General features: G+C 66.7%; 55 protein-coding genes and 2 tRNA genes (1 of these 57 running past the window's edge). 14 read left to right on the plus strand and 43 right to left on the minus strand.

The features are described 5' to 3' along the window. Positions 1-2 precede the first annotated feature (2 nt). The 3 genes from AC1Q6V_RS30660 to uvrC all read right to left on the minus strand — a co-directional run bounded on the left by AC1Q6V_RS30660 (position 3) and on the right by uvrC (position 2,995). Positions 3-78, minus strand: a tRNA-Gly gene (locus AC1Q6V_RS30660). A gap of 171 nt (positions 79-249) precedes the next feature. Then, a complete protein-coding gene (gene pgsA, locus AC1Q6V_RS30665; RefSeq protein WP_013957352.1) occupies positions 250-849 on the minus strand; it encodes a CDP-diacylglycerol--glycerol-3-phosphate 3-phosphatidyltransferase in 600 nt (199 codons plus the stop codon). Positions 850-952: 103 nt separating this feature from the next. Then, a complete protein-coding gene (gene uvrC, locus AC1Q6V_RS30670) occupies positions 953-2,995 on the minus strand; it encodes an excinuclease ABC subunit UvrC (RefSeq protein ID WP_010814698.1) in 2,043 nt (680 codons plus the stop codon). Between the two features lie 106 nt (positions 2,996-3,101). Here uvrC and earP point away from each other — a divergent pair, with 106 nt between their 5' ends. Both earP and efp read left to right on the plus strand, forming a co-directional pair. Continuing rightward, complete coding sequence (gene earP / locus AC1Q6V_RS30675) at positions 3,102-4,259, plus strand: elongation factor P maturation arginine rhamnosyltransferase EarP (RefSeq protein WP_454750347.1); 1,158 nt, start codon at positions 3,102-3,104, stop codon at positions 4,257-4,259. Positions 4,260-4,471: 212 nt separating this feature from the next. Continuing rightward, positions 4,472-5,032, plus strand: a complete 561-nt coding sequence (gene efp, locus AC1Q6V_RS30680; RefSeq protein ID WP_010814696.1) for an elongation factor P — start codon at positions 4,472-4,474, stop codon at positions 5,030-5,032. Positions 5,033-5,120: 88 nt separating this feature from the next. Here the strand turns inward: efp and nagZ are convergent, their stop codons facing one another. The 23 genes from nagZ to AC1Q6V_RS30795 all read right to left on the minus strand — a co-directional run bounded on the left by nagZ (position 5,121) and on the right by AC1Q6V_RS30795 (position 25,252). After that, positions 5,121-6,170: a beta-N-acetylhexosaminidase gene (gene nagZ, locus AC1Q6V_RS30685; RefSeq protein ID WP_011615718.1), complete on the minus strand. Its 1,050-nt coding sequence runs from the start codon at positions 6,168-6,170 to the stop codon at positions 5,121-5,123. 14 nt (positions 6,171-6,184) lie between these two features. Further along, positions 6,185-6,607 carry a holo-ACP synthase gene (gene acpS / locus AC1Q6V_RS30690; protein WP_010814694.1) on the minus strand — a complete coding sequence of 141 codons (423 nt, stop codon included), beginning with the start codon at positions 6,605-6,607 and terminating at the stop codon, positions 6,185-6,187. Beyond that, positions 6,604-7,386: a pyridoxine 5'-phosphate synthase gene (pdxJ, locus tag AC1Q6V_RS30695; protein WP_439670797.1), complete on the minus strand. Its 783-nt coding sequence runs from the start codon at positions 7,384-7,386 to the stop codon at positions 6,604-6,606. Before pdxJ ends, acpS begins: the two co-directional genes overlap by 4 nt. 41 nt (positions 7,387-7,427) lie before the next feature. Next, positions 7,428-8,321, minus strand: coding sequence for a DNA repair protein RecO (gene recO, locus AC1Q6V_RS30700; RefSeq protein WP_010814692.1), 894 nt, complete (start codon positions 8,319-8,321; stop codon positions 7,428-7,430). Positions 8,322-8,340: 19 nt separating this feature from the next. Next, on the minus strand, positions 8,341-9,279 hold the full coding sequence (era, locus tag AC1Q6V_RS30705; protein WP_010814691.1) for a GTPase Era: 939 nt from the start codon (positions 9,277-9,279) through the stop codon (positions 8,341-8,343). After that, positions 9,276-10,046 (minus strand): ribonuclease III, encoded by a 771-nt coding sequence (gene rnc / locus AC1Q6V_RS30710; protein WP_010814690.1) that lies wholly within the window; start codon positions 10,044-10,046, stop codon positions 9,276-9,278. Before rnc ends, era begins: the two co-directional genes overlap by 4 nt. Position 10,047: 1 nt before the next feature. Continuing rightward, complete coding sequence (locus AC1Q6V_RS30715) at positions 10,048-10,440, minus strand: DUF4845 domain-containing protein (RefSeq protein WP_037024639.1); 393 nt, start codon at positions 10,438-10,440, stop codon at positions 10,048-10,050. Positions 10,441-10,490: 50 nt separating this feature from the next. Further along, positions 10,491-11,390, minus strand: coding sequence for a signal peptidase I (gene lepB, locus AC1Q6V_RS30720; RefSeq protein ID WP_011615721.1), 900 nt, complete (start codon positions 11,388-11,390; stop codon positions 10,491-10,493). 95 nt (positions 11,391-11,485) lie between these two features. Continuing rightward, on the minus strand, positions 11,486-13,279 hold the full coding sequence (gene lepA / locus AC1Q6V_RS30725; protein WP_010814687.1) for a translation elongation factor 4: 1,794 nt from the start codon (positions 13,277-13,279) through the stop codon (positions 11,486-11,488). Positions 13,280-13,487: 208 nt separating this feature from the next. Then, entirely contained in the window at positions 13,488-13,772 is a 285-nt protein-coding gene (locus tag AC1Q6V_RS30730) for a glutaredoxin family protein (protein ID WP_010814686.1), read from the minus strand. A gap of 15 nt (positions 13,773-13,787) precedes the next feature. Continuing rightward, a complete protein-coding gene (locus AC1Q6V_RS30735; RefSeq protein ID WP_010814685.1) occupies positions 13,788-15,272 on the minus strand; it encodes a DegQ family serine endoprotease in 1,485 nt (494 codons plus the stop codon). A gap of 133 nt (positions 15,273-15,405) precedes the next feature. Beyond that, positions 15,406-16,485, minus strand: a complete 1,080-nt coding sequence (locus AC1Q6V_RS30740) for a MucB/RseB C-terminal domain-containing protein (protein ID WP_011615723.1) — start codon at positions 16,483-16,485, stop codon at positions 15,406-15,408. An 8-nt stretch (positions 16,486-16,493) separates the two neighbouring features. Further along, positions 16,494-17,120: a sigma-E factor negative regulatory protein gene (locus tag AC1Q6V_RS30745; protein ID WP_010814683.1), complete on the minus strand. Its 627-nt coding sequence runs from the start codon at positions 17,118-17,120 to the stop codon at positions 16,494-16,496. Positions 17,121-17,235: 115 nt separating this feature from the next. Next, the gene (gene rpoE / locus AC1Q6V_RS30750; protein ID WP_010814682.1) at positions 17,236-17,835 is read right to left on the minus strand and encodes an RNA polymerase sigma factor RpoE; all 600 of its coding nucleotides are present in this window, start codon (positions 17,833-17,835) and stop codon (positions 17,236-17,238) included. A gap of 111 nt (positions 17,836-17,946) precedes the next feature. After that, entirely contained in the window at positions 17,947-18,420 is a 474-nt protein-coding gene (locus AC1Q6V_RS30755; RefSeq protein ID WP_231881359.1) for a hypothetical protein, read from the minus strand. A gap of 52 nt (positions 18,421-18,472) precedes the next feature. Further along, positions 18,473-19,705, minus strand: coding sequence for a beta-ketoacyl-ACP synthase II (gene fabF / locus AC1Q6V_RS30760; RefSeq protein ID WP_454750348.1), 1,233 nt, complete (start codon positions 19,703-19,705; stop codon positions 18,473-18,475). A 190-nt stretch (positions 19,706-19,895) separates the two neighbouring features. After that, a complete protein-coding gene (gene acpP, locus AC1Q6V_RS30765; RefSeq protein ID WP_008644813.1) occupies positions 19,896-20,135 on the minus strand; it encodes an acyl carrier protein in 240 nt (79 codons plus the stop codon). Positions 20,136-20,305: 170 nt separating this feature from the next. Continuing rightward, a complete protein-coding gene (gene fabG / locus AC1Q6V_RS30770; RefSeq protein ID WP_010814679.1) occupies positions 20,306-21,055 on the minus strand; it encodes a 3-oxoacyl-ACP reductase FabG in 750 nt (249 codons plus the stop codon). Between the two features lie 16 nt (positions 21,056-21,071). Next, positions 21,072-22,001 (minus strand): ACP S-malonyltransferase, encoded by a 930-nt coding sequence (gene fabD / locus AC1Q6V_RS30775; protein WP_011615725.1) that lies wholly within the window; start codon positions 21,999-22,001, stop codon positions 21,072-21,074. An 83-nt stretch (positions 22,002-22,084) separates the two neighbouring features. Further along, positions 22,085-23,065, minus strand: coding sequence for a beta-ketoacyl-ACP synthase III (locus tag AC1Q6V_RS30780; protein ID WP_010814677.1), 981 nt, complete (start codon positions 23,063-23,065; stop codon positions 22,085-22,087). A 52-nt stretch (positions 23,066-23,117) separates the two neighbouring features. After that, the gene (plsX, locus tag AC1Q6V_RS30785) at positions 23,118-24,197 is read right to left on the minus strand and encodes a phosphate acyltransferase PlsX (RefSeq protein WP_010814676.1); all 1,080 of its coding nucleotides are present in this window, start codon (positions 24,195-24,197) and stop codon (positions 23,118-23,120) included. A gap of 165 nt (positions 24,198-24,362) precedes the next feature. Further along, entirely contained in the window at positions 24,363-24,542 is a 180-nt protein-coding gene (gene rpmF / locus AC1Q6V_RS30790) for a 50S ribosomal protein L32 (RefSeq protein WP_010814675.1), read from the minus strand. A gap of 119 nt (positions 24,543-24,661) precedes the next feature. Then, the gene (locus AC1Q6V_RS30795) at positions 24,662-25,252 is read right to left on the minus strand and encodes a DUF177 domain-containing protein (protein ID WP_010814674.1); all 591 of its coding nucleotides are present in this window, start codon (positions 25,250-25,252) and stop codon (positions 24,662-24,664) included. A 205-nt stretch (positions 25,253-25,457) separates the two neighbouring features. On the opposite strand from AC1Q6V_RS30795, the gene AC1Q6V_RS30800 reads away from it, so the two are divergent. Together AC1Q6V_RS30800 and AC1Q6V_RS30805 are read left to right on the plus strand one after the other, a co-directional pair. Continuing rightward, positions 25,458-26,057 (plus strand): Maf-like protein, encoded by a 600-nt coding sequence (locus AC1Q6V_RS30800; protein ID WP_010814673.1) that lies wholly within the window; start codon positions 25,458-25,460, stop codon positions 26,055-26,057. A 16-nt stretch (positions 26,058-26,073) separates the two neighbouring features. Further along, positions 26,074-26,805, plus strand: coding sequence for an SAM-dependent methyltransferase (locus tag AC1Q6V_RS30805; RefSeq protein WP_010814672.1), 732 nt, complete (start codon positions 26,074-26,076; stop codon positions 26,803-26,805). Between the two features lie 57 nt (positions 26,806-26,862). Here AC1Q6V_RS30805 and AC1Q6V_RS30810 read toward each other — a convergent pair whose 3' ends face one another. The 4 genes from AC1Q6V_RS30810 to AC1Q6V_RS30825 all read right to left on the minus strand — a co-directional run bounded on the left by AC1Q6V_RS30810 (position 26,863) and on the right by AC1Q6V_RS30825 (position 30,212). After that, entirely contained in the window at positions 26,863-28,047 is a 1,185-nt protein-coding gene (locus AC1Q6V_RS30810; RefSeq protein ID WP_010814671.1) for a S49 family peptidase, read from the minus strand. A 79-nt stretch (positions 28,048-28,126) separates the two neighbouring features. Continuing rightward, positions 28,127-28,525 (minus strand): Rieske (2Fe-2S) protein, encoded by a 399-nt coding sequence (locus AC1Q6V_RS30815; protein WP_011615727.1) that lies wholly within the window; start codon positions 28,523-28,525, stop codon positions 28,127-28,129. After that, positions 28,518-29,177 (minus strand): HAD-IA family hydrolase, encoded by a 660-nt coding sequence (locus tag AC1Q6V_RS30820; protein WP_058698464.1) that lies wholly within the window; start codon positions 29,175-29,177, stop codon positions 28,518-28,520. The genes AC1Q6V_RS30815 and AC1Q6V_RS30820 overlap by 8 nt, the downstream gene beginning before the upstream one ends. Positions 29,178-29,207: 30 nt before the next feature. Beyond that, the gene (locus tag AC1Q6V_RS30825) at positions 29,208-30,212 is read right to left on the minus strand and encodes an RluA family pseudouridine synthase (RefSeq protein WP_454750349.1); all 1,005 of its coding nucleotides are present in this window, start codon (positions 30,210-30,212) and stop codon (positions 29,208-29,210) included. A 793-nt stretch (positions 30,213-31,005) separates the two neighbouring features. On the opposite strand from AC1Q6V_RS30825, the gene AC1Q6V_RS30830 reads away from it, so the two are divergent. The 5 genes from AC1Q6V_RS30830 to AC1Q6V_RS30850 all read left to right on the plus strand — a co-directional run bounded on the left by AC1Q6V_RS30830 (position 31,006) and on the right by AC1Q6V_RS30850 (position 37,810). Next, on the plus strand, positions 31,006-34,074 hold the full coding sequence (locus AC1Q6V_RS30830) for an Rne/Rng family ribonuclease (RefSeq protein ID WP_058698466.1): 3,069 nt from the start codon (positions 31,006-31,008) through the stop codon (positions 34,072-34,074). 220 nt (positions 34,075-34,294) lie between these two features. Next, positions 34,295-35,419 carry a GTP 3',8-cyclase MoaA gene (gene moaA / locus AC1Q6V_RS30835; protein WP_454750350.1) on the plus strand — a complete coding sequence of 375 codons (1,125 nt, stop codon included), beginning with the start codon at positions 34,295-34,297 and terminating at the stop codon, positions 35,417-35,419. Positions 35,420-35,439: 20 nt separating this feature from the next. Beyond that, positions 35,440-36,039, plus strand: a complete 600-nt coding sequence (mobA, locus tag AC1Q6V_RS30840) for a molybdenum cofactor guanylyltransferase MobA (RefSeq protein WP_010814665.1) — start codon at positions 35,440-35,442, stop codon at positions 36,037-36,039. 6 nt (positions 36,040-36,045) lie between these two features. Further along, complete coding sequence (moeA, locus tag AC1Q6V_RS30845; protein ID WP_011615731.1) at positions 36,046-37,335, plus strand: molybdopterin molybdotransferase MoeA; 1,290 nt, start codon at positions 36,046-36,048, stop codon at positions 37,333-37,335. A gap of 193 nt (positions 37,336-37,528) precedes the next feature. After that, the gene (locus AC1Q6V_RS30850; protein WP_010814663.1) at positions 37,529-37,810 is read left to right on the plus strand and encodes a hypothetical protein; all 282 of its coding nucleotides are present in this window, start codon (positions 37,529-37,531) and stop codon (positions 37,808-37,810) included. Between the two features lie 78 nt (positions 37,811-37,888). On the opposite strand, the gene AC1Q6V_RS30855 is transcribed toward AC1Q6V_RS30850, so the two are convergent. From AC1Q6V_RS30855 to AC1Q6V_RS30880, 6 genes are all read right to left on the minus strand, one after another. Continuing rightward, positions 37,889-39,376: a DNA recombination protein RmuC gene (locus tag AC1Q6V_RS30855; protein ID WP_454750351.1), complete on the minus strand. Its 1,488-nt coding sequence runs from the start codon at positions 39,374-39,376 to the stop codon at positions 37,889-37,891. A gap of 27 nt (positions 39,377-39,403) precedes the next feature. Then, positions 39,404-40,399 (minus strand): 2-hydroxyacid dehydrogenase, encoded by a 996-nt coding sequence (locus AC1Q6V_RS30860; RefSeq protein WP_010814661.1) that lies wholly within the window; start codon positions 40,397-40,399, stop codon positions 39,404-39,406. Between the two features lie 4 nt (positions 40,400-40,403). Further along, positions 40,404-41,828, minus strand: coding sequence for a sodium:proton antiporter (locus AC1Q6V_RS30865; RefSeq protein WP_454750352.1), 1,425 nt, complete (start codon positions 41,826-41,828; stop codon positions 40,404-40,406). Between the two features lie 157 nt (positions 41,829-41,985). Beyond that, complete coding sequence (locus AC1Q6V_RS30870) at positions 41,986-42,672, minus strand: LutC/YkgG family protein (RefSeq protein WP_010814659.1); 687 nt, start codon at positions 42,670-42,672, stop codon at positions 41,986-41,988. 109 nt (positions 42,673-42,781) lie between these two features. Continuing rightward, the gene (gene pncB, locus AC1Q6V_RS30875) at positions 42,782-43,960 is read right to left on the minus strand and encodes a nicotinate phosphoribosyltransferase (protein WP_010814658.1); all 1,179 of its coding nucleotides are present in this window, start codon (positions 43,958-43,960) and stop codon (positions 42,782-42,784) included. Between the two features lie 75 nt (positions 43,961-44,035). Continuing rightward, on the minus strand, positions 44,036-44,599 hold the full coding sequence (locus tag AC1Q6V_RS30880; RefSeq protein ID WP_011615733.1) for a hypothetical protein: 564 nt from the start codon (positions 44,597-44,599) through the stop codon (positions 44,036-44,038). A 312-nt stretch (positions 44,600-44,911) separates the two neighbouring features. Here AC1Q6V_RS30880 and fdxA point away from each other — a divergent pair, with 312 nt between their 5' ends. From fdxA to AC1Q6V_RS30895, 3 genes are all read left to right on the plus strand, one after another. Beyond that, positions 44,912-45,235 carry a ferredoxin FdxA gene (gene fdxA, locus AC1Q6V_RS30885; protein ID WP_010814656.1) on the plus strand — a complete coding sequence of 108 codons (324 nt, stop codon included), beginning with the start codon at positions 44,912-44,914 and terminating at the stop codon, positions 45,233-45,235. Positions 45,236-45,312: 77 nt separating this feature from the next. Further along, entirely contained in the window at positions 45,313-46,422 is a 1,110-nt protein-coding gene (locus AC1Q6V_RS30890; protein ID WP_010814655.1) for an NAD(P)/FAD-dependent oxidoreductase, read from the plus strand. Between the two features lie 241 nt (positions 46,423-46,663). Then, a tRNA-Asn gene (locus AC1Q6V_RS30895) sits at positions 46,664-46,739 on the plus strand. 138 nt (positions 46,740-46,877) lie between these two features. On the opposite strand, the gene AC1Q6V_RS30900 is transcribed toward AC1Q6V_RS30895, so the two are convergent. From AC1Q6V_RS30900 to AC1Q6V_RS30930, 7 genes are all read right to left on the minus strand, one after another. Continuing rightward, on the minus strand, positions 46,878-47,645 hold the full coding sequence (locus tag AC1Q6V_RS30900; RefSeq protein WP_010814654.1) for an IclR family transcriptional regulator: 768 nt from the start codon (positions 47,643-47,645) through the stop codon (positions 46,878-46,880). Between the two features lie 68 nt (positions 47,646-47,713). Beyond that, on the minus strand, positions 47,714-48,877 hold the full coding sequence (locus AC1Q6V_RS30905) for a CaiB/BaiF CoA transferase family protein (protein ID WP_454750353.1): 1,164 nt from the start codon (positions 48,875-48,877) through the stop codon (positions 47,714-47,716). Between the two features lie 12 nt (positions 48,878-48,889). Next, positions 48,890-50,056 carry an acyl-CoA dehydrogenase family protein gene (locus AC1Q6V_RS30910; RefSeq protein ID WP_010814652.1) on the minus strand — a complete coding sequence of 389 codons (1,167 nt, stop codon included), beginning with the start codon at positions 50,054-50,056 and terminating at the stop codon, positions 48,890-48,892. 59 nt (positions 50,057-50,115) lie between these two features. Continuing rightward, positions 50,116-51,093 carry a Bug family tripartite tricarboxylate transporter substrate binding protein gene (locus tag AC1Q6V_RS30915; RefSeq protein ID WP_010814651.1) on the minus strand — a complete coding sequence of 326 codons (978 nt, stop codon included), beginning with the start codon at positions 51,091-51,093 and terminating at the stop codon, positions 50,116-50,118. 50 nt (positions 51,094-51,143) lie between these two features. After that, positions 51,144-51,533 carry a cupin domain-containing protein gene (locus tag AC1Q6V_RS30920; protein WP_454750354.1) on the minus strand — a complete coding sequence of 130 codons (390 nt, stop codon included), beginning with the start codon at positions 51,531-51,533 and terminating at the stop codon, positions 51,144-51,146. A gap of 167 nt (positions 51,534-51,700) precedes the next feature. Beyond that, complete coding sequence (gene kdpE / locus AC1Q6V_RS30925; RefSeq protein WP_454750355.1) at positions 51,701-52,396, minus strand: two-component system response regulator KdpE; 696 nt, start codon at positions 52,394-52,396, stop codon at positions 51,701-51,703. Between the two features lie 31 nt (positions 52,397-52,427). Next, positions 52,428-55,265 (minus strand): DUF4118 domain-containing protein, encoded by a 2,838-nt coding sequence (locus AC1Q6V_RS30930; RefSeq protein WP_454750356.1) that lies wholly within the window; start codon positions 55,263-55,265, stop codon positions 52,428-52,430. Between the two features lie 390 nt (positions 55,266-55,655). On the opposite strand from AC1Q6V_RS30930, the gene rpsU reads away from it, so the two are divergent. Both rpsU and nodI read left to right on the plus strand, forming a co-directional pair. Beyond that, positions 55,656-55,868, plus strand: a complete 213-nt coding sequence (gene rpsU / locus AC1Q6V_RS30935) for a 30S ribosomal protein S21 (RefSeq protein WP_010814647.1) — start codon at positions 55,656-55,658, stop codon at positions 55,866-55,868. 202 nt (positions 55,869-56,070) lie between these two features. After that, positions 56,071-56,319 carry the 5' end (the start) of a nodulation factor ABC transporter ATP-binding protein NodI gene (nodI, locus tag AC1Q6V_RS30940; RefSeq protein WP_026200447.1) on the plus strand. It continues 663 nt past the right edge of the window, so only the first 249 of its 912 coding nucleotides appear in the window; the start codon lies at positions 56,071-56,073; the stop codon falls past the right edge of the window.

A 56,319-nucleotide genomic window follows, 5' to 3' on the forward strand; every position in this document is an offset into this window, starting at 1 on the left:
CTTGGAGCGGGAGACGAGTCTCGAACTCGCGACCTCAACCTTGGCAAGGTTGCGCTCTACCAACTGAGCTACTCCCGCAGGGGCACTACCGAATTCCAATAAGGTGTTTTATGCCGCAACACGCTGCTATCTCACAACATCTTGCGCTAAACCCACCTTATCTCGCTGCTTTCGTTTGTGTCGTCAGCAACGAGAATGAGATTATGCAAAGAACTGCTCTCGCCGTCAACACCTTTTCAAATATTCTTTTCATTTCTGCGCGCCGGCGCGCGCCACCATCCCGCTGCGCTCGCGGATTTGCGGCCAGGCCAGCTTCATGTAATAGAACATCGACCACAGCGTCAGCACCGCCGCCACGTAGATCATCCACGTGCCGAGCAGGTGGGCATCGAAGCCGAGCAGGCGGTCGCTGTACAGCAGCAGCGGGATCGCCACCATCTGCACCGTGGTCTTGAGCTTGCCGAGGAAGTTCACCGCGACGCTCTTGGAGGCGCCGATCTGCGCCATCCATTCACGCAGAGCCGAAATGGTGATCTCGCGCCCGATGATCACCAGCGCGATCAGGTCCGTGACCCGGCCCAGTGCCAGCAGCGAAAGCAGCGCCGCGGTCACCATCAGCTTGTCGGCGACCGGATCCAGGAAGGCCCCGAACGACGAGGTCTGGTTCCAGCGCCGCGCAAGGAACCCGTCCAGCCAGTCCGTGACCGCGGCAATGATGAAGAACGACGCCGCCGTCAGGTTCTTGGCGTGCATCGGCAGCCACGCGTCGGGCAGGTAGAACACGCCAACCACCAGGGGAATCATGGCGACGCGAAGCCAAGTCAGCAGGATCGGGAAATTGAAGGGCATGGAACTCGGGCGGCGGGGGACGGTAACCAATCTTGCGATTGTCGCCGATTTCCGGACCAATCGACCATCACTGGTCAATTTCCCACCGCGCGGCCCCGCGCGCTCAGTGCAACTGCCGGTAGATCTCTTCGGCCAGGCCGCGTGAAATGCCCTCGACGCTGGCCAGTTCGTCGATGCTGGCGGCCATCACGCCGCGCAGCCCACCGAAGCGGGTCAGCAGCTTCTGGCGCCGGCGCGCGCCGATGCCCTCGATCTCTTCCAGCCTCGAGGTGGTGCGCGTCTTGGCGCGGCGCGCGCGCATGCCGGTGATGGCAAAGCGGTGCGCCTCGTCGCGGATCTGCGCCACCAGCATCAGCGCGGCGCTGCCCTGCCCCAGTTCCAGCGACGGACGGCCATCGGCGAACACCAGCGTCTCCAGGCCGACCTTGCGGCCCTCGCCCTTGGCCACGCCGACCAGCAGGCCGATATCCAGCCCGAGTTCTTCGAACACCTGCCGTGCCACCTCGACCTGTCCCTTGCCGCCGTCGATCAGCACGATCTGCGGCACCTGCGCCGCGGCTTCGCTGCCGGCCTCCATGCCGCCGTCTTCCTGGATCTGCTCGACCAGCTTCTGGTAGCGCCGCGTCAGCACCTGGCGCATGGCCGCGTAGTCATCGCCGGGAATGATGTCCTGGATGTTGTAGCGGCGGTATTCGCTGTTCTGCATGTCGTGGTGGTGGTACACCACGCACGATGCCTGGGTGGCCTCGCCGGCGGTATGGCTGATGTCAAAGCATTCCACGCGCAGCAGCGCCAGGTCTTCCAGGTCCAGCCCGATGGTTTCGGCCAGCGCGCGCGTACGCGCCTCCTGGCTGCCCTGCTCGGCCAGCCGGCGCGACAGCGCCAGCGCGGCGCCCTGCTGCGCCATCTCCAGCCAGACCTTGCGCTGGCCCTGCGGCTGGCGCACCAGCGTGACCTTGCGCCCGGCGTGCAGCGTCAGCGCCTCGAGCACCGTGGCATCGTCCGGCGCATGGCTGACGACGATGATGGGCGGCGCCGGCTGCTCCAGGTAGTGCTGCACCATGAAGGCCGACAGCACCCGGGTGGCGATGCGGTCGACGGTCAGCGGCGGCGCGGCGGCGGCGCTGTCATCCTCGCGCTCATCGGCATCCTCGACGATCATCGCCGCTTCGTCGGCATGGGCCGGGAAGTAGGCCTTGTCGCCCAGATGGCGGCTGCCGCGCACCATGGCCAGGTTGACGCAGGCACGCCCGCCCTCCACGGCGACGGCCAGCACGTCGATGTCGCGCGCCTGCCCGCCTACCTCTTCCACCGCCTGGCGCTTGAGCACGGTCGACAGCGCCGCGATCTGGTCGCGCACGGCCGCGGCCTGCTCGAACTCCAGCCGCTCGGCGTGCTGTTCCATCTTGCCCTGCAGGCCTTCCAGCACCTCGGTCTGGCGGCCTTGCAGGAAGCGCGCCGCATTGGCGACGTCGCGCGCGTAGTCCTCTTCGCTGATGGCGTTGACGCACGGACCGGTGCAGCGATGGATCTGGTGCAGTAAGCACGGCCGCGTGCGGTTGTTGAAGACGGTGTCCTCGCAGGTGCGCAGCTGGAACACCTTCTGCAGGATCTGCATGCTCTCGCGCACCGCATAGGCGCTCGGGAACGGCCCGAAGTACTGATGCTTGCGGTCGGTGGCGCCGCGGTAGTACGCCATGCGCGGGAAGCGGTGCCCGGTCAGCTTCAGGAACGGGTACGATTTGTCGTCGCGGAACAGGATGTTATAGCGCGGCGCCAGCGCCTTGATCAGGTTGTTCTCGAGCAGCAGCGCCTCGGCCTCGGTGCGCACCACCGTGGTATCGATGCGGGCAATGCGCGCCACCATCATCGCAATACGCGGCGACAACTGGGTCTTGTTGAAGTAGCTCGACACCCGCTTCTTCAGGTCGCGCGCCTTGCCCACGTACAGCACATTGCCTGCCGCGTCGAAATAGCGGTACACGCCCGGCAGGCCGGGCAGGCGGGAAATGACCGGGCGCGGGTCGAACGGCTCCGGCGGCGCTTCAGCAGCCGCCTCGGCAGTCACCTCGGCTGGCCGGGCGGCCGCCGCTTCGGCCGGAACTTCGTCGGCGGGATTTGGGGAATCGGGTTGCTGGTCGGACATTGGGGACGGTGACCGCTACACGGCCTGCGCGCATCAAAACGGCATGGCCTCTAAAATCGCAAGTTTAGAGCAATTCAGCGCGCGCCCCGCCCGCCCCTCACCCGCCATGCCTATCCGCTCCTGGGACATCTTCTGCACCGTGATCGACAATTTCGGCGACATCGGCGTCTGCTGGCGGCTGGCACGCCAGCTCGCACAGGAACACGGGCACGCGGTGCGGCTGTGGGTCGATGACCTGGCCAGCTTCGCGCGGCTGGCGCCGGAACTCGATACCGGCGCCACGGTGCAGCGCCTGGCGGGCGTGGAGATCCGTCCGTGGCGGCCGGGTGGCGACAGCGTGGATGACACCGCCGGGGTCGAGCCACACGATGCCGTCATCGAAGCCTTCGCCTGTGATGTGCCGCAAGCCTTCCTGGCCCGCATGGCCGCGCGTGACCCCAAACCCGCCTGGATCAACCTGGAATACCTGAGCGCCGAGCCCTGGGTACGGGAGCACCATGCGATGCCCTCGCCCCATCCCCGGCTGCCGCTGGTGAAGCATTTCTTCTTCCCCGGCTTCGAGCCCGGCACCGGCGGCCTGCTGCGGGAATCGATGCTGGGCGCGCAGCGCGCCGCCTTCCTCGGCGGCACGGCTGCCCAGGCGGCCTTGTGGCACCGGCTGAGCGTGACGCCCCGGCCCGATGCGCTGCGCGTGAGCCTGTTTGCCTACCGCAACCCGGCCCTGCCCGCGCTGCTGGAGCAGTGGCGCGATGCCGCCGAGGCGGTCCATTGCCTGGTGCCCGCAGGCCTGGCCGCGGACCAGGTCGCCGAATGGCTGGCTGCCCCGCTGCGGATTGGCGACCCGGTGGAACGCGGCAGCCTGTGCCTGCAGCTGATCCCTTTCGTACGCCAGGAGCACTTTGACGAACTGCTGTGGGCCTGCGACCTGAACTTCGTGCGCGGCGAGGATTCCTTCGTGCGCGCGCAATGGGCGGCGCGGCCGCTGGTGTGGCATATCTACCCGCAGGACGATGCCGCGCACCGGGTCAAGCTGGACGCCTGGCTCGACCTGTTCGGCCAGGGCGGCGTGGCGCCGGAAGCAGCGGCCGCGCTGACGGACTTCTGGCACGCCTGGAACGGCTACGGCAATGCCGTGGACTGGCCGCGTCTGCGTGCGCACCTGCCGGCACTTGCCGCGATCGCAGCGCGCTGGGAGCGGCGTTTGCAGCATCCTGGCGATCTTGCCGCCAACCTGGTGGCGTTTTGCGAAAATCGGGTAAAATGATCGGTTGATTCAAATGGCGACCTGGGCCGGAGAACCAGGGCCTTTCCCAGGCGTCAGACCGACACTGGGCGAAGACCTGAATGCAAGCTGAGCACGGGGTCGCGAGCGCGTGAACGCCTCTCGTTGGGGCTCACAGGCTCACCGCAGGTGATGCCGGCAGCGCGCCTTCGCCATTCCAAATTCCTACTTTCTATTTCAGGAAAACAGTTCAGATGAAAATCGCACAGGAACTCCGCGTCGGTAACGTGTTCATGATCGGCGGCGATCCGATGGTCGTGCAGAAGGCCGAATACAACAAGTCGGGCCGCAACGCCGCTGTGGTCAAGATGAAGTACAAGAACCTGCTGACGGACGCACCGGGCGAGTCGGTGTTCAAGGCCGACGACAAGTTCGAAGTCGTGGTGCTGGAGCGCCGCGAATGCACCTACTCGTACTTCGCTGACCCGATGTACGTGTTCATGGACGCCGACTACAACCAGTATGAAGTCGAGAAGGACAGCATGGGCGACTCGCTGAACTACCTCGAAGACGGCATGAACGTTGAAGTGGTGTTCTACAACGACAAGGCCATCTCGGTTGAAATGCCGACCACGCTGGTCCGTGAGATCGTCTACACCGAGCCGGCAGTCAAGGGCGACACCTCGTCGGGCAAGGTGCTCAAGGGCGCCAAGATCAACACCGGCTTCGAGTTGCAAGTGCCGCTGTTCTGCAACATCGGCGACAAGATCGAAATCGACACCCGCACCGGCGAATACCGCAGCCGCGCCAACTAAGGCGCTTGCCTCACCCCGCCTCAGCGCGGGGCCGGTCAACAAAAATGGCAGCCTCGGCTGCCATTTTTGTTTGTGCACGCGGCCCCGTTCAGGCGATCAGGTCGTGCTCTTTCAGCGTGCGCAGCGCGGCGCGGTACTCGCCCTCCTGGTGCAGCTTGTTCCAGTCCAGCGGCTTCCTGCGCGCGAACAGCTTGCGGATGCGGCGCTGCGAGGTCTTGTCGATGCCCACGTCCAGCTCGGTCAGCAACTGGTCGGCGCGCTCCGGGTGGTTGCAGATCAGCACCATGTCACAGCCCGCGGTCAGCGCGGCGCGCGCGGCCTCGGTGACATTGCCGACGACGCTGGCGCCTTCCATGCTGAGGTCGTCGCTGAAGATCACGCCCTCGAAGCCCAACTGGGCGCGCAGCACGTCCTGCAGCCAGTAGCGCGAGAAGCCGGCCGGGTTCGGGTCGACCTTGGGGTAGATCACGTGCGCCGGCATCACCGACGACAGCGACAGGCCCAGCCACTCGTACGGGCGCGCATCCTGCTCCAGGATCTCGTCCAGCGAGCGCTCGTCGACCGGGATCGCCACGTGCGAATCGGCCTCGACATAGCCGTGGCCAGGGAAGTGCTTGCCGCAGTTGCTCATGCCGGCCAGCAGCAGGCCATGGTTCAGGTGGCCGGCCAGCATCGACACCACGCGCGGATCGGCGTGGAAAGCGCGGTCGCCGATCACGGCGCTGCGGCCGTAGTCCAGGTCCAGCACCGGGGTGAAGCTCAGGTCGATGTCGCAGGCGCGCAGTTCGGCGGCCAACACATAGCCGCAGGCCACGGCGGCCTTGGTCGCGGCCAGCACGTCGCGCTCCCACAGCTCGCCCAGGCAGTGCATCGCCGGCAGGTGGGTGAAGCCGTCGGTCTTGCAGCGCTGCACGCGCCCGCCCTCATGGTCGATGCAGATCAGCACGTCGTCTCGCACCGCGCGGATGGCGCGCGTCAGCGCCTGCAGTTGCGCGCGCGACTCGAAATTGCGCGCGAACAGGATCACGCCGCCGGTCAGCGGATGCGCGATGCGGCGCAAGTCCTCCGCGTCGAGCTGCTTGCCGACGACGTCGAGGACCACCGGGCCCGGCCGCTTGCCAGAGTTCTTCTTGGACATGGAAGTTGTTGGATTCACAAGGCTGTAGGTTGGGAAGCCGCCCCGCCCGCACGCTCGGCAATGGCGAAGGCGACGGCAAAGTCGTGCTCGTCACTGACACTGACCCGCACGGATAGCCCGCGTTCCGCCAGCCATGCGGCCAGCTCGCCATGGCATATCGGCGTGGGCTCGCCGGACGGCAGGTTCATCAGCTCCATGGCGCGCCACGTCATCGGCCAGCGCATGCCCAGGCCAATGGCCTTGGAGAACGCCTCCTTGGCAGCGAAGCGCGTGGACAAGAAGGCCAGCCCGCGCTTCTCGGAGCGCGCCTTGCGCGCGTGGTACTTGGCCAGCTCATCGGGGCCCAGCACCTTCTCGGCGAAACGGCCGTTGGTGCGTTCCATCACGCCCTGCACGCGGGCGATCTGGATGATGTCGGTGCCGACGCCGTAGATCACGCCGGCGCGCCCGCGGCAGGACAGCGCGTGCCCAGGCGCGCGGCGACCATGATGGCCTTCATCTCGCGCACCGCGTTCTCCCAGCCCGCGAACACCGCATGCGCCACGATCGCGTGGCCGATGTTCAGCTCCTTGATGCCGGGCAGCGCGGCGATCGGCTGCACATTGGTGTAGTGCAGGCCATGGCCGGCGTTGACCACCAGGCCGTGCTTCTGGCCCGCATCGACGCCATCGGCGATGCGGCGGAACTCGAGCGCCTGCTCATCGGGCGTATGCGCATCGGCATAGCGGCCGGTATGCAGCTCGATCACCGGCGCGCCGCACGCGGCCGCCGCGGCGATCTGGTCGGCATCGGCATCAATGAACAGCGACACGCGGATGCCGGCACCGGCCAGCTGCGCGCACGCCGCCTTGACCTGCTCGAAACGCCCGGCCACATCGAGCCCGCCCTCGGTGGTCACTTCCTCGCGGCGCTCCGGCACCAGGCATACGTCCTGCGGACGGATCTCGCAGGCGATGTCGAGCATCTCCTGCGTGAGCGCGCATTCCAGGTTCATGCGCGTGGCCAGTTGCGGGCGCAGCGCGCGCACGTCGGCATCGCGGATATGGCGGCGGTCTTCGCGCAGGTGCAGCGTGATCAGGTCGGCGCCGGCCTGTTCCGCCAGCAGCGCGGCACGGATGGGATCGGGGTACACGGTGCCGCGCGCGTTGCGCAGCGTGGCGACGTGGTCGATATTGACGCCAAGGTCGATGACGCCCGGATTTGCGTGGAAGATCATGCGAGCAGGTGCAGGAGTAAGTCGGATGGTTCTTGAGTCGGTCAGAGATACTGCAGGTCGATCAGAATCTGGCGCGTCTTCAGCGGCGCGCCTTGCAGATAATAATGCAGCAGGAACCGCATCAGCGCGCGGCTTTGCGCGGCGGTCTGCGCGCGGCTGTAATCGTCCTGCGCCATGTCCAGCAGGGTCTGGCCGGTCACCACCGGCCACGACGACGGGTCGCTCGGCTGCGCGCGGCGCACGCCGCGCTCTGGCTGGTAGACATAGTCCAGGCCCGGCTGGACCCGCTCGCCGGTGCTCAGGCACTGGTCAAAGGCAACCGCGAAGCCAGTTTCCTGCAGCAGCACGCGTTCAAAGCTGCGCAGCACCAGCCCGGCTTGCTCGCCGTGCGCCAGCCGCGTCAGCGTCGTCAGGTAATGGCGGAACAAGGCCGGATGCGCATCCTCGCGCGGGCAGAAGCGCATCAGCAGCTCGTTCAGGTAGAACGCCGACAGCAACGCATCGCCGGCCAGCGGCGGCATGCCGCCGACCCACTCGGCCTTGGTCAGTGTCTTGACCTCGCCGCGGCCGCTCCATGACACCGAGACCGGGTGGAAATGCTGCAACACCGCACGCAGCGCGGAGTGCGGGCGCTTGGCGCCCTTGGCCACCATCGAGATGCGGCCGTAGTCGCGCGTGAACAGGTCCAGGATCAGGCTGGTCTCGCGATACGGCCAGGCGTGCAGCACAAAGCCGGGCTGCTCGGCCACGCGCGACTCGGGCCGGGCCGGCACGATGCGCATGGCACGATCCATCATCGCGCGCGCGGCAGCGTCGGCCATGCCGGGCAGCGCCCTGCTGTCGAGCAGTTCGGCGGCCTCGTCGACCACGGGGTCGGCGCGGCGGGACCGTGGCGCCGGCGCCGGCGCGCGCGCGATGTCAGCCGTCTTGCTCACTGGTCGCTCGCTGTTGTGCTCACTCGTAGCCGTACGCGCGCAGCCCTGCTTCGTTGTCGGCCCAACCGCTCTTCACCTTGATCCACATTTCCAGGTAGACCTTGCCGTCGAACAGCTTTTCCATGTCCAGGCGCGCCTCGGTGGAGATCTGCTTGAGCTTGGCGCCCTTGTTGCCGATGATCATGGCCTTGTGCGCGTCTCGCTCGACCAGGATGGTGGCAAAGACGCGGCGCAGGCGGCCTTCGGTCTCGAACTTGTCGATGATCACGGTGCTGGTGTACGGGAGCTCGTCGCCGGTCCAGCGGAACACCTTCTCGCGGATGATCTCCGAGGCCAGGAAGCGCTCGCTGCGGTCGGTCATGGCGTCGGCGTCGTACATCGGCTCGCCTTCCGGCAGGTAGGGCCGGATGATCTCGAACAGGCGCGCGATATGGTCGTGGGTCTTGGCCGTCATCGGCACCACTTCGCGGAACGGGAACTGCTGCCCCATCTTTTCCAGGAAGGGCATCATCACTTCCAGGCGGTTCTCGCCGTTGACGCGGTCCAGCTTGTTGGCGACCAGCAGCACCGGCGTGTTCTTCGGCAGCAGCGACAGCACCTTCTCGTCGTCGGCGCCGTAGTAGCCGGCCTCGACCACGAACAGGACCAGGTCCACCGACGACAGCGTGGACGTGACCGCGCGGTTCAGCGAACGGTTCAGCGCGCTGGCGTGGCGGGTCTGGAAGCCCGGCGTGTCGACGAACACATACTGCGCGTCATCCGTGGTCTGGATGCCGACGATGCGGTGACGCGTGGTCTGCGCCTTGCGCGAGGTGATGCTGATCTTCTGGCCGACCAGCGCGTTCATCAGCGTGGACTTGCCCACGTTGGGGCGGCCGACGATGGCCACGGTGCCGCAGCGGAACGCCGCGGCCGGGGTATCCGCCGCGTCTTGCTGCGGATGGGTAGATTCGGTCATTCCTTCAACCTGAGAGACAGCTGTGGGTCCTGCGGCACGGGTTGCTTGCGGGTCTTGCCGGTGCGCTCGGCGCGGCTGCGCTTGAGCAGCTGCGGCACCAGCTTCTGGACTTCGTCCAGCGCCAGCTTGGCGGCGGCCTGCTCGGCAGCGCGCCGCGAGGCGCCGGTGCCAAACACCCGGACTTCCAGTTTAGGCACCGTGCACTCGACTTCAAACTGCTGGCTGTGCGCGGCCCCGTGTGTGGCGATTACGTTATATTGCGGCAGGGCGATCTTGTGGCCCTGCAGGTATTCCTGCAGCAGGGTCTTGGCGTCCTTGCCCAGCGTGCGCGGGTCGACCTGCTCCAGGATCGGGATATAGAGCTTGCGGATCAGCGCGCGCGCGGCGTCGAAGCCGGCGTCGAGGAAGACCGCGCCGACGATCGCTTCGAGCGCATCGGCGAGGATGGACGGACGGCGGAAGCCTCCGCTCTTGAGTTCGCCCTCGCCCAGGCGCAGCGTGTCGGACAGCTGCAACATCTGGGCGATCTCGTACAGGGCCTGCTGCTTGACCAGGTTGGCCCGCACGCGCGACAGGTCGCCCTCGTCGAGCTTGCCGAACATGCCATAGAGCATGTCGGCCACGGCGCAGTTGAGCACCGAATCGCCCAGGAATTCAAGGCGTTCGTTGTGCTGGGCGCTGTGGCTGCGGTGCGTCAGCGCCTGTTGCAGCAATTCGGGCTTGCTGAATCGGTAGCCGAGTCGTTGCTGCAAGGCGTCAAGGTTCATATCAGTGCTGCGTTCCTGAATAGGTAATCAGTAGGCTCAGGGGTCCGTAGACGGGCACCTCGGTCCGGTACGAGAAATCGACCGACTGGATGGTGCCGTTCTCGTCTTCCCGGATCAGGAGGTCCTCGGCCTTGACTGCGGTAATCCGGTCGATGGCTGCCTGCTTTTCAAAAAAATCGGCCACTTCGCGCTTGTTGGCGGCGCGCTGCTTGGCATAGCTGGCGGCGCGCTTGACCGAAAAATACTCCACCAGGCTCGGGATCGCGCGCAGGGCCGGCAAGGCCACCCCGATCACGAACACCACGATCACCAGCAGCGTCCAGACGGAAAACCCGCCCATGCCTGCCCGGCGTCGTACCGGATTCCTGCCCACCACCTTCCCAAGTTGACCCATGATGCGCTCGTCCTCGTTTTGCGTTGAGTGTTCTTGCGCCGCGGGGATTCTTATTTGAACGTTCCCACGCGTCCGAAATTGCCCAGGTTCATCCAGATCACAAAGGCCTTGCCGACGATATTCTCATCCGGCACGAACCCCCAGAAACGGGAATCCAGGCTGTTGTCCCGGTTGTCACCCATGACGAAATAGTGACCTGCAGGTACCTTGCAGGTCACGCCCTGCTGATTGTAAGTGCAGTTTTCCCGGTACGGGAAATCCGGGTCCGCCCCCGCGATAAACGCCGGGCGGTCGGCGTCGTTCAGGATGCCATGATCGACGCTGCCTGGCAGCTTTTCGCGGAAATGCCTGGAATATGCCAGGCGCTCCTCGTCCAGGAAATCCGGCAGCGCGGCGTACTCGGCCGGCTTGCCGTTGATGGTCAGGCGCTTGTTGGCATACTGCACCACGTCGCCTGGCACGCCGATCACGCGCTTGATGTAGTCGAGCGACGGGTCTTTCGGGTAGCGGAACACCATGACGTCGCCGCGCTGCGGCTCGCCCATGTCCATGACCTTCTTGTTCACCACCGGCAGGCGGATGCCGTACTCGTACTTGTTGACCAGGATGAAGTCGCCGATCAGCAGCGTCGGGATCATCGAGCCGGACGGGATCTTGAACGGCTCGACCACGAACGAGCGCAGCACGAACACCGCCAGGATCACCGGAAAGAAACTGGCCGAATATTCCAGCCACCACGGCTGGCGCAGCTTTTCCTCGGCCAGGCGCTTGCGCGTGGCGTCAGCTTCCGCCGCGCCGAAGCGGCCCTGCAGGTCGGCCTGGCGCGAATCGAATTCGGCCAGCGCCAGCCGCGCCGAAGAGCGGCGCTGTCGCTCGAACACGAGCTTGTCCGCAACCCACGCGACGCCCGTAATCACCACCAGCACAAAAAGGATCAGTGCAAAATTCATGACGGCTTCTGGTTTTTTGAAATCCTGGTACAGCCTGTTCTTTCACCACGGCGGCAAGCCGCCGCGCGTGGCACTGCCCTGCTCGCGGCGCCTTCTTACTTGTCATCCACCTGCAGGATGGCCAGGAAAGCCTCCTGCGGGATCTCGACCGTACCGACCTGCTTCATCCGCTTCTTGCCCGCCTTCTGCTTCTCCAGCAGCTTCTTCTTGCGCGTGATGTCGCCGCCGTAGCACTTGGCCAGCACGTTCTTGCGCAGCGCCTTGACGTTTTCGCGCGCAATGATATTCGCGCCGATGGCGGCCTGGATCGCCACGTCGTACATCTGGCGCGGAATGATCTCGCGCATCTTGGCTGCGACCTCGCGGCCGCGGTATTGCGAGTTCGAACGGTGCACGATCACCGACAGCGCATCGACCTTGTCGCTGTTGATCAGGATGTCGACCTTGACCACGTCCGACGGGCGATATTCCTTGAACTCGTAGTCCATCGACGCATAGCCGCGCGACACCGACTTCAGGCGGTCGAAGAAGTCCATCACGATTTCCGCCATCGGGATCTCGTAGGTCAGCTGCACCTGCTTGCCGTGGTAGCTCATGTTGATTTGCGAGCCACGCTTCTGCGTGCACAGCGTAATCACCGAGCCGACATATTCCTGCGGCATATACAGGTTGACGGTGACGATCGGTTCCAGGATCGCCTCGATCTTGCTCGGGTCCGGCATCTTCGCCGGATTTTCCACGGTGATCACGGTGCCGTCGCGCATCTCGACCTGGTACACCACCGTCGGCGCGGTGGTGATCAGGTCCATGTCGAACTCGCGCTCCAGGCGCTCCTGCACGATCTCCATGTGCAGCAGGCCGAGGAAGCCGCAGCGGAAGCCGAAGCCCAGCGCCTGCGACACTTCCGGCTCGAACATCAGCGAGGCATCGTTGAGCCGCAGCTTTTCCAATGACTCGCGCAGCGCCTCGTACTGGTTGGCCTCAACCGGGTACAGGCCGGCGAACACCTGCGGCTTGACTTCCTTGAAGCCCGGCAGCGGCGCTTCGGCCTTGCGCTGCATGGTGGTGATGGTATCGCCCACCTTGGCCGCCTTCAGTTCCTTGATGCCGGCGATGACAAAGCCCACCTGGCCCGCCGTCAGCGCATCGCGGGGGATCGACTTCGGCGTAAACACGCCCACCTGCTCGACCAGGTGCTGTGAGCCGTTGGCCATCAGCAGTACCTTGTCCTTGGGACGCAGGGTGCCGTTGACCACGCGCACCAGCATCACCACGCCGACGTAGTTGTCGAACCACGAGTCGATGATCAGCGCCTGCAGCGGCGCGTCGGCGTCGCCCTCGGGCGGCGGCACCTTGGCGATCAGCGCCTCGATCACGTCCTGCACGCCCTGCCCGGTCTTGGCCGAGCACGGCGTGGCGTCCTGCGCGTCGATGCCGATCACGTCCTCGATCTCCTGGATCGCGTTATCGGGGTCGGCCTGCGGCAGGTCGATCTTGTTCAGCACCGGCACCACTTCCACGCCCAGCTCGATCGCGGTGTAGCAGTTGGCCACGGTCTGCGCCTCAACGCCCTGTGAGGCGTCGACCACCAGCAGCGCGCCTTCGCAGGCGGACAGCGAGCGGCTCACTTCATAGCTGAAGTCGACGTGTCCCGGGGTGTCGATCAGGTTCAGGTTGTAGACCTTGCCGTCGCGCGCCTTGTAGCTGAGCGCAGCGGTCTGCGCCTTGATGGTGATGCCGCGCTCCTTTTCGATATCCATCGAATCGAGGACCTGCGCTTCCATCTCCCGATCCGACAGCCCTCCACAAAGCTGAATGATCCGGTCGGCCAGGGTGGACTTCCCATGGTCGATATGGGCAATGATCGAGAAATTACGGATATGGTCCATCTAGTGTTCAGGGGGGCGCCGGCGTGAGAGCCCGCGCGGCAACAAGCGGTTGAGCGGCCCGGCGCCGCGCACCGCAAGGCGGGCGCGGGCGTACCGCAGGTTCGGGGGGTGCAATTTTTGCGCCAATCCGCAATTTTACCGGATTTTCAATGACTTCCGGGTCGTCAAATGGCGGCGTGGCGCGGTTGGCGGCGGTTACCGACGGGGATCAGCGGGTTGTGCGCGCGCTGCCATGTGCGGCAAGCCACACCCTTACGGCAGCTTCGTCGAGGAAATAGTGGCAAAGCTCCACGGCGCCGCCCTGCAAGTCTGCTGGGGTGCCCGGCATCAGCACCGGCACCAGTTCGCCAAAGCGGTCTTCCAGCCCCGCATCGGCATCGACATCCACCTCGTGCAGGGCGAAAGAAAAATCGCGCCGGAGCGGCTCCAGCGCGACCTTCATGTCTTCGCAAAGGTGGCAGTATGCCCGGCCGTACAGTGTCAGCGCAGGCATACCGGCCATTGCGGATCAGCGGCTGGACGTGGCGCCCGGACGCAGCGTCAGCACCTGGGTGGCATCGCCGCGCCGCACGAACACCGCGGCAATCCGGTTCTTGTCCAGGCTGCGCACCAGCTCGTTGAACTGGCGGGCGTTGGTCACATCCGTATCGCCCAGGCGCAGGATGATGTCGCCCGGACGGATGCCGGCACGCAGCGCCGGGCCGTCGGCCACTTCCACCTCGACGCCCGACTTGAGCTTGAGCTCCTTCAGGCGTGCCTCGGGCAGGTCGTTGACCACCAGGCCAAGCGCATTGGGCTTGCCGGCCTGTGCCGCGCTGTCGTCCTTGGGCGTTGCGCCGCTGCGAGCCTTGGCCTTGCCGTCCGGCTCCAGCTCGGTGACGGTGATGGTGACCTCGCGGACCGCGCCCTTGCGCCACAGCTGCAGCGGCACGCGCGTGCCCGGCTTGGTCTCGCCCACCATGCGCGGCAGGTCCGAGGCCCGCTCGATATCGCGGCCGTTGAACTTGAGGATGATGTCGCCGGCTTCGATGCCCGCCTTCTCGGCAGGACCGCCCGGCTCGACGCTGCCGACCAGCGCGCCGCGCGCACGGCCCAGGCCCAGCGAATCGGCCACCTCCTTGGTGACGTCACCGATCGCCACGGCGATGCGCCCGCGCGTCACGCGCCCGGAGCTCTTGAGCTGCTCGGACACGCGCATCGCCTCGTCGATCGGGATTGCGAACGAGATACCCATGTAGCCGCCGCTGCGGCTGTAGATCTGCGAGTTGATGCCGATCACCTCGCCGCGCAGGTTGATCAGCGGGCCGCCGGAATTGCCGGGGTTGACCGCCACGTCGGTCTGGATGAACGGCAGGTAGTCGCCCGTGTCGCGGCCCTTGGCCGAGACAATGCCGGCGGTCACGCTGTTGTCCAGCCCGAACGGCGAGCCGATCGCCAGCACCCATTCGCCGGCGCGGACCTTGTTGGAATCGCCCAGCGGCAGGCGCGGCAGGCCGCTGGCCTCGACCTTGAGCAGCGCCACGTCGGTGCGCTTGTCCGAGCCGATCAGCTTGGCCTTGAATTCGCGCTTGTCGGGCAGCGTCACATAAATGGTTTCGGCGTCGGCCACCACGTGCGCGTTGGTCATCACGTAGCCGTCCTGGCTGATGATGAAGCCCGAACCCACGCCGCGGCTCTGCTCTTCCTGCTGCGGCGGCTGGCCGCGGCGGGGGGCGCCGGGCGCCGGGGCACCGGGCATCGGCACGCCGAAGAAGCGCCGGAAGAATTCCGCCATCTCGTCATCGCCGCCGGGTGCACCGCGCTGGCGCACGAGTTCCGTGGTGCGGATATTGACCACGGCCGGGCTGGCCTTTTCCACCAGGTCGGTGAAATCGGGCAGGTTGTAGTTGGAGGCGGCAGCCTGGGCATGGCTGACTTCGGCAACAGTCGGGCCGAGCAGCATCATGGCAGCCATGACCACGGCCCGCGCCAGGGCTGGAGATCTGAACATCATCGACAACTCCCGGGATTCAGCGAATAGAAGAAAAACCGTCTGGATGTGATCCCGTGGCGGGGACCCCTGCGCAGGTTTCATGAAGCCGGCGCCGGGACAGAGTCCGGCGGCGTCGGCTGCACCTGCGTCAAGCTCAGTGTACCGCCTTGGGCGGGCGGTACTCCACGGCCGTCGCAAACTGCCGCACGGTGCTCGCCGGCACCTCGCCCACCACGGTAATCCAGAAATCGGCAATCCGGCGCACCACGACCTGGGTCGCGCCGAGCGCTGCCACGCCCTCGCGGCGCACGCGTTGCTCGGAAACCGGTTCAATGAAGACCGACAGGCCGGTCAGCCCGTCGCTGTAAACGACCTGCAGCACTTCGAAGACCTGGCCGCGCGCGTTGCCCGGCGCGGGTGCGCGCAGCTCGCCGAGCGGACGGCGCACTTCGCGGATCTTCTGGAAGCCCTTGAGCGGCACCGCAATCGACCAGCCCTCGTCGGCGATATTGGTCGGCTGGTAGGTCACCTCATAGCGATTCCAGCTGCTGGAATTCTTGATCGCACCGAGGATATGCTGCTTTTCGGACGGCACCCCGATCTGCACCTGCGAGAACGCGACCTGCTCCAGCACCTTGCCACCATCGCCGATGGTCTGCGCGCGCATCAGCAGGCCGGAGTTTTTCTCCGCCCACAGGCGCACCGCATAGCGCGCGGCATCGTGCGGCTCCAGCGCGAAGACCTCGCACTCCATGCCTGCCACCCGCTCGGCGGGCATCTTGCGCATGTCGTACAGGTCCAGCACGTCGTTCTTGTTGGTGGCGAGCAGCGCCGGGAAGCGATCCTTGGCTTCCTGCTTCTCCACCACCACCAGCTTGGCTTCGGGGATCAGGCTGTGCACCACGTCATTCTGACGCAGCACCTCGCGCGGCTTGCCGTCGAGCGTTTCCAGGCGTTCGTACTCGTTGTGGACGAGATCGCTGTAATGCTGGATACGCGAGGCGTGCATGACGCTGCCGCGCTGGTAGATCAGCGTGCCGACATAGTTCTCGCGCTGTGCGGCTTTGTGGATCTTGTTGAGCCAGGCGGTGGCGTCGCGTCGGTTCAGCGTACTGTCTGAAGGCTGTGCGGTGGCCGCGGCAGCGCTCAGACACAAGGCCAGAAAAAAGGACCTACGCAGGGCCCTGATTTTCTGCGCGCCCGCTACATAGGCGGGCGACCCTCCTTTATGCATGTCCGGCATTATTCCTGCGTATTTTCCTGAGTGAAGTTTGCACCGTTGGCAACCGTGCGCATGGTGGGCACGAACGCATCCGTTGCCACCGACGTGCGATGGGCACGCAGGTATTCGTCCAGGCGCGGGTCGCGGATCATCTGGGGAGTTTCCGCCGCCACGGTGACGATGCCAGAGGCCGGGCTGGCCGGCTGGTCGGCGCGTGCCACCACGGCATCGGGCGTGGCCAGCGTGGCGGGGCCGCGCATCTGCGGCACGACCACCCAGCTGACCGCTGCCACGGCGGCGGCGATCGCGGTGCCCGGCATCACGCGGCGCACCCACGACGGCCTGACCAGCAGGCGGTGGCGGGCGCTGGCCTGCGCCACTGCCGGCACCAGTACATGCGGCTCGGCTTCCAGGCGCGCGGAGAAACGAGAGAGGAAAGCAGAGGTGGAACCCGCGTGCGTCAGGTCTTCCGAACGCAGCGTGTCGCCGATCAACTGGTAAGTGGCCCAGTCGGACATGCCGGCATCGCTTTTCGCGAGGCCCAGCACGGCATCGACTTCGTGCGGCGCCAGTTCGCCATCCATCAATACGGAGATCTGCTCCGCTGCTTCCACTACATGAACCGACTGCTTATGAGCCTGACCCATTTCCCACCCCAAGACATTCCATTGAACACCGATAATCCCGTCACTTCTGTCGCTTATCGATGCAGGAATACGCTGCAACGCTGGCCGCACGACATTCTTCTTGACTACCCGACTACTACCACCGTTTGCCCTCTGCCGTTCCCAGCAGCGGACGCAATTTCTCGGCAATCGCCTCGCGCGCCCGGAAGATCCGCGAACGCACCGTGCCGATCGGACATCCCATCGCTTCGGCGATCTCCTCATAGCTGAGGCCCTCGATCTCGCGCAGCGTGATGGCGGTCCGCAATTCTTCCGGAAGCGCCTCCATTGCGCGGTTCACCGTCTCGGCGACCTGGCGTGTGTGGAGCATCGATTCCGGCGTATTGATATCCCTTAGTTGCTCACCGTCCGCAAAAGTTTCAGCCTCCTCTGCATCGATATCGCTGGACGCTTCCGGGCGGCGGCCCTGGGTGGCAAGGTAGTTCTTGGCCGTGTTGACGGCGATCCGGTACAGCCACGTATAAAAGGCCGACTCCCCGCGGAACTGGGGCAATGCGCGGTATGCCTTGATAAAGGCATCCTGCGCCACATCCTCCACCTCAGCGGGGTCCCTGACCAGGCGCGAAATCAGGCGAATGATCTTCCGATGGTATTTGGTCACCAGAAGTTCAAAGGCCCGCTTGTCGCCCTGCTGGACGCGTTCAACTAGGAGCTGATCGGCTTCGCGTTCGCTCACGTATGGCTCACCTGCAGTGTATCTCTTGGTTTGGTCGTCACGACAAACGTTGTATTTTACCTACGATTCTAAGCCCGCCCGGTGAAGCAACGCGCATCCTGTGACCGCAAGCTAACAAAATCGTTCCCCTGCCGGCATCTCAGGTTGCACCCGCAGTGCAACTCTGGCGGCGCGTTGCAACCGCCGCGCCATCTCGGGCGAACCTGCCTGCCAGGGAAGAAAGATGGCGCCGGGCATCCCGGGCGCTCCGGGCGCCAGGCGCACGACAGCGGCGCCGCCGGCCTGCCAGCATTGCCTGACCACAGCCTCGTGCCGGGCATCACCCGGCCCTTGCAGGCGGATCCGCAATGGGCCGTTGCCGTCGGGCGCATGCAGCACTGCCGTGCAGCGCCAGCGCAGGCTGCACCACCACGCCGGCCAGGCACGCACCGTTGCCGCTGCGGCAAGCACGAGTGCCAGCGCCATGGCGGCATGCCCCCAATGGAAACCAGCCTGACTGCCGGCTATTACAGCGGCCAGCGTCCGCGCCAGCAGCGCGAGCGCCAGCATTTCGCCGGCACAAAACACGAACAGGGTCCACCACAACGGGTGGACCCTGCCCTGGCGCAGCCCGCGAAGGGCCCGCCTCAACCTCGGATCAGGCGCGGCGGAAAACAAGCGTGCCGTTGGTGCCGCCGAAACCGAAGTTGTTCTTCACCGCGACCTCGATCTTCATCTCGCGCGCCGTGTTGGCCACGTAGTCCAGGTCGCACTCGGGATCCTGGTTGTCGAGGTTGATCGTCGGCGGCGACACCTGGTTGTGCAGCGCCAGCACGGTGAAGACCGATTCCAGGCCGCCGGCACCGCCCAGCAGATGGCCGGTCATCGACTTGGTCGAGTTCACCACCATCTTGTAGGCCTGCTCCCCGAATGCGGCCTTGATCGCATCGGATTCGTTCTTGTCGCCCAGCGGGGTAGACGTGCCATGGGCGTTCAGGTAATGCACCTGGTCCGTATTGATGCCGGCGTCCTTGAGCGCATTGACCATGCAACGGCGCGGGCCGTCCATGTTCGGCGCGGTCATGTGGTAGGCGTCGCCGCTCATGCCAAAGCCGATCAGCTCGGCATAGATGCGCGCGCCGCGCGCCTTGGCCGACTCGTACTCCTCCAGCATCATCACCCCGGCGCCTTCGCCCAGCACGAAGCCGTCGCGGTCCTTGTCCCACGGACGCGAAGCGGCGGCCGGATCGTCATTGCGCGTCGACAGCGCACGCGCAGCGGCGAAACCGCCGATGCCCAGCGGCGACACGGTCGACTCGGCACCGCCCGCCAGCATGGCGTCGGCATCGCCGGCCTGGATCAGGCGGGCGGCCAGGCCAATGCTGTGCAGGCCGGTCGTGCAAGCCGTCACGGCAGCCAGGTTCGGGCCCTTGATACCGTGGATGATCGACAGGTGGCCGGCGATCATGTTGATGATCGAGCCAGGCACGAAGAACGGCGAAATCCGGCGCGGACCGCGCTCGGTCAGCACGGCGTGGGTCTCTTCGATCAACGGCAGGCCGCCGATGCCCGAGCCGACCAGCACGCCGATGCGCTCGGCATTGGCTTCGGTCACTTCCAGGCCGCTGTCCTTCAGCGCCTGCGTGCCGGCCGCAATGCCGAAATGGATGAAGGTATCCATCGCGCGGGCTTCCTTGGCCGGGATGTAGTCCTCGGCATTGAAACCCTTCACTTCACCGGCAAAGTGCACGGAAAGCGCGGAGTGATCGAATTTGGTGATGGTGGCGATGCCGGACTTGCCGGCAACCAGGTTGGCCCAGCCTTCGGCAACCGTGTTTCCGACCGGAGACACAAGGCCAAGCCCAGTGACGACGACGCGACGACGGCTCACTATGTTTTCCTACGGGTGCGTGAAACGGGAACGGAACGGAGATCAGCCCGCCGCCGGCCTTGCGGGCCGCGCGGCGAAGCACATTCCATTCTGCTTCTTCAAACAGACGAAAGCCACAGAAAACAGCAAGGCGCGGCCGCAACGGCCCGCCCACCTGCCTTCTGTGGCTCGGAATGCAGAGACGACGGGCTTAGGCCTTGACGTGCGCGGTGGCGTAGTCGATAGCCTGTTGCACGGTCGTGATCTTTTCGGCTTCCTCATCAGGAATTTCCATGCCGAATTCATCTTCCAACGCCATCACGAGTTCAACCGTGTCCAGCGAGTCCGCACCGAGATCGTTCACGAACGACGATTCGTTCTTGATATCTGCCTCGGCCACGCCAAGCTGTTCTGCCACGATTTTCTTGACGCGTTGTTCGATATTGTCCATGTAACCCTCCAGGGAAGTTCGACAAAAAGTGGGCGCATTTTAGCAGGTTTGAGGCGACAGAAATGCCGCCTGCCAAGCTTTGCAAGAATCGCGCCCGTTTGGTTCGGAAAACTACTACTTCAGGCGGCTTCTTCGGGCTTCTCCCCCGAAACCAGCCAGCCAAAACCCCATTAATTCATGTACATCCCGCCGTTCACATGCAGCGTAGTGCCGGTAATGTAAGCGGCATGCGGGCCAGCCAGGAAGGCCACCGCGTTGGCGATATCCTCCGGCTGGCCAAGGCGACCCAGCGGAATCTGCGTCTTGAGCGAAGCATGCTGCTCTTCGGACAGCGCCTTGGTCATGTCGGTGTCGATAAAGCCCGGCGCGACACAGTTCACGGTCACGTTGCGGCTGCCGATTTCCGCGGCCAGCGAGCGGGTCATGCCCGCCACGCCCGCCTTGGCAGCAGAGTAGTTCATCTGGCCGGGGTTGCCGACCGAGCCTACCACCGAAGTGATATTGATGATGCGGCCCTGGCGGGCCTTCATCATCGGGCGCAGCACCGCGCGCGACAGACGGAACACCGAAGTCAGGTTGGTCTGGATCACAGCCAGCCAGTCCTCGTCCTTCATGCGCATCGCCAGCTGGTCCTGCGTGATGCCGGCATTGTTGACCAGCACGCCGATGCCGCCGTGGGTCTTGACGATCTCGTCGATGAGCGCGTCGCAAGCGGCCGCGTCATTGACGTTGAGCACGGCGCCCTTGCCCTTCAGGCCGTCGGCGCCGAGGTAATCGGTGATGCCGGCCGCGCCGGCTTCGCTGGTGGCGGTGCCGATCACGGTGGCGCCCTGGCGGGCCAGTTCCAGCGCGATGGCGCGGCCGATGCCGCGCGAGGCGCCGGTGACCAGCGCAACCTGGTTGTCGAGAAGTTTGGTCATGCGGATGTCCTCTTGCTTACTTCAGCAGTGCCAGCGTGTCTTGCAGCGAGGCCGGATCGAAGATCGCACCGCCGGTCAGGTTGCCGTCGATGCGCTTGGTCATGCCGGCCAGCACCTTGCCGGGGCCGCATTCGATCACGTGCGTGACGCCTTCGGCGGCCATCTTCTGCACGCACTCGACCCAGCGCACCGGCGCGGCGGCCTGGCGCACCAGGGCGTCCTTGATCGCATCCGGATCATTGACGATGGCGACGTCGACGTTGTTCACCAGCGGGATCGACGGCGCCGAGAAAGCCAGGCCGGCCATGCGCTCGCGCAGGCGGTCCGAAGCGGGCTTGAGCAGCGACGAGTGGAACGGCGCCGACACCGGCAGCGGCAGCGCGCGCTTGGCGCCCTTGCCCTTGGCGATTTCGCAGGCCTTCTCGACCGCGGCCTTGTGCCCGGCAATCACCACCTGCGACGGCGCGTTGAAGTTCACGGCCTCGACCACGCCGGCGGCCGATGCCTCGGCGCAAGCGGCGCGCACGTCGTCATCGGACAGGCCCAGGATCGCGGCCATGGCACCCTCGCCCACCGGCACGGCTTCTTGCATGGCTTGCGCGCGGAAGCGCACCAGCGGTACCGCGTCGGCAAACGGGATCACGCCCGCGGCCACCAGCGCCGAGTACTCGCCCAGGCTGTGGCCGGCAACCAGCGCCGGTGCCGGACCACCGGCATCCAGCCAGGCACGGTAGACCGCCACTGCGGCGGTCAGCATCACCGGCTGCGTGTTGGTGGTCAGGTTCAGCTCTTCGGCGGGGCCTTCGGCGATCAGGCGGCCGAGATCCTGGCCGAGCGCGGCCGAGGCCTCTTCCACGGTGGCGCGCACCACGGCGTTATCGGCGAAGGCATTGAGCATGCCGACCGACTGCGAACCCTGGCCGGGAAATACGAAAGCGAATTTCATCGGATTGGAACCCTAACAAGAAACGGGTGGCCGGCGCCGCGGCATGCCCCGCATGCGCGGCATGCCATGGCGCCGGCCGCGAATCACATGCGCAGCAGCACCGCGCCCCAGGTGAAGCCGCCACCCACGCCTTCCATCAGCACGGTCTGGCCCGCGCGGATGCGGCCGTCGCGCACCGCGACGTCCAGCGCCAGCGGGATCGACGCGGCCGAGGTGTTGCCGTGCTCATGCACGGTGGCGACCATGCGCTCCGCCGGCAGGCCCAGCTTCTTTGCCGTGCCCTGCATGATGCGGATATTGGCCTGGTGCGGAATCAGCCAGTCGATCTGGCCCGGCGTCACGCTGGCAGCCTCCATGGCTTCGCGCGCGACCTTGTCCAGCACGTTCACGGCCAGCTTGAACACAGCCTGGCCGTCCATGTGCAGGAACGGGTTGCCGGTGATGTTGCCGCCGGCGACGTTGCCCGGCACGCACAGGATATCGACATGCCTGCCGTCCGAGTGCATCGCGGTGGACAGGATCCCCGGCTCCTCGGACGCCGACAGCAGCACGGCGCCGGCACCGTCGCCGAACAGCACGCAGGTGGTGCGGTCGTTGAAGTCCAGGATGCGCGAGAACACCTCGGTGCCGATCACCAGCACGTTGCGGTGCGAGCCGCTGCGGATGAACTTGTCGGCGGTGGCCAGCGCGTACACGAAGCCCGAGCACACCGCCTGCAGGTCGAACGCCGGGCAGTGGTTGGTGATGCCCAGCTTTTCCTGCACGATGCAGGCCGTGCTGGGGAACACGAAGTCCGGCGTCGAGGTGGCGACGATGATCAGGTCGATGCTCTGGCGGTCGATGCCGGCGGCTTCGATGGCCTGCTCGGCAGCCTTGACCGCAAGATCGCTGCTGGTCACATCCGGCTCGGCCCAGTGGCGTGCCGAAATGCCGCTGCGCGAGACGATCCAGTCGTCGCTGGTCTCGATGCCCTTTTCGGCAAGCTGCGTGGCCAGGTCATGGTTGGTCACGCGCCGCGGAGGCAGGTAGCTCCCGGTACCGATGATTTTTGCGTACTTGGTCATGTATTGTCGGATCGTATGGCCCGCAGGCACCCTCGACCGGCGCGCGTGGCGCTCAGGCGACGTGGGGGCTGGGATGCGCGCCAGGCACCTCTGTCTCCGGGGCGGGCTGTGCAGCGCCTGCGGCGCTGGATTTATCGGCAAAAGCCCGGGTGATGCGGGCGATCACGCCATTCTTGGCGGCATCATACCCGCGTTTGATGGCCCACTCAAAAGAATGGGCATCGGCCGAGCCGTGGCTCTTGATCACCAGCCCGCGCAACCCAAGCAGCGAGGCGCCGTTGTAGCGCGCCGGGTCGAGCCGCCTGGCCAGGCGCGACAGCACCGGCATGGCGACCGCGGCCAGCAGCTTGGTGAACCACGAGCGGGTGAATTCTTCCTTGATCATACTGCCGATCATCTTGGCCAGGCCCTCGGTGCTCTTGAGCGCCACGTTGCCGACGAAGCCGTCGCAGACCACGATGTCGGTAGTGCCCTTGAAGATGTCGTTGCCTTCCACGTTGCCGTAGAAGTTCAGCTCCGAGGCGCGCAGCAGTTCACCCGCACGCTTGACCACCTCATTGCCCTTGATGACTTCCTCGCCGATGTTCAGCAGGCCCACCGTGGGGTGTTCCTTGTGGTCGACCACGGCCACCATGGCTTCGGCCATGCGCGCGAACTGCAGCAGGTGCTCGGGCTCGCAGTCGGCATTGGCGCCCAGGTCCAGCACGGTGGTGCCCCAGCCTTGCTCGTTCGGGATGGTGGTGGCGATGGCCGGCCGCTCGATGCCTTCGAGCGTCTTGAGCACATAGCGCGACACCGCCATCAGCGCGCCGGTATTGCCGGCGGAGATGCAGGCACCGGCCAGGCCTTCCTTGACCTGCGTGACGGCGACGCGCATCGAGGAATCCCTCTTCTTGCGCAGCGCCACCTCGACCGGGTCATCCATGGTGATGACCTCGGTGGCCTCGACGATGGTCACGCGCGGATGGTCCAGCGCGTGCAGCTTCTTCAGCTGCGTCCGGATGGCGTCGGGCAAGCCGACCAGCACCATCTCGGCGTCGTCGTGGCGGGAAAGAAAACTGATCGCCGCAGGCACCGTCACGGAGACTCCGTGATCGCCGCCCATGCAGTCGATAGCGATTTTGATCGTCATTGTTCCTGGTACGGATAGCGCGGCGGCGCACGCCACGCCCGGCGGGAAATCCGAGCGCCCAACAAAAAAGCGGCAACGATCTTGCCGCTTTTTTGTCTCTGACCTTTTAGTGTCCGACCTACAGGCATGCGCGAGCGAGACGCAACGTCACGCCGAACGAAGCTATCAGTCGTTCTTGGTCTTGATGACCTTGCGGCCACGGTAGTAGCCGTTCGGGCTGACGTGGTGGCGCAGGTGGGTTTCGCCGGTGGTCGGCTCAACTGCCAGCGGCGCTGCCGACAGGTGATCGTGCGAACGGTGCATGCCGCGCTTGGACGGCGACTTCTTGTTCTGTTGAACAGCCATGATGACTCCTTCGAGAATTTTTCAATATTAACACACGCATCCCGCCCAAGGCGTAGCCGGGGCCCGGCCGGATGCTTCAGATTCACCTGCAAGACCTTGCGCACCGCCTGCCGGCGGCATCAATGCTTGGTCTTCAGGCCGGCCAGCGCCGCAAAGGGCGAAGGCCGCTTTTCTTCCTCAGGCTCAGCCTCTGGCTGCGCCTCGCCGTCCGAACCGGTCACGAGGCTTTCGTGCACCGTCGGGCAGACGTCATGCTTGGGGGCCACCGGCAACGCCAGCAGCACTTCATCTTCAATCAGGTCCAGCAGCGAGAAACGCTTCGAGCCGGCGATCACGTCGACTTCGTCGTCGTCCATCGGCGCGGCGTCGGCCGCTTCCTCGCTTTCCACCACCTCGAAACGCGTTGCCGTATCGATCGGCTCGGCATAGGGGGCCAGGCAGCGCTGGCAATCCAGCCAGATCCGGCCCTGCACGGTCACGTCGAGAAACAGCCGCCGCGCCACCGCGGCGCCCGGCTCGGCCGCCTCTTCACGCATGAAGCCAGTGACCGTATAGGCAAACGTCTCATCGGGTGCCGAGGCTGGCGCTTGCGCGGCGGTCTCGGCTAAGATGCGCGGCAAATCCCGCACCGCCACGTCGCCGGCCAGGCTTTCACCCTTCCGGCACAAGGCGAAGAGATCAAGCGCGCGCAGGTCAATCGGCTGGGTCATGTGCGTGCTCCGGTCGCTATACAATGACTGGTTCGCCACATTCCACGCCTGCCGGACTACGGGCCGCGCACATTGGCGGCACTGCGCCCGGATGCGGATGCGGCTAAACGCGCGATTGTACGACGTAAACCGCGTCGAGGTCAAAGGTCTTGCAACGCGGGCCGCACCTTTTACTGTTTCGCTTCCTGTTCCGATTCCATTACTTATGTCCACAGACCCCCGCCCCAGCCTGATCCTTGGCTCCGGCTCGTCCTACCGCCGCGAACTGCTGGAGCGCCTGCGCATCCCGTTCGAGGTGGCCGTGCCCGACATCGACGAAACCCCGCTTGCCGGCGAAGCGCCCGAAGCCACCGCGCTGCGCCTGTCGCAGCGCAAGGCCGAAGCCATTGCCGCGCGCCATCCGGGCGTGCTGGTGATCGGCTCGGACCAGGTGCTGACCCTGGACGGCGAACAGATGGGCAAGCCCGGCACGCACGAGAAAGCCGTGGCGCAGCTGCGCCGCATGCGCGGGCGCACCGCCACCTTCCACTCGGCGCTGTGCCTGCTGGACGCACGCACCGGCACCGTGCAGCTGGCCGACGTGCAGACCCGCGTGACCATGCGCGACCTGACCGATGCTGAAATCGAGACCTACCTGCAGCTGGAGCGCCCCTACGACGTGGCCGGCAGCGCCAAGTCCGAAGGCCTGGGCATCGCGCTGCTGGAACGCGTCGAGTCGGACGACCCGACCGCACTGGTCGGCCTGCCGCTGATCGCACTGACCGGCATGCTGCGCCAGGCCGGCTACCCTCTTCTTTCCGCATGATCCGCACGAGCCCACGATGAGCGGCACTCTCTACCTGATCCCCAACACCCTCGGCAAGCGCGATGAAGCCGACCCGCTGGCCGACGTGATCCCGGCCGGCGTGCAGCAGATCGCGGCCAACCTCGATTACCTCGTCGCCGAGAACGCCAAGACCGCGCGCGCCTTCCTGAAGAAGCTGGGCGAGACCACGCCGCTGGCACGCCCGATCCAGCAGATCGATATCCGCGAGCTGAACGTCAACACGCGCGCCGACGCCCTGGCCGCACTGCTAGCCCCGCTCGAAGCCGGCCGCGACGGCGGCCTGCTGTCCGAGGCCGGCGTGCCGGCGGTGGCCGACCCCGGCGCCGACCTGGTGCGGCTGGCCCATGCGCGCCGCATCCGCGTGCGGCCGCTGGTCGGGCCCAGCTCGATCCTGCTGGCGGTGATGGGCTCGGGCCTGAACGGCCAGAGCTTTGCCTTCAACGGCTATCTGCCGGTCGATGCCGGCGAGCGCGCGCAGCGCCTGCGTGAGCTGGAACAGCGCTCGCGCAAGTCCAGCCAGACCCAGGTGTTCATCGAAACGCCCTACCGCAATGCGGCGCTGCTGGAAGCCATGCGCCAGCACTGCGCCGGCACCACGCTGCTGTCCGTGGCCGTGGACCTGACCCTGCCGGGCGAGACCATCGTCACGCTGCCGCTATCGGACTGGCGTCCCGAGCGGATCGACCTGCACAAGCGCCCGGCGATCTTCTCGCTGCTGGCCATGTAAGAAACGGCAAAGGGGGCGCGAACGCCCCCTTTGCCGTTGCCGCCGCGCCATCCAGGCTCAGTGCATGCCCTGCATGCGGTTGCTCCACAGCATGGTCTTCATCGCCGCCGAGCCCACCGCCGCGCCAAAGCGCTTGGCCACGCGCTCGGCGATGTTCTCCTTGACGGTGTAGTCGACGATGTCCTCGGCCTTGAGCACATCGCGCGCGACATAGTCGGCACTGCCCAGCCCGTCGGCCAGGCCCAGCTCCACGGCGCGCTCGCCCGACCAGAACAGGCCGGAGAACAGTTCCGGATCATCCTTGAGCCGGTCGCCGCGCCCTTCCTTGACCACGTCGATGAACTGCTGGTGGATCTGCTTGAGCATGGCCTCGGCAAAGGCCTTCTGCTTGGGCACCTGCGGCGAGAACGGGTCCAGCATGCCCTTGTTGGCGCCCGAGGTATACAGCCGGCGCTCCACGCCCAGCTTGTCCATCAGCCCGGTAAAGCCAAAACCGTCCATCAGCACGCCGATCGAACCTACGATGCTGGCCTTGTCGACATAGATCTTGTCGGCCGCCGCGGCCACGTAATAGCCGCCCGAGGCACAGATCTCTTCCACCACCACATAGAACGGCTTGGACGGATAAAGCGTGCGCAGCCGCTGGATCTCGTCGTTGATGATGCCCGCCTGCACCGGCGAGCCACCCGGAGAATTGATCTTCAGGATCACGCCGGCGGCATTGCCGTCAGCGAACGCCGCCTGCAACGAGGCATTGATCGATTCCGCGCTGGCCGGGGTGCCGGCGGCGATTTCGCCCTCCAGCGTGACCATGGCCGTATGGCGGCCCGAGGTGCTGATGGCGCCATCGCCCTTGAAGTCGAACAGCGTGACCAGGATCAGCGCCAGCAAAGCCAGTCCGACAAAGCGGAAGAAGATGCGCCAGCGCCGTGCCGCGCGCTGCTCGCGCAGCGATGCGGTCAGCACTTTTTCCAGCAGATCGCGCTCCCAGCCGGCGCCGCCGCCAACCGGGGGCCCCGCCGTGGCTCCAGCCATGCGCGCCTTGCGCTCGCGCGCTTCACGCCTTGCGGCGTCGTCGCCGGCGCGCAATTCGTCTTCCAGCGGGTAGTCGGCGCGCGGTGCGGTGACCAGGCGCTCGGACTCCGCCTGGGGCGCCCCTTCGCCCGGCGCACCGTCGCCGGCTGGCTTGTGCTCGTCCGGCTGACCCGATTCACCCGATGGCGGCTTCTGTTGTTCTGTCATGCAAATCGCTCGTGGAAACGCCTGGAACCCCAGGCCTGGAAATACAACGGCCGGCCTGACTGCCGGCCCTGCCCGTCATTCAGGCACCGCCCATGCGCGCAGCAATCCGGTATGGCGCTTCCGGTAGCCAGTAGACCTGGCCGTCGCGCTCCTCGATGCGCAGCTTGGCCAGCGATGCGCCGCGGCAGGGACCGCCGACGCACTCGCCGCTGTCCGGCGCATAAACCGCGCCATGTGTGGCGCACATCAAGTATAGGCCCGAGGCATCGAAGAACCGGCCTTCCTGCCAGTCCAGTTCCATCGGCACATGGGCGCACTGGTTCAGGTAGCCGTGCGCGGCGCCGTCGAAACGCACCACGAAGGCGCCGATCTCGCGCTGGTCCAGCGCCACCGAGAAGCGCACGCCCAGGCCGCCTTCCTCCAGGTCCTCGGCGGCACACAGCCGCACCGGCGCCTGGCCGGCCGCTGCCTCAGGCATGGGCCAGCAGCCAGTCGGTCAGGTCGGGGATGGAAGTCGCGCAATGCACCGGCGCCATCGCGCGCAGCGAATCTGCGGGATGTGCGCCATAGCACACACCAATCCCCTTGGCGCCGGCATTGGCCGCCATCTGCAGGTCATGGGTGGTGTCGCCGACCATCACCGTGCGCTCCACGTCCTGGCCCAGTTCGCGGGTCAGTTCGTGCAGCATGGCCGGGTGCGGCTTGGAGAAGGTCTCGTCGGCACAGCGCGTGGCGTCGAACAGGCGGGTCAGACCGCTCGCGGCCAGCGCGCGCTGCAGGCCGACGCGGGTCTTGCCGGTGGCCACGCCAAGAAAATAATGTTCGCCGCGCAGGGCCTCCAGCATTTCGCGCACGCCGTCGAACAGCACCAGGTCGGCGTCGCGAGCGAGGAAGTGGTAGCGGTAGCGTTCGGCCAGGCGCGGGTAGTCGGCGGGGTCCAGCGTCGGCACCGCGTAAGACAGCGCATCCTTCAGGCCCAGCCCGATCACGTGGCTGGCGGCGCTGTCATCCGGCACCGGCAGGCCCAGGTCGCGGCTGGCAAGCTGGATGCACTTCGCGATGGTCGGGGTCGAGTCCATCAACGTCCCGTCCCAGTCGAAAACGATCAGGTCAAATTGTTGCCTGGCCATGGAAATCCTTGTGGCGTTTGATGCACTACCCTACTCCGGGGCATGCAGTTCACGCAATTGTTGCAGGAATCCGACGCACTCGTCGGGCAGCGGCGCTTCCACCGCCAGCGGCTCGCCCGTGGCCGGGTGGATAAACACCAGCCGGTGGGCATGCAGGAACATGCGCTTGAGGCCCGGCCTGGCGCCGGAACGCGCCAGTGCCTTGTTCAGCGAGAAGTCACCATATTTTTCGTCGCCGACGATCGGGAAACCCGAGTGGGCCAGGTGGACGCGGATCTGGTGGGTACGGCCGGTCTTCAGCTCGGCCTCCAGCAGGGTGAAGCCCTGGAAGGCCTCGACCCGGTTGAACACGGTGTGCGAGGCCAGCCCGTCGGCCTGCACCCGCACCCGGCGCTCGCCGTCCGGCGTGCTGTACTTATATAGCGGCAGCTTCACGTGCTGGCGCGCGTTCGGGAATTCGCCGGCCACGCAGGCGAAATAGCGCTTGTCCATCGCGCTGCCGCGAATCTGCTCGTGCAGGTGGACCAGCGCCGAGCGCTTCTTGGCCAGCACCAGGATGCCGGAGGTCTCGCGGTCGAGCCGGTGCACCAGCTCCAGGAACTTGGCCTCGGGCCGCGACCGGCGCAATTGCTCGATCACGCCGAAGGCCACGCCCGAGCCGCCGTGCACGGCCACGCCGGCCGGCTTGTTGATCACCAGCAGCTGGGCATCCTCAAACAGCACCGGGAATTCGCCCGCCGGCACATGCTGGGCATTGGCGGATTGCGCGGAATTCGCCACCCGCATTGGCGGAATGCGCACTACATCACCCGACTGCAGGCGATAAGTGGCATCGATCCGCCCCTTATTGACGCGAACTTCCCCCGAACGCAGCACCCGGTAGATATGGCTCTTGGGCACGCCCTTGGCCACCTTCAGCAGGAAGTTGTCAATGCGCTGACCTTCCGAGCCTTCGTCAATCGTGACATACGCCACCTGTGGGCTGGCCGGCGCAGCTTCGGCAGCCTTTTCAATTTGATGGCGTAACTCATTCATTTTCAATATAATTTCCTCGCTGTCCCGGCTTGTGGCCGGCAGCGCAAGACCTGTGTAAGCGATTAATCTTCGAGTTTTCCTGGATTTTTCGCATTCTACACTTGGGGTTGCCGCCAACCCCGCCCGTCTCCCGCAACTTTGCGTTCCGCCAAGCGCCAGACGGGCAAATGGCAGTAAAAAGCAGCACGCACGGTGCCGCCGGCATGCAGGAAGTCGCCCAAAGGAGGCTTCGGCGAGGCAGGCGGTGACGTGGGAACTGAGTGTTCAGGTAAAACAGAATTTAAAGGCGGATGCCACTGCCGGCATCCGCTTCGGTGAGAGAAGTCCTGCCCGCACCGGGAAACGGTGCCGGCCGGCAGGTTAGCCTGCCGCCTGACTGGAAATACCGGCGCCCGGTCGCAGAATTCCAAGAAGTAGTAGGTGCGCCCGCCAGGAGTAGTCAGGCAGCAACGGCAACCATGCCGTGTCCGAAAAATTTGCTCTTTGACGCGTCTAGGCCTTCCGCGGCCGGCCGCGATGCCGCCGGCGCCGGTTGCGCCGGCGTTCAGCATCGCCTCCGGCACGGGAACGCGCCGGATGTCTGCGCAAGAGCAGCCTCCGGTGTTCTCTCCTGCCCCGCGGACGTTACCCCGACGTCATCGCTCTCTTTCACCCGCGCCCAGCCGCTCGCCTATCCCGCGCAGCGGCGCTTTCCGGCAATTCTCGCGCCTCGCTCGCTCCCTCGCGTGCTCCATGGATCGCCGCGGACACCGCCCAGACGGTGCCACCCGCGACACTGGAGTGAGGTATTGCGATGAAACGCATGCTGTTCAACGCGACGCAACAGGAGGAATTGCGCGTCGCCATCGTCGACGGTCAGAAACTGATCGATATCGACATCGAGACTGCCGGGCGCGAACAGCGCAAGGGCAACATCTACAAGGGTGTCATCACCCGCATCGAACCCTCGCTGGAAGCCTGCTTTGTCAACTACGGCGAAGAGCGCCACGGCTTCCTGCCGTTCAAGGAAGTAGCCCGCGCCTTCTTCAAGGAAGGCATCGACGTGCGCAACGCGCGCATCCAGGATGCCCTGCATGAAGGCCAGGAACTGATCGTCCAGGTCGAGAAGGAAGAACGCGGCAACAAGGGCGCGGCCCTGACCACCTTCATCTCGCTGGCCGGCCGCTACCTGGTGCTGATGCCCAACAACCCGCGCGGCGGCGGCGTGTCGCGCCGCATCGAGGGCGAGGACCGCCAGGAACTGCGCGAGACCATGGCGCAGCTGACCGTGCCGGAAGGCATGAGCATCATCGCCCGGACTGCCGGCATCGGCCGCTCGGCCGAGGAACTGCAGTGGGACCTGAACTACCTGCTGCAGCTGTGGAAGGCCATCGACGGCGCCGCCGGCGACAACAAGGCCCCGCTGCTGATCTACCTGGAATCGAGCCTGGTCATCCGCGCCATCCGCGACTACTTCCAGCCGGATATCGGCGAGATCCTGATCGACACCGACGAGATCTACGAACAGGCCCGCGCCTTCATGAGCGTGGTGATGCCTGACAACATGAACCGCGTGAAGAAGTACCGGGACGACGTGCCGCTCTTCTCGCGTTTCCAGATCGAGCACCAGATCGAGTCGGCCTACTCGCGCATGGTGATGCTGCCCTCGGGCGGCGCCATCGTGATCGACCACACCGAGGCGCTGGTCTCCGTGGACGTGAACTCGGCCCGCGCCACCAAGGGCGCCGACATCGAGGAAACCGCGCTGCGCACCAACCTCGAGGCCGCCGACGAGATCGCGCGCCAGCTGCGCCTGCGCGACCTGGGCGGCCTGATCGTGATCGACTTCATCGACATGGAGTCGGGCAAGGCCCAGAAGGACGTGGAAACGCGCCTGAAGGACGCGCTGCGCCACGACCGCGCGCGCGTGCAGATGGGCAAGATCAGCCGCTTCGGCCTGATGGAGCTGTCGCGCCAGCGCCTGCGGCCGTCGCTGTCGGAGGGCTCGCACATCACTTGCCCGCGCTGCAACGGCACCGGCCATATCCGCGATACAGAATCGTCCGCCCTGCAGGTGCTGCGCATCATCCAGGAAGAGGCGATGAAGGAAAACACCGCCGCCATCCACTGCCAGGTGCCGGTGGAAGTGGCCGCCTTCCTGCTGAACGAGAAGCGCCAGGAAATCAACCTGATCGAGCTGCGCTTCAAGGTCAATGTGCTGCTGATCCCCAACAAGCACCTGGAAACGCCGCATTACAAGCTGGAGCGCCTGCGCCACGACGACCCGCGCCTGGAAGAAAGCACCGCCAGCTACCGCATGGCCGAGGCCGCCGCCAAGGAACTGGAAGCCGACACCAGCTACAGCAGCCGCCGCAAGGAAGAAGCCAAGCCGCGCCAGGAAGCCGCGGTCAAGGGCATCACCCCGGAACAACCGGCCCCGGTGTCGGTGCCGCGCCCCGAGCGCGCACCCAAGCCGGAAGCCCCGGTCGCCCCGCCCGTGCCGGCCACCCAGCCGGTGGTCAGCGGCGGTTTTATCGCCTGGCTGAAGGGCCTGTTCGGTGCCCGTCCGGCAACCCCGCCGGTGGTGGAACCGGCCAAGCCGGCGGTTGCCACTGAGGCCCGCAGCGCCGAAGGCCGGCGCGAGCGCGGCCAGCGCGGCGAAGGCCGTGGCCTGCGTGGTGAGCGTGGCGACCGCGCCGAGCGTGGTGAGCGCGCGGAGCGTGGCGAGCGCCAGGGCCGCGGCCAGCGCGGCGACCGTGCCGAGCGCGCGGAACGTGGTGAACGCCAGGGTGCCGAGCGCGGCGAGCAACGCGAGGGCCGTGGCGAACGCCAGGGCCGCCAGCCGCGCCAGCAAGGTGAAGGCCAGGCCACCCCGGCCCTGGCACGCCAGGGCGAGGCGGTGCAAGCCGAGCGCGCCCAGGGCGAGCGCGTCGAGGGCCGTCAGGAAGGCCGCCGCGACCGCAACCAGGAACGCCGCGAGCGCCAGCGTGAACGCCAGCGCGAACGCAGCGAACTGCGCGAAGCCGAAGCCGGTGAAGCACCGCGGCCGGAAGCCGTCGCCGCCGCCCAGGCTCTGGGCGTGCTGCCGCAGGCCGTGACCGAAGAGACGCAAGCCGTCCGCGCCGAGTTGCCGGAAGGTGCCGAAAGCACCGCCGAGACCGCTGAGGGCGAAGAGCGCCGCCGCCGCAACCGCCGTGGCCGCAACCGCTATCGCCGCGAGCGCGACGAGTCGGTGCAAGTTGCCCAGGGCGAAGGCGACGAAGAGGCCGCCGCTGCTGAAGCCGTTGCCCCGGTACGTGCTGAAGCCCCCGTGCCGGCCGAGCCCGCACCGCAAGCTGCCGTGGCCGCTGCGGCCGAGGCCGTCGAAGCGATCCGCATCGCCGTGCCGGAAGATGTGACGCCCGCGCCGGTCGCCGAGGCAGCCCCGGTGACCGCGCCGGTTGCCGAGCCCGCGCCCCAGCAAGCTGCGCCGGTAGCCGTTGCCGTCACGGAAGCCATTGCCGCCGAAGCGATCGTCGAGACCACCGCAAGCGTGGCCGTCGAAGCGGCTCCGGTGGTGGCGGCACCTGCCGCTGCACCGGTCGCCGCCCCTGTCGCCGAAGCCGCACCGGCCGAAGTGTTCGCCCCGGCAGCCCCGGTCGTTGCTGCAGCGCCGGCCACCCCGGCAGCGCTGGAAAACCTGGAATCGATGCTGGCCACCGCCGGCCTTCAATGGGTCCATACCGACAGCGACAAGCTGCGTTCGGCCCAGGAAGCCGCCGCCCGCATCGCGCCCGCCCCGCGCGTGCAGCGCGAGCGCAAGGCGCTGCCGCCACTGCCCCACGGCCCGATGATCCTGGTGGAAACCGGTGGCCGCGAAGTGGAGATGGCATCGCAGCAGTAAGCGTTGCCGCTGCACCGCAGCCAAAGCAAGAAGGGGACGGCCACGCCGTCCCCTTTTTTCATGGGCAGCCGGCCGGATGAATCCCCGCCATCTCCGGGGGATGCGGGTGCCCCGCCCCCGCCTCGGCTAGAATGGCAGCAGAAGGCATCCGGCCCTCGAGCGCCCCTGATTTGGCCACGCCGCCAGGCCGCTCCCCGGACGCCGTGCCCACCCACAGGCCATGACCGAATCCGTCATTCCGATTTTCGACCTGCGCGACCATCGCTACCGCTCGATGACGCCCAGCATTCCCGGCAAGCTGGCTGCCCCCACCGGCCTGGTGGCCGACACCCGCGGCCGGCCGCTGCATGACCTGCGCATCTCGGTGACGGACCGCTGCAACTTCCGCTGCGTCTACTGCATGCCGAAGGAAGTCTTCGACAAGGACTACACCTTCCTGCCGCACTCCGAGCTGCTGAGCTTCGAGGAGATCGAGCGCACCGCGCGCCTGTTCGTCGCCCACGGCGTCGAGAAAATCCGCCTGACCGGCGGCGAGCCGCTGCTGCGCAAGAATATCGAGCACCTGGTGGAGATGCTGGCGAAGATCGAGACGGTCTCGGGCAAGCCGCTGGACCTGACGCTCACCACCAACGCCTCGCTGCTGGCGCGCAAGGCGCGCGCGCTGCGCGACGCGGGACTGACGCGGGTCAGCGTCAGCCTGGACGCGATCGACGACACCACCTTCCGCCGCATGAACGACGTGGACTTCGCCGTCGCCGACGTGCTGCACGGCATCGAGACCGCGCAGGCCGTGGGGCTGGCGCCGATCAAGGTCAACATGGTGGTCAAGCGCGGCACCAATGACCAGGAAATCGTGCCGATGGCGCGCCACTTCCGCAATAGCGGCATCATCCTGCGCTTTATCGAGTTCATGGACGTGGGCGCCAGCAACCACTGGCAGATGGATGAAGTGCTGCCGTCCGCCGAGGTGGTGAAGCGCATCGATGCGGAATTCCCGCTCGAACCGGTGCAGGCCAACTACTCCGGCGAAACCGCCGAGCGCTGGCGCTACCGCGACGGCAGCGGCGAGGTCGGCGTGATCTCCAGCGTCACCCACGCCTTCTGCGGCGACTGCAGCCGCATCCGGCTGTCCACCGAAGGCCGGCTCTACCTGTGCCTGTTCGCCACCGAGGGCTTCGACCTGCGCGCGCTGCTGCGCGGCGGCTACAGCGACCTGGAAATCTCCAATGCGATTGCGCAGGTGTGGCAGGGCCGCACCGACAATTATTCCGAGCAGCGCAGCGACCCGACGGTGCGCGCCAGGCGTGCCGAGCGCAAGATCGAGATGTCCTATATCGGCGGCTGACCCCGCCGCACACAAAATCCATGATTGCACGCGACGACATCACCGGCCTGATCCTCGCAGGCGGCAGGGGCAGCCGCATGGGCGGCACCGACAAGGGCCTGCAGCCGCTGCACGGCACGCCGATGGCCATGCACACGATGATGCGGCTTACCCCCCAGGTGGGCGGGCTGATGATCAATGCCAACCGCAACCTGGCCGCCTATGAGTCGTTCGGCGTACCGGTCTACACCGATACCGTGCCCGACTTCGCCGGTCCGCTGGCGGGGATGCTGGCCGGCCTGGAGCAATGCGCCACGCCGTGGATGGTGACCGCCCCTTGCGATTCGCCGTTCCTGCCGACCGACCTGGTGGCGCGCCTGGCGCAGGCGATCGAGGCCGAAGGCGCGGACCTGGCGATCCCCGTCACGCTGGACGAAGACGGCCGGCGCCAGACCCAACCTGTGTTCTGCCTGATGCCGGTCAGTGCGCTCGACAGCCTGGTGGCTTATCTTTCCGGCGGCGGCCGCAAGATCGAGACCTGGGCCGCCTCGCACCGCCTGGCCGAAGTGCTGTTCGACGACGCCGCGGCCTTTGCCAATATCAACACCCTGGACGAACTGCGCACGCACGAAACGCGCTGAGCCACCATGCCCACCCTGCAATCCGTCATCTCCTGCCTTTCCGACTACGACCCCACCGCCCTGCCGGTGGACCAGGCCAACCGCATCATCGGCGAGGTAGTCGAGCCGGTGCGCGGCGTCGAGCAGTTGCCGATCCGCAGCGCCCTGGACCGCGTGCTGGCCGAGGACATCGTCTCGCCCATCGACGTGCCGGCGCATGACAACTCGGCGATGGACGGCTATGCCTTCCAGGGTGCCGCGCTGGCAGCCGCGCAGACCGCCACGGTCGAGCTGGAAGTCATCGGCAGCGCCTTCGCCGGCGGCGCCCGCGCGCTGGCGCCCACGGCGGCGCAGGCGGTGCGCATCATGACCGGCGCGGTGATGCCGGCCGGCTGCGACACCGTGGTGCCGCAGGAGTTCGTGGAAGCCGTGGACGACGGCGCGCGCATCCGCTTTGCCGCCGACTGCGTGCGCACCGGCGACAACCGGCGCCTGCGCGGCGAAGATCTGGCGCGCGGCCAGGCCGCGCTGCAGGCCGGACGCATCCTCCAGCCGGCCGACCTGGGCCTGCTGGCTTCGCTGGGCGTGGCCGAGGTGCGCGTGCGCCGGCGCCTGCGCGTGGCGTTCTTCTCCACCGGAGACGAGCTGCGCTCGATCGGCGAGCCGCTCGATCCCGGCTGCGTCTACGACTCCAACCGCTACACGCTGTACGGCATGCTGCGCCGGATGAACGTCGACCTGCTCGACATGGGCGTGGTGCGCGACGACCCCGAGGCGCTCGAGGCCGCCTTCCGCACCGCCTGCGAGACCGCCGACGCGGTCATCACCTCCGGCGGCGTCTCGGTCGGCGAGGCCGACTACACCAAGCAGATCATGGCGCGCCTGGGCGATGTCACGTTCTGGAAGATCGCGATGCGCCCGGGCCGGCCGATGGCCTTCGGCCGCATCAATTCCAACGGCCGCGACGCGCTCCTGTTCGGCCTGCCGGGCAACCCGGTGGCGGTGATGGTCACCTTCTACCACTTCGTGCGCGCCGCGCTGCAGCGGCTGATGGGCGCCAGCGTGGCACCGCTGCCGCTGCTGCGCGTGCGCAGCGCGCAAGCCATCCGCAAGAAGCCCGGCCGCACCGAGTACCAGCGCGGCATCCTGGCGCGCGCCGGCGACGGCCAGTGGGAAGTGCGCATCACCGGCCAGCAGGGCTCGGGCGTGCTGCGCTCGATGAGCGAGGCCAACTGCTTTATCGTGCTCGGTCATGAACAGGACTCGGTCAAGGCCGGCGATGCGGTCGAGGTGATGCTGTTCGACGGACTGGTCTAGCCGGACCGGCAGGCGCTACACGCAAGCGCTTGCCACACGCCGGAGCAATGTGTCGTTTTTGTGCCGCACATTTGCGGCCATAGCACAGCCGGCACGGGGCTTTCGCCTGCCCCCGCCGCCGGCGGGCTATGCTTGGCATCGGCCAATCGCTACACTTGGCGCACGATTCAGAACCATTCGAGTATCCCCCGTCATGAATCAGGAGATCGCCTACCTCCACCCCGTCAAGACCGCCCGCGCGCTGGTGCTGGTCTACTTGTGCTTCTCGCTGCCGATCGTGTCGCTGGGCCTGTTTGTCACCTTCGTCCGCTACGGTGACCTGCCCGCCATCACGGTCTTCAGCGCAATCATCCTGAATGCGCTGATCGGCTTTGGCCTGCTGTGGCTGGCCTGCAAGGCCTACAACTGGGTGGCCGCCCGCTTCGGCGGCATTGAAGTCCACGTGCGCGAACTGGCGCCCGAAGACGAGCGCTGAGCAGCGCGCCGGCGCCCAGGCCGGCAGCAATCCGCAAGCCCCCGCGGGGGCTTGCCCTGACCCTTCCCTGCCGCGCGTTCAGCCGCCGTTGTCTTCGGCGGCCTCCGGCGCGTCCGCCGCTGCTGCCGCATTGAGGCCAAGCACCTGCTGCGCGGCCTCGCCCGGCAGCGCTTCCACCGTGCGCAGCTTGCGCGCCATCTGGCGCGTGCGCACTTCGGCCTGCTCGATATTGCGCGCGGCGCGCTCCAGCGTATCGCGGGTCTTGGCCAGCACGTCGCCGAACTTGCCGAACTCGGTCTTGACCGCGCCCAGCACCTCCCACACCTCGCTTGAGCGCTTTTCCAGCGCCAGCGTGCGGAAACCCATCTGCAGGCTGTTCAGCAACGCGGTCAGCGTGGTCGGCCCGGCCACGGTCACACGGTAGTCGCGCTGCATCAGGTCGGTCAGGCCCGGGCGCCGCAGCACCTCGGCGTACAACCCCTCGGTCGGCAGGAACAGGATGGCGAAATCCGTGGTCTGGGGCGGCGACAGGTATTTCTCGGCGATGGTCTGGGCCTCGCGCCGCAGCGCCACTTCCAGTTCGCGGCCAAAAGCGAGCACGCCGTCCGGGTCGCCCCGCTCCTGCGCGTCCACCAGGCGCTCGTACTGTTCCTTGGGAAACTTGGCGTCGACCGGCAGCCAGACCGGCGCATTGTCGCCACCCGCGGCCTTGCCCGGCAGCCGGATCGCGAACTCCACCCGCGCGCCCGAGTTGCGCACGGTCTCGACATTCTTGCCGTACTGCTCCGGCGTCAGCATCTGCTCCAGCAGCATTTCCAGCTGGACTTCGCCCCAGGTGCCGCGCGACTTCACATTGGTCAGCACCTTTTTCAGGTCGCCCACGCCCTGCGCCAGCACCTGCATCTCGCCCAGCCCCCGGTGCACCTGCTCGAGCCGGTCCGACACCAGCCGGAAGGACTCGCCCAGGCGCTGCTCCAGCGTGGCATGCAGCTTCTCGTCGACAGTGCGGCGCATTTCCTCCAGCTTGGCGGCGTTGTTGGCCTCGATGTCCTGCAGCTTCCTCTCCAGCGTGGCGCGCACTTCGGCCAGGCGCCGCTCGTTGGCTTCGGACATCTGCGCCAGCTGCTGCTGCAGCCCGTCGCCGAAGCGGCGCAGCGTGCCGGCCTGCTCGTCGCGCGCCTGCTGGCCCTGCAGCATCAGGTGCTGGCGCACCTGCTCGAGCTGCTGGGTGTTGGTCTCGGTCAGCTTGGCCAGTTGCTGCGCGAAGGTGTCGATCTGGTTGTTCTGCAGCGTGGCGATGCCCGTCAGCTGCGACGACAGCGCCTGCTGGAAGCGCAGCATTTGCTGGGCCGACTCGTCGCGGCTGCCGCGCGCGGCGTCGGCCACGTCGGTGCGCAACACCCGCTCCAGCCGCTCCATGCCGCGCGCGCTTTCCGCGCGCATGTCGGCCAGTTGCCGGCCAAGCTCGGCCCCCGGCGAGGCAGCCTGCTGGCGCAGCAGGACGATGACCAGCAGGACGACCGCGAGCAGCGCCACGGCCAGCGTCAGGAACGGAATCAGGGTCATGCAGCAGGAAACAGGTAGATGGCAGGCTTAGCGGCGCCGCGACATGACGTCGGGGTTGATCACGGTGGGTGGATGGCCGGCCTGCGGGCCCTGGTCGAGCGCGGCGATCAGGTTGTCGGCGGCCAGCATCGCCATCGCACGGCGGGTCTTCTCGGAGGCGCTGGCGATATGCGGCGTGAGCACGACGTTGGGCACCGTCAGCAGGTCCGGATTGACGCTGGGCTCGCCCTCGAACACATCCAGGCCGGCGCCGAAGATGCGCTTGTCGCGCAGCGCCTGCGCCAGCGCGGCATCGTCGACGATGCCGCCGCGCGCCAGGTTCACCAGCGTCGCGGTCGGCTTCATCAGCGCCAGCTCGGCCGCGCCGATGGCGTGGTGGCTCTGCGGGCCATAGGGCAGCACCAGCAGCAGGTGGTCGGACTGGCGCAGCAGGTCTTCCTTGCTGACATAGCGCGCGCTCAGCGCGCGCTCGGTGTCCGCCGGCAGCTGGCTGCGGTTGTGGTACAGCACGCTCATGCCAAACCCGCTCGCGCGGCGCGCCAGCGCCTGGCCGATGCGGCCCATGCCGAGGATGCCGAGCGTGCTGCCGTACAGGTCCATGCCTACCAGCATGTCATAGCTCCAGCGCTGCCACTTGCCGGCGCGCAGGTAGTGCTCGGCCTCGGTCACGCGGCGCGCGGTGGCCATCAGCAGGGCCCAGCCGAAGTCGGCGGTGGTCTCGGTCAGCACGTCCGGCGTATTGGTGGCGACGATGCCGGCGGCCGTCAGCGCCGGCACGTCCAGGTTGTTGTAGCCGACCGCCATGTTGCACACCGCGCGCAGCGCCGGCAGCCCGGCGACCACGTCGCCGTCGATGCGGTCGGCGGCGTTGGCCAGCACGCCGGCCTTGCCCGCCAGGCGCGCCTTCAGTGCGGCGGCATCCAGCACCGCGTCCTGCTGGTTGTCGTCGACATCGAAGTACTGCGCCAGGTGCGCGATGACTTCGGGATAGATGGCGCGGGTGACAAGGACAGACGGCTTCATGGCATCAAACGTGGAAGAAAAGGAAGGTCATGATGACGAACAGCGGCACCAGGAAGGTGCCCGAGTACAGCATGTAGCCGAAGAAGCTCGGCATGCGCACGCCGCGGTTCTCGGCAATGGCCTTGACCATCAGGTTGGGGGCATTGCCGATATAGGTATTGGCGCCCATGAACACGGCCCCGGCCGAGATCGCGGCCAGCGTCGAGGCATCGCGCGTCATCAGCGTGGCCGCGTCGCCACCGGCGGTGTTGAAGAACACCAGGTAGGTCGGCGCGTTGTCCAGGAACGAGGACAGCAGGCCGGTGGCCCAGAAGTACATGCCGTCGACCGGCTGGCCGTTGCTGTCGCTGACCGCGCGGATCACCCCGGAGAAAGCGCCGTCGGTGCCGGCCTTGAGCATGGCAATGACCGGGATGATGGTGAGGAAGATGCCGGCAAAGAGCTTGCCGACTTCCAGGATCGGCTCCCAGTTGAATTCATTGCCGGCACGCGCCGCCTGCGGCGTCACCAGCAGCGACACCACCGCCACCACCACCAGCAGCGCATCGCGCACCGCGGCCTGCAGCGGCACCTCGGTGCCCAGGACGTCGAATGAGATGCCCGGCTGCCACAGCCCGCTCATCAGCACCAGGCCGATCACGGCCAGCAGCAGCACGAAGTTGAACTTGCCCTCGATGGCGATGCCGCCCGAGTCCGGCGTGGGGTCGCTGCGCGGTGGCAGCTCCTCTTCCTTGTTCTGGTAGTAGTGACGGTCGACCAGGTAGAACAGCACCAGCAGCACCACGCAGATAAAGACCGTCTCCGGGAAGATGTTGCGCATGGTCCAGAAGAAGTCCACGCCTTTCAGGAAGCCCAGGAACAGCGGCGGATCGCCCAGCGGCGTCAGCGAGCCACCGGCATTGGCCACCAGGAAGATAAAGAACACCACCACGTGCGCCACGTGGCGGCGGTTGTCATTGGCGCGCAGCAGCGGCCGGATCAGCAGCATGGCCGCGCCGGTGGTGCCCATGAAGCTGGCCAGCAGCGTGCCCAGCGCCAGGATGCCGGTATTGAGCCCGGGCGTGCCGTGCAGGTTGCCGCGCACGCAGATGCCGCCGGCCACGATATACAGCGAGGCGATCAGAACGATGAACGGGATGTACTCGGCCAGCAGCGCGTGCACCGCGCTGGCCGCGGCCGCATGCGTGCCGAACGCTGCCGCGAACGGCAGCAGGAACAGCAGCCCCCAGCCCGCGGCGATCTTGCCGTAGTGGTGGTGCCAGAACCTGGGCGCAACCAGCGGCCACACCGCGATCGACAGCAGGATGCCAGCGAACGGCAGCCCCCACAGCGAGGACAGCGACGCCCCGTCAAGGTCCGCGGCACGGCCGACGGCGGGAAAGGCGGCCAGCACGGCCAGCAGCGGCAACAGCACGGAGGCACGTCGCATCAGGCAGGATCTCCTCGGGAATGCAGCATTCATTGGCGCACCGCCGGCACGAAGCCGCGGCACGCAGGCAAGCCTGCAAGTGTAATTCAAGCACCTCTTGCCCCGGGGCTTCCGGCATGGGTGGTGCATCGCATTCCGTGCGGCAAAAGCCGCGGGTTCAGGCCTCGTCGACCAGGATCACATGCACGCGGTACGGGCCATGGGCGCCGAGCACGATGGTCTGCTCGATATCGCCCGTGCGCGAAGGCCCGCTGATGATATTGGTGGCGCGCGGCAGTTCGCCGCGCTCGCTGCGCACCAGCGCAAAGGCGTCTTCCAGGCCGGCGACGATGCGCGAGCGCGGCACTACCGCCACGTGGGTCTCGGGCAGCAGCGCGGCCGAGGCAAAGGTGGCCGGGCCCGACAGCAGCATCAGCGAGCCGGTCTCGGCAATCGCGCAGAAGCAGCCGGTGATGCCGACCAGGTCGCCATGATCGTGGTCGGCCTCGACCTCGCGCACCGGCGGGCGGCATTCCACCGCCAGCCCCGCGGCCTGCCACGGCAGCGGGCCCAGCGCGTCCCACGCCACGGCACGGTGGACCAGGTTCAGGTTGTCCAGAAAGCGCACGGTGGCGGCGGGCACCTCGTCCATCCTCGCCACGCGGTCGACGGTCGAGGCCATGCGCTGGGCCTGCGCCAGGAAGGCCTCGGCCAGGTCGACGGCCACCGCCGGGCGCGGGCCCTGCGGGTGACGCGCCAGGTAGTCGGCCACGGCCTCGCGCTCGCCCGCGCTCGGCCGGGTCGGCCTGCCCTGGGCAGCACGGATGCGGGCAAAGATGCGGTCGCGGGCGTCGTTGGTTTCCATAAGGCCTGGCTGGAGAAGCGCAAAGCGCGGCGAACGCGCGATGCGCCGATTATAGTGGCGCCCGCCGCATGCAGAGCATGCGAGGGCCGGCGCAAGGTGTTGAATTTTGCTACGCCGCGGGCTGAACCGAGTACACCTGGCGCAGGTAGGACAGGTAGCCGGGATCGTCGCACATGGTCTTTTCCGGCGTGTCCGACAGCTTGGCCACCGGCTGCCCGTTGCAGCGCACCATCTTGATCACGATCTGCAGCGGGGTATAGCCGAGGTCGTTGGTCAGGTTGGTGCCGACGCCAAAGGCGAGCCGGCAGCGGCCATGGAAGCGCTCGTACAGTTCGATCACGCGCGGGATGTCGAGGCTGTCGCTGAAGATCAGCGTCTTGGTGCGCGGGTCGACGCGGTTGGCGGCATAGTGGGCGACCATGCGCTCGCCCCACAGCATCGGGTCGCCGGAATCATGGCGCACGCCATCGAAGAGCTTGCAGAAATACAGGTCGAAGTCGCGCAGGAAGGCATCGAAGCCGTAGGTATCCGACAGCGCGATGCCCAGGTCACCGCGGTACTCGCGCGCCCAGCGCTCCAGTGCGTACACCTGCGAATCGCGCAGCCGCGGGCCCAGCGCCTGGCAGGCCTGCAGGTATTCATGCGCCATCGTGCCCAGCGGCACCATATTGTGCAGACGGGCAAAGTGGACGTTGCTGGTGCCGGCCAGCTGCGGCCCGAGCAGGCGCCGCATGGTCAGCAGCACCTCTTCCTGCCATTCGCGCGAAAAGCGCCGGCGCGTGCCGTAGTCGGCGATCACGCAATCGGCCAGCTCGGGTGTCTTCAGCAAGGCCAGCTTCTGGTCCAGCCGGCGGCGGCCTTCGGCCAGGTCGGGCCTGGGCTGGGTGCGGCGGAAATAGACCTCGTTGACGATCGCCAGGACCGGCACTTCGAACAGGATGGTATGCAGCCACGGGCCGATGATCGAGATCTCGATCTCGCCATTGCCCTGCGGGGACGGCCGCACCGAGACATATTTCTCGTTCAGGTGGAACAGGCCGAGGAAGTCGACGAAATCGCTCTTGATAAAGCGCAGCCCGCGCAGGTAGGCGAGCTCGTCGTCGGTGAAGCGCAACTGGCACAGGTGTGCCACCTCGGCGCGGATCTCATCGATATAGGGCGTCAGGTCGACGCCCGCGTTGCGGCACTTGAAGCGGTATTCCACTTGCGCCTGCGGGAACTGATGCAGCACCACCTGCATCATCGTGAATTTGTACAGGTCGGTGTCGAGCAGGGACGGGATGATCATAGCGGGCCAGACGGCGATGCCGGGTCAGTACATCATGCTAACCGAAGTCTGGCCGCACCCGGCCACTCTTGCCGCTCAACCACCATCGAGGAAGGGCTGTGGCTGCCGCGGCGCCTCCCTGCCCCGGGCCTTGCCCTGCAGGCACCACAACTGGCGGCCGTCGGTAGCGGGGCACGACACCAGCGTGGCGGCGGCGCGCGGCACCCGCTGCGGCAGCGGCTCGGCAAAGGCGCCGTCGCCGGCCATGATGCGCTCGGTGTAGACCTGGGTCCCGGCGCGCTCGAAGCGCAGCACCTGGACCCGGTCGCCCGGCTGCGGCTGCAACTGCGGCCCGCACGGCATCAGGCCGGCCCGGCCGCAATGGGCGATGGCGTCGCCCGCGGGCGAATCGGTCACGCTGAAGTGGTCCCACTCGAACGCGGTCAGCGCCGGCAGCGCGACCGGCGCATCGGTGCGCGCGCGCCACGCCACCAGGCGCGATACCACGCTGTCGGCCATGCCCGGCGACTGGGCCAGGGTCTGGGCGGCAACCGACCCGATCGGCGCCAGAAATGCCGTCAGCAGCACAACAATGGGTGCGAAGATCCGGCGCATCGCGGCATCGTGCCGCAGGCTGGCAAGGCAAGGCTGGCGTGGCATACGGGTCTCCCGGCACGGATGCAAGTGACTGTTGGCGGCCTCATCATGCCCGCTGGCGGGCCGACATGCCAGCAGGCCGCCATGCGTTAAATCAAAAGTACATAAAGAAATAAGAAAACTATCTGATCCGGCTATATAGACCCGCTATTCTTGCCAGAAGCCTCGGCTACAATATCGCTTTCCGAAAGGCCTCGGCCGGCGCTCGCCCAGCCCATGCTGCCATGCGGCACCATGCGGTGGATGCGGCGTCCGCCGGCAAGAAGCGGCCCCACAGTTTCCCATTAAAAGCCGACCTGTTTTCCTGGAACCGAAATGACTCACGTTGTCACCGAATCCTGCATCCGTTGCCGCTACACAGACTGCGTTGACGTGTGTCCGGTCGATTGTTTCCGCGAAGGCCCCAACTTCCTGGCTATCGACCCGGATGAGTGCATCGACTGCGCCGTGTGCGTGGCCGAATGCCCGGTGAACGCCATTTACGCCGAGGAAGACGTGCCGGGCGACCAGCAGCAGTTCATCGACCTGAACGCCGAGCTGGCCCGCAACTGGCCCTCCATCACCAAGACCAAGGCCCCGCTGGCCGAGGCCGAGGAATGGAAGGACGCCACTGACAAGCTGCAGTACCTGCAGCGCTGACAGAACAAGAAAGCCGTCCCCACGCGCTTTCCGCAACACCGGGCACAAGCGGCCCACGCAAACGTATCAGGACGAATATGGACTTGAGCATTCCAAATCCCGTCGCCGACACGACCAAGCAGGTCGACGGCGGCAGCCCTGCAGGCGGCCAGCCGCAGGAGATCGATGCGCTGATCGTCGGTGCCGGCCCGGTGGGCCTGTTCCAGGTCTTTGAACTGGGCCTGCTCGAAATCAAGGCACATGTCATCGATTCCCTGAAGGTGGTCGGCGGCCAGTGCGTGGAGCTCTATCCGGACAAGCCCATCTACGACATCCCGGCGGTGCCCATCTGCACCGGCCAGGAACTGACCGACAACCTGCTCAAGCAGATCGAGCCGTTCGAGCCCACCTTCCACCTGGGTCAGGAAGTCGCCGTCGTGGAGCGCCGCGAGGACGGCCGCTTCTTCGTCGAGACCTCGCTCGGAACCCGCTTCATCACCAAGACCATCTTTATCGCCGCCGGCGTGGGTTCGTTCCAGCCGCGCACGCTGAAGGTCGAGGGCATCGACAAGTTCGACGGCAAGCAGCTGTTCTACCGCGTCAAGGACCCGAGCCGCTTCCATGGCCGCAACCTGGTGATCATCGGCGGCGGTGACTCGGCGCTGGACTGGACGCTGGACCTGGTCGGCAAGGCCGAGTCGGTGGTGATGATCCACCGCCGCGACGGCTTCCGCGCCGCGCCGGCCTCGGTCGCCAAGATGAAGGAACTGTGCGAGCAAATGGAAATGCAGTTCCTGGTCGGCCAGGTCGGCGGCTATGAAGAGAAGGACGGCGTGCTCACCGAGATCAAGGTGACCGGCGCCGACGGCGTGACCCGCCGCCTGCCGGTGGATGACCTGCTGGTGTTCTTCGGCCTGTCGCCCAAGCTCGGCCCGATCGCCGAGTGGGGCCTGGACCTGGAGCGCAAGCAGATCAAGGTGGACACCGAGAAGTTCGAGACCAATATCCCGGGCATCTTCGCGGTGGGCGACATCAATACCTACCCCGGCAAGAAGAAGCTGATCCTGTCGGGCTTCCACGAGGCCGCGCTGGCCGCGTTCGGTGCCGCGCCGTATATCTTCCCCGAGAAGAAAATCCACATGCAGTACACCACCACCTCGCCGAAGCTGCACAAGATCCTCGGCGTGGATTCGCCGGTGTTCGACTGAGCCGGGCGAGTGCCGCAGAAAAAACCGCCGCGAGGCGGTTTTTTTCTGGCACAAACCAAAAACCATAGCTATAATGCGGCCTCGCTGTTCGACACGACGGCACGAAGCCAGCAGAGATGCCCTTCGCACCGTACGGCAGGCAGCAAGCCGGAAGCTTTCAGACACCTTCTGACAAGAACAAAATGTCGAAAAGGTGTTGACGAAGAAAAGAGAAACTGGCTATAATTTCTTTCTCAGCTGTTCCCCGATAGCTCAGTCGGTAGAGCGACGGACTGTTAATCCGCAGGTCCCTGGTTCGAGCCCAGGTCGGGGAGCCAACCGATACGGAAGCCCGGTGCAAACGCACCGGGCTTTTTCGTTTTGGGCTTCGGTTCGCGCAACGCGCTTCGATCTTGTCCGGCCTCGACAGCCGTCACGACAGCCTGCGGGCCGCCGCAACGCCTGCCCTCTCCCACTTATCCCTGCAGCGAACCGCCAGCGGCCTTCAGCGCCACGACAATGGCGTCGGCATTGGCCTCGATCCGATGCAGCGGCCCCGCCACGGACATGCCATAGGTCACGCCCCCGATGGCCACCGGGAAGGCGATCGCGCCGAGATCAGGAAACGACTCGCCAAAGTTCGGATACCAGCCTTGCGCCTGCCATTGCTGCATGGCGGCTTCGAAAACGCGCAGCGAGTCCACCGTGCGCCCCGTGCGCGAGGCAAACGACACGCCGGCCAGCAGTTCGGCGCGGCTGTCCGCCGGCATCGTGCCAAGGATGGCGCGGCCGATCGAGTTCACGTGCGCATCGCGCAGCTCGCCCGGCGCGGCGATATAGCGCACCGGATTGCCGGACTCCCGCACCTCCAGGTACAGCACGCGGCCGTCATCCTGAAGCTTGCCGAAGATCACGGTTTCGCCGGTGGTGTCGCGCAGCGATTCCAGCACCGGCTGCACGCGTTCGAGCAGCGGGTCGTTGCGGGCGATGCGCTGGGCAATGTCGAGCAGCCGGCGCGTCGGGTAGTAGCCCTGGCGGCGGCCGGTCTCGTACAGGTAGCCGAGCGAGGCCAGCGTGCGGATCAGCCCCAGGCAGCTCGACATCGGCGCGCCCAGCAGCCTGGCCAGCTCGGTCAGCGTCAGCGAGCGCCCTTCGCGCGCATAGATCTCCATGATCTCAATCACGCGCAGCGCGGTCTTGACGCTGGCGTGACCCGATTTTTCTGCCGGTTCCTGTTCTGCCATCGTTGGCTTCCTCGACTTCAATATCTGTTGGCCGGGATTGTACGCGGCGGAGTCGGCCGGCAAGGGTGTCAGCCGCCCTCCGCGCCGCCTGGCCCGGGCAACGCCTGCGGCCAGCTGCGGATATTGCCGGGCGTGCGCGAGAAGCGCGTCGGGATGCCCACGCCACGCAGCCGGCCTTCGCTGGGATGGTCGTATTCGAACATCATGCCGGTGGCGCGCAGGTGCGGGTCGTCGGCCAGGCTCTCGAAATGCGGCACTTCGCTGTGCGGGATATCGGCATCACGCAGCAGGTCGAGCCATTCCGCAGTGCTGCGCTGCGCGACGATCTCGGCCAGTGTGGCGTAGAGCGCGTCGATATTGGCGCTGCGCGCGGCCGGGGTGGCATAGCGCCGATCCTGCGCCAGCTCCGCATGGCCTGACACATCGAAAAAACGCAGCCATTGGGCGCTTGTATAGGGCAGCAGCGCAATATGGCCGTCGCGCGTGCGATAGGGCTTGCGGTGCGCCGACATCACGCGCGGATAGCCGGCCTGCCCGAGCGGCGGGATGAAGGTCTGCCCGGCCAATTGCTCGGCGGCCAGGAAGGACACCAGCGTCTCGAACATCGGCACCTCGATGGCCTGGCCCTGGCCGGAACGCTCGCGCTCGTACAGCGCCATCGGGATCGCGTAGGCCACGGTCAGCCCGGCCACCTTGTCGGCCAGGATGGTGTTGACGTACTGCGGGCCTTCGTTCGAGTTCGCACCCTGGAACTGCGCCATGCCGCTGCGCGCCTGGATGATGTCGTCGAAGGCCGGCGCGCCCGCGTAGGGACCCTCTTCCGAATAGCCATAAGCGCCGCAGTAGATCAGCCGCGGATGGTCCGCGCGCAGCGACGCATAGTCCAGCCCAAGCTTGCGCAGCGACTGCGGCCGCACGTTGGAGACAAAGACATCGGCCGTGGCGATCAGGGCTTTCAGCGCGGCGAGGTCATCGGGCTGCTTCACGTCCAGCACCACGAACTGCTTGTTGCGGTTCAGGTTCAGGAAGCTGGCGCCCATGGCCGCGTGCCGCGCCGGCTCGGCGTGGCGGAACACATCGCCGGCGGGCGGCTCGACCTTGATGACTTCGGCCCCCATGTCGCCGAGGATCTGGGTGGCATACGGCCCCATCGCGACCGCGGTCATGTCGATCACGCGGATGCCGGCCAGCGGCCCGGTGGCCGCGCTCGCCTGCGCTTGCTCGTCTGGCATCGTCGCTCCCTCTCAGTACGACTTGGGCAAACCCAGCACGCGCTCGGCGATAAAGCACATGATCAGCTGCGGGCTGACCGGCGCGATGCGCGGGATATAGGACTCGCGCAGCAGCCGCTCGACGCGGTACTCGCGCGAGTAGCCCATGCCGCCCAGCGTCAGGATCGCGGTCTGGCACGCGTTATGGCCGGCCTCGGCGGCGAGGTACTTTGCCGTGTTGGCCTCGGCGCCGCAGGACTGCCCGGCGTCATAGCGCGCGGCGGCCTTGAGCATCATCAGGTTGGCCGACTCCAGCTGCATCCAGGCCTGCGCCAGCGGATGCTGCACGCCCTGGTTCATGCCGATGGGGCGGCCGAACACCACGCGCTCCTTGGCGTACTGCGTGGCAATGGCCAGCGCCGCGCGGCCCAGGCCGATGGCCTCCGCCGCGATCAGGATGCGCTCCGGGTTAAGTCCGTGCAGGATGTACTCAAAGCCCCTGCCCTCTTCGCCGATGCGGTCTTCCTCCGGGATGAACAGGTCGTCGATAAACAGCATGTTGGTATCGACGGCGGCGCGGCCCATCTTGTCGATCTCGCGGATCTCGATCTTGCTGCGGTCGACTTTGGTGTAGAACAGCGACAGCCCTTCGGTCGACTTCTTCACCGACTCAAGCGGCGTGGTGCGCGCCAGCAGCAGCATGCGGTCGGCCACCTGCGCGGTCGAGATCCAGATCTTGCGCCCGCTCACCGAATAGCCGCCCGGCACCTTGCGCGCAAAGGTCTTGAGCTTGGTGGTGTCCAGGCCCGCGTCGGGCTCGGTCACGCCGAAGCAGGCCTTCTCCTGGCCGGCGATCAGCGGCGGCAGGAAGCGGCCCTTCTGTTCGTCGGTGCCGAACACCACCACCGGGTTCAGGCCGAACACATTCATATGCACCGCCGAGGCGCCGGTCATGCCAGCGCCCGACTGCGAGATGGTCTGCATCACCAGCGCCGCTTCCAGGATGCCCAGGCCCGCGCCACCGAAGGCCTCGGGCATCGCCACGCCCAGCCAGCCGCCTTCGCACAGCGTCTTGTAGAACTCGTGCGGATAGGTGCCGGACTTGTCCAGGCGATCCCAGTACTCCATGTCGAACTGCGTGCAGACCTGCTGCACGGCCTCGACGATGGATGCCTGTTCTTCGGAGAGGTCGAAATTCATAGCGTTACCTGCCTGATGTCGTTGTCTTGTTGGTTGTCTGATGGTTGCCCGAAGAGCGCCTATTCCGGCTGGATGCCAGCGTCTTTCACCAGCCGCGACCACTTCTGCAGCTCGGCCACGACAAACTGGCTGAGCTCGGCCGGCGTGCTGCCGAATGGCTCGAAGCCCAGCGCGTGGAACCGCGGCGCATGCTGCTTGCTGGTGGCGATGGCAACCAGTTCACGATTGAGCCGCTGCACCACCGGCGCCGGCACCCCGGCCGGCGCGAACACGCCGTTCCATGAGGTCACGTCGAAACCCTTCAGCTCCGGCACGCTCGCCAGCGGCGGCAGGTCGGGCAGCAGTTCGCTGCGCTGCGCGGTGGTCACCGCCAGCGCGCGCAGCTTGCCGGCGCGCACGTTGGCGATGCCTGCGGCAAAGTCGACGAACATCGCCTGCACCTGGCCACCCATCACATCGGTCATCGCCGGCGGCGTGCTCTTGTATGGCACGTGCAGCATGTTCAGCCCGGCCATCTTCGACAGCGTGGCGCCCGAGACGATGCCGGTGCTGTTGCCGCTGGCATAGCTCAGGCCCGGATGCGCCCTGGCATAGTCGATGAACTCGCGCAGCGTCTTCACCGGCAGCGCCGGGTTGACCACCAGCATGAACGGCAGGTTGCCCATGCGCGAGACCGGCGTGAAATCCTTGACCGGGTCATAGCGCAGCTGCTTCATCAGCGACGGGTTGGCCGAATGCGTGGTGTTGGTGGTCATGAACAGCGTGTAGCCATCGGCCGGGGCCTTGGCCACGAACTCGGCGGCAATGGTGCCGTTGGCGCCGGGCTTGTTGTCCACCACCACCGGCTGCTGCAGCGCCTCGCCCAGGTATTTGGCAGTCAGGCGGGCCACGGCATCGGTGCCGCTGCCGGCAGCGAACGGCACCACCAGGCGCAGCGGCCTGGACGGGAATTCATCGGCCGACAGCGCCGGGGTGGCGGCCAGCGCCGCGGTGCACCCGAGCACCAGGCTGGCAAAGGCATTGCTGAAGGACTTCACGGTAGTTGTCTCCTGTAGTTGTTCAATCCCTTGCCGTGACCAGCCGCGTCTTATGCGGGCCGTATCACGCGCTCGGGGGATTCCTCATATGGCGGGGAATAGATGACCAGAATCTTGGCCGGCTCGTCGCTGACCACGGTGAACACATGCATCTGGTCCGGAGGGAAGAAGCAGCAGTCGCCAGGGCCCAGTTCCTTTCGCTGGCCGCCGACCTCGGCCACGGCGCGGCCTTCCAGCACGTAGCAGACCTGCTCGATGCCGGGATGCGCGTGCGGCAGCGCGCCCTTGCCCTTCTCGATGGTGCCGTGGATCACTTCCAGATGCCGCGATCCGACGGTCTCTGGGCCGATCAGCCGGCGATTGAGGGTGCCGACATGGTTGGCGGGGTGGTAGCCCGCGACCTCGTCGGTCGAGATGAAATAGACGGGTTGGTCCTGCATGCGGTGCTCCTGCCTTAATTCATATTTATGAATAACAGTTTATCCCCTTGAATTTATCCGTCAAACAATTTCGACATCGCTGCGGGTTTACCGGGAGTGCAAGGGGCGAGCGCCAGCCTCACGCGGCGCGTGATCGGCAAGAAAGTGTTGTGGGAGTGACCCGGCGCTCAGCCGGCGAAGCGGTAGCCCGCGCCGATCTCGGTCAGCAGGTAGGCAGGCCGGGCCGGGTCGGCTTCCAGCTTGTGCCGCAGGTGCCCCATGTAGACGCGCAGGTACTGGCTGCTGTCGGCATGCGACGGCCCCCACACCTCGCGCAGCAGTTCGCGGTGGGTCATGACCTTGCCGCGATGCGCCAGCAGCACCGCCAGCAGCCGGAACTCGATCGGCGTCAGGTGCACCGGCTCCCCCGCGCGCGTGACCTGGCGGTTGGCCAGGTCCACGGCGATCTCGCCGAACGCCACCTGCGCCCGCCCCTGCGCGCCGGCACGCACATGGCGGCGCTGCAGCACGCGCAGGCGCGCCACCAGCTCGCCCACGCCGAAGGGCTTGGTCAGGTAGTCGTCGGCGCCGGCGTCGAGCGCGCGGATCTTCTCGGCCTCGCCGGTGCGCGCCGACAGCACCAGCACCGGCACTTCGGTCCAGGTGCGCAGGTCGCCGATCATCGATACGCCGTCGCCATCGGGCAGCCCCAGGTCCAGGATCACCAGGTCCGGCTGGCGCGTGCCGGCCTCGATCAGTCCGCGCTGCAGCGATTCGGCCTCGTGCACGGTGCAGCCCTCGTCCTGCAGCGCCGCGCGCACGAAGCGGCGGATATGGGGCTCGTCTTCCACCAGCAGCACCGTGGGCGAAAACTCGAATGGCATAACGCGTCAGATCCTTGAAAGGTTGTCGGGTTCAGGCCGGCAAGCCGGCCGCTTCCGGTTCCAGCACTGGAGGGTTGCCGCGCGGCAGCGTGACCACGAAGCGCGCGCCGGTGCCTTCGCCCTGCGCCCGAGCATGCACCGGCTCGACGCGGATGCTGCCGCCGTGCGCCTGCACGATGGCCTCGCACACGGCCAGCCCCAGGCCCACCCCGGTGGTGGCAGACTCGCGCTCGCCGCGGGTGAATTTCTCGAACACCTGCCGCGCCATCGCCGCCGGCACGCCGGGGCCGTCGTCCTCGACGACGAGGTGCACGGCGTCGTCGGAGAGCTCGCCGCGCACGCGGATCTCGGTACCCGGCGCGGTGTACTTGGCCGCATTCTCCAGCAGGTTGCACAGCACGCGCTCCATCAGCACGCCATCGCATTCCACCAGCGGCAGTGCCGACAGGTCGGCCACCACCACGCGGTGCCGCGCCAGCGCATCGCGCAGCGACGCCAGCGCCGCGCCGGCCAGTTCTTCGAACGACTGCCATTCCTTGCGCAGCGCCACACTGCGGCTTTGCAGCCGCGCCATGTCGAGCAGGTTGGCCACCATCGCGTGCATGCGGCGCGCCTGGTCGCGCATGGCGCCGACGGTCTCGGCCACCTCCGGCGCCAGCGGCGTCGTGCCGCGCTGCAGGGTCTCGGCCATGCCGATCAGGCTGGTCAGCGGCGTGCGCAGGTCGTGAGACACCGCCGCCAGCAGCGAGCTGCGCAGGCGCTCGGACTCCATCGCCAGCAGCGCCTGCTGCGCCACCTCGACATAGTGCAGCCGCTCGATCGCAATCGCGATCAGCGTGGCAAAGACATCGACCTGGCGCCGCAGCGCGGGCTGAGCAAATGCGCGCCAGGTGCGCGGCTCCACTGCCAGCACGCCGCGCACCTGCATCGGCGCCTTCAGCGGCAGGTACAGCACCGTGCCGGAAGGCAGCGTGTCGGTGCCGGTGCCGGCCGGCTGGCCGTGGTTGAAGACCCATTGCGCCAGCACGTGGTCGACGGCATCGCTCTGTGCCGCGCCGCCGGCCTCGGGAGCCGTGGCCGCGGGCAGCAGCCGGCCGTCCGCGCCGACCAGGAAAAACGCGGCACGCGCATCGAACGCCGCGCGCAGGAAGCGGCTGCCGATACCGACGATCTGCGCGTCGGTCAGCGCCGCCGACAGCTCGCGCGCCAGCTCGTACAGCGTGCGCGCATCGGTCTCGCGCTGCACCGAAACCTTGGCCTGCTCGCGCAGGCCGGCCGTCAGCTGGCCAATCACCAGACCGACTGCCAGCATCACCAGGAAAGTCACCAGGTACTGCACGTCGCTGACCGCAAACGACAGCTGCGGCGGCACGAAGAAGAAATCAAACGCCCCCACCGCCACCAGCGCGGCGAACGCCCCTGCCGCGCGTCCGTGGCGCAGCGCCACGCCGGCCACCGCCAGCAGGAACAGCATGGCGATATTGACCAGGTCGAACCAAGGCCGCGCCAGCGCCGACAGCACGGTGGCGCCGGCGCACCAGGCCACCGCCCACAGCAGGCCCGGCCACTGCGCAGGCGGGGCTTCTGCCTGCGGCGGCTCGGTGCCGGGCAGCAGGGGCGCATCACCGGGGGTGTCCTGCCGGACGCTGTCGTCCGCCACGCGGATCACGTCGATCTCGGGACACGCCGCAGCCAGCGCATCGGCAAAACTGGTGCGCCCGAACAGCCACGCGCGCGCGCCCAGCCATGGCGCCAGCAGCGCGTGCATGCGGCCGGACAATGAAGCCCCGCCATCGGCCCAGCGCGCCGGCGTGCGGCCGATCAAGACCTTGGTCAGATTGTGCCGCCGCACATAGCCGGCCACCGCCGCCACCATGTCGCTGCCGGCCAGCGTTTCGGTACGCGCGCCCAGCGCCTCGGCCAGCCGCATGGCCTGGTCGAGCTGCTCGCGCTGGGCGTCGGGCACGGGTGCCAGGCGCGGCACCGACACCGTCACCACATGGCAGCCGCAATCGAGCTGCCCGGCCAGCCGGCGCGCGCTGCGCACCACCTGCGCAGCATCGCTGCCGTGGCCGACACAGGCCAGCACCGCTTCACGCGTGCGCCAGACCGGCTCGATCGAGGCTTCCTGCCGGTAGGCGCGCACGTCGTCGTCGACGCGGTCGGCAGTGCGGCGCAGCGCCAGCTCGCGCAGCGCAATCAGGTTGCCCTTGCGGAAGAAATGCTGCACGGCATGGCGGGCCTGCTCGGGCACGTACACGCGCCCTTCGCGCAGGCGGCGCAGCAGCTCGTCGGCGGGCAGGTCGACCAGCACCACCTCGCCGGCATCGTCGAAGACCGCGTCGGGCACGGTCTCGCGCACGCGGATGCCGGTGATGCCGGCCACCGCCTGGTTCAGGCTGTCCAGGTGCTGGACGTTGACCGTGGTCCAGACATCGATGCCGGCCGACAGCAGTTCGGCGATGTCCTGCCAGCGCTTGGGGTGGCGGCTGCCGGGCGCGTTGCTGTGCGCCAGCTCATCCACCAGGATCAGCGCAGGCCGGCGTGCCAGGGCCGCATCGAGATCGAATTCCTGCAGCGTGCGGCCGCGGTAGTCGACGCGGCGCAATGGCACGCGCTCGATGCCTTCGGCCAGCGCCTCGGTTTCGGCGCGGCCATGGGTTTCGACCACGCCCACCACCACGTCGCCGCCCTGCTCGCGCTGCGCGCGCGCCGCGGCCAGCATGGCGAAGGTCTTGCCGACGCCGGCCGAAGCGCCGAAATAGATGCGCAGGCACCCGCGCGCGGCGCGTTCGCCGGCGGCCTGCATGCGCTGCAGCAGGTGGTCGGGGTCGGGGCGGGGATCGTCGGGTTGGCGCGGCTCAGGCATGGTGGTCGCGCTTGCCTCGGAGCGGCGGGAGCGCAGCCAGATTGTGCCACGCAGGCGTCGGCGTAAAGTGCGCCAAGGTAGACTAGCGGCGATTTCCGATCGCTACGCCCGCGCGCGCATTGCACTACATTCTTGACAGCGCAGTCGTATACATGCCATAGTTACGGGCGTATAGCATTCATGGAAACCGGTACTGTCAGGCTCCAGTTGTATAGGATCTGGCGCTATCACCCCTGACACTGGTTGCACGGACTGAAACGTCCACATCTTTCAGGTTCGCGGGGGCGCACCAGGGCATTAGCCCGGCGTGCAATACCAGTCGCTCCGGCGACCGCAGTTTCCCCCCGTGTGAACCAGCCGCTCCTTGCGGCAATCCCCTAAAGGACTGAATTGACTAAGATCGTCTTGAAACCCGGTGAGCCCGTTGAAGTTGCAATGCGGCGCTTCCGTCGCGCCATTCTGCAGACTGGCCTGATCGTTGAACTCAAGAGCCGCACCGCTTACGAGAAGCCGACGACCGAGCGCAAGCGCAAGAAGAAGGCCGCCGAAGCACGTCTGCGCAAGCGCCTGCGCATGCAGATGCTGCCGAAGAAGATGTACTGATCCGGTACGCTTCGCCGCCTGGCACCGCCGGGCATAAAAAAACCGCCAGTTCGCTGGCGGTTTTTTTATGCCTCGCGCCCAGGCCGGCCCCCGCTGCGCCTTGCCGCCGCGGCTTTTGCTGCACTGCGCCACCTGAGCATTGCGCCGATGACCGGCATAATGGCGGATATTGCGCCCGTGCGGCGCCACACCGGACCCTGCCTTGACTGCCATCCTAGAGTTGCGCAAGGTGCGCAAGCAATACGGCGACACGGTCGTGGTCGACGACCTCGATCTCCAGGTATTTCGCGGCCAGTGCTTCGGCCTGCTGGGACCCAACGGCGCCGGCAAGACCACCACGCTGCGCCTGCTGCTGGGCCTGACCACGCCCATGGCCGGCACGCTCACGCTGTGCGGCGAGCCCATCCCCGAGCGCGCGCCGCAGGCGCGCATGCGCGTGGGCGTGGTGCCG

It is taken from the genome of Cupriavidus sp. GW823-FHT07B10, assembly GCF_058794355.1.

Coding starts and splice junctions, on each gene's coding strand:
- rpmF (WP_010814675.1), bottom strand. CDS start 24,542: ATGGCTGTTCAACAGAACAAGAAGTCGCCGTCCAAGCGCGGCATGCAC.
- fabG (WP_010814679.1), bottom strand. CDS start 21,055: ATGACCAAACTTCTCGACAACCAGGTTGCGCTGGTCACCGGCGCCTCG.
- AC1Q6V_RS30800 (WP_010814673.1), top strand. CDS start 25,458: ATGTCCACAGACCCCCGCCCCAGCCTGATCCTTGGCTCCGGCTCGTCC.
- AC1Q6V_RS30810 (WP_010814671.1), bottom strand. CDS start 28,047: ATGACAGAACAACAGAAGCCGCCATCGGGTGAATCGGGTCAGCCGGAC.
- rnc (WP_010814690.1), bottom strand. CDS start 10,046: ATGAACCTTGACGCCTTGCAGCAACGACTCGGCTACCGATTCAGCAAG.
- AC1Q6V_RS30880 (WP_011615733.1), bottom strand. CDS start 44,599: ATGCCACGCCAGCCTTGCCTTGCCAGCCTGCGGCACGATGCCGCGATG.
- AC1Q6V_RS30860 (WP_010814661.1), bottom strand. CDS start 40,399: ATGAAGCCGTCTGTCCTTGTCACCCGCGCCATCTATCCCGAAGTCATC.
- AC1Q6V_RS30905 (WP_454750353.1), bottom strand. CDS start 48,877: ATGCCAGACGAGCAAGCGCAGGCGAGCGCGGCCACCGGGCCGCTGGCC.
- fabD (WP_011615725.1), bottom strand. CDS start 22,001: ATGAAATTCGCTTTCGTATTTCCCGGCCAGGGTTCGCAGTCGGTCGGC.
- AC1Q6V_RS30805 (WP_010814672.1), top strand. CDS start 26,074: ATGAGCGGCACTCTCTACCTGATCCCCAACACCCTCGGCAAGCGCGAT.
- mobA (WP_010814665.1), top strand. CDS start 35,440: ATGATTGCACGCGACGACATCACCGGCCTGATCCTCGCAGGCGGCAGG.
- AC1Q6V_RS30910 (WP_010814652.1), bottom strand. CDS start 50,056: ATGAATTTCGACCTCTCCGAAGAACAGGCATCCATCGTCGAGGCCGTG.
- pdxJ (WP_439670797.1), bottom strand. CDS start 7,386: ATGATCTTCCACGCAAATCCGGGCGTCATCGACCTTGGCGTCAATATC.
- AC1Q6V_RS30865 (WP_454750352.1), bottom strand. CDS start 41,828: ATGCGACGTGCCTCCGTGCTGTTGCCGCTGCTGGCCGTGCTGGCCGCC.
- lepA (WP_010814687.1), bottom strand. CDS start 13,279: ATGGACCATATCCGTAATTTCTCGATCATTGCCCATATCGACCATGGG.
- fdxA (WP_010814656.1), top strand. CDS start 44,912: ATGACTCACGTTGTCACCGAATCCTGCATCCGTTGCCGCTACACAGAC.
- AC1Q6V_RS30715 (WP_037024639.1), bottom strand. CDS start 10,440: ATGGGTCAACTTGGGAAGGTGGTGGGCAGGAATCCGGTACGACGCCGG.
- AC1Q6V_RS30870 (WP_010814659.1), bottom strand. CDS start 42,672: ATGGAAACCAACGACGCCCGCGACCGCATCTTTGCCCGCATCCGTGCT.
- AC1Q6V_RS30740 (WP_011615723.1), bottom strand. CDS start 16,485: ATGCATAAAGGAGGGTCGCCCGCCTATGTAGCGGGCGCGCAGAAAATC.
- AC1Q6V_RS30735 (WP_010814685.1), bottom strand. CDS start 15,272: ATGATGTTCAGATCTCCAGCCCTGGCGCGGGCCGTGGTCATGGCTGCC.
- nagZ (WP_011615718.1), bottom strand. CDS start 6,170: ATGTCCAAGAAGAACTCTGGCAAGCGGCCGGGCCCGGTGGTCCTCGAC.
- acpP (WP_008644813.1), bottom strand. CDS start 20,135: ATGGACAATATCGAACAACGCGTCAAGAAAATCGTGGCAGAACAGCTT.
- earP (WP_454750347.1), top strand. CDS start 3,102: ATGCCTATCCGCTCCTGGGACATCTTCTGCACCGTGATCGACAATTTC.
- kdpE (WP_454750355.1), bottom strand. CDS start 52,396: ATGCCATTCGAGTTTTCGCCCACGGTGCTGCTGGTGGAAGACGAGCCC.
- AC1Q6V_RS30815 (WP_011615727.1), bottom strand. CDS start 28,525: ATGCCTGAGGCAGCGGCCGGCCAGGCGCCGGTGCGGCTGTGTGCCGCC.
- uvrC (WP_010814698.1), bottom strand. CDS start 2,995: ATGTCCGACCAGCAACCCGATTCCCCAAATCCCGCCGACGAAGTTCCG.
- AC1Q6V_RS30830 (WP_058698466.1), top strand. CDS start 31,006: ATGAAACGCATGCTGTTCAACGCGACGCAACAGGAGGAATTGCGCGTC.
- AC1Q6V_RS30920 (WP_454750354.1), bottom strand. CDS start 51,533: ATGCAGGACCAACCCGTCTATTTCATCTCGACCGACGAGGTCGCGGGC.
- AC1Q6V_RS30820 (WP_058698464.1), bottom strand. CDS start 29,177: ATGGCCAGGCAACAATTTGACCTGATCGTTTTCGACTGGGACGGGACG.
- AC1Q6V_RS30795 (WP_010814674.1), bottom strand. CDS start 25,252: ATGACCCAGCCGATTGACCTGCGCGCGCTTGATCTCTTCGCCTTGTGC.
- plsX (WP_010814676.1), bottom strand. CDS start 24,197: ATGACGATCAAAATCGCTATCGACTGCATGGGCGGCGATCACGGAGTC.
- moeA (WP_011615731.1), top strand. CDS start 36,046: ATGCCCACCCTGCAATCCGTCATCTCCTGCCTTTCCGACTACGACCCC.
- AC1Q6V_RS30890 (WP_010814655.1), top strand. CDS start 45,313: ATGGACTTGAGCATTCCAAATCCCGTCGCCGACACGACCAAGCAGGTC.
- AC1Q6V_RS30930 (WP_454750356.1), bottom strand. CDS start 55,265: ATGCCTGAGCCGCGCCAACCCGACGATCCCCGCCCCGACCCCGACCAC.
- AC1Q6V_RS30900 (WP_010814654.1), bottom strand. CDS start 47,645: ATGGCAGAACAGGAACCGGCAGAAAAATCGGGTCACGCCAGCGTCAAG.
- pncB (WP_010814658.1), bottom strand. CDS start 43,960: ATGATCATCCCGTCCCTGCTCGACACCGACCTGTACAAATTCACGATG.
- AC1Q6V_RS30780 (WP_010814677.1), bottom strand. CDS start 23,065: ATGACCAAGTACGCAAAAATCATCGGTACCGGGAGCTACCTGCCTCCG.
- moaA (WP_454750350.1), top strand. CDS start 34,295: ATGACCGAATCCGTCATTCCGATTTTCGACCTGCGCGACCATCGCTAC.
- AC1Q6V_RS30850 (WP_010814663.1), top strand. CDS start 37,529: ATGAATCAGGAGATCGCCTACCTCCACCCCGTCAAGACCGCCCGCGCG.
- lepB (WP_011615721.1), bottom strand. CDS start 11,390: ATGAATTTTGCACTGATCCTTTTTGTGCTGGTGGTGATTACGGGCGTC.
- pgsA (WP_013957352.1), bottom strand. CDS start 849: ATGCCCTTCAATTTCCCGATCCTGCTGACTTGGCTTCGCGTCGCCATG.
- efp (WP_010814696.1), top strand. CDS start 4,472: ATGAAAATCGCACAGGAACTCCGCGTCGGTAACGTGTTCATGATCGGC.
- AC1Q6V_RS30730 (WP_010814686.1), bottom strand. CDS start 13,772: ATGCCTGCGCTGACACTGTACGGCCGGGCATACTGCCACCTTTGCGAA.
- AC1Q6V_RS30855 (WP_454750351.1), bottom strand. CDS start 39,376: ATGACCCTGATTCCGTTCCTGACGCTGGCCGTGGCGCTGCTCGCGGTC.
- era (WP_010814691.1), bottom strand. CDS start 9,279: ATGACCGAATCTACCCATCCGCAGCAAGACGCGGCGGATACCCCGGCC.
- AC1Q6V_RS30825 (WP_454750349.1), bottom strand. CDS start 30,212: ATGAATGAGTTACGCCATCAAATTGAAAAGGCTGCCGAAGCTGCGCCG.
- AC1Q6V_RS30745 (WP_010814683.1), bottom strand. CDS start 17,120: ATGGGTCAGGCTCATAAGCAGTCGGTTCATGTAGTGGAAGCAGCGGAG.